Raw genomic sequence first — 57,671 nt, forward strand, 5'->3', positions numbered from 1 at the left:
TCTTCGGCGACCTCAAGGGTCTCTGCCCTCTCGGCGCCGGCGGCGACCGCCGCATCGCGCAACCAGTTGTTGCCGGCAACCACACAATGCACGAGGCGAAAGAGGTCGCGTGTCTTGTCTGGTGACCTGAGCGCCGTCGCGAGCCTGTTGTAGCGCGAGGCCTTCTTGATGAAGAGCGCGTCATCGTAGTCGAAGAACAGCACGGCGCCCTGCTTCTTGAGTGCAGCCTCTATAACGGGCGGCCCAAAGGGCAGTAATTCGCGCTGCAGATATAACGCATCGTATTGCCGCCAGTGGCGCAGCGCCCACAGACGTCGAACGGTTGCGCGCATCGTCGCCCATATCTTGGCACCTGTTCGTCCAGGCGCGAGCGAAAGACGATACATGGGCGTATCCATGAAGCTTTGCACCTCTGCTGACACGCCAAGGGCCTCAAGATGCTTGAGGTATTGAAACACGCGGTAGCGGCTGGAGGCGCCTTCTACCGGGTAGCGCGTCAGAAACAGAACACGGGTCACGCCGGACGCCCGGAGAGCTTTTTGTAGATATCCGAATAGGCCGCAACGCCGGTTGCAAGAGAGAACCGTTCCTCGGCCGCAGAGCGGCAGCGCGCTTTCATACCCGGATCCGCGGCCATCGCGAACAGGGTATCCAAAGCCTTGTCGAGATCGGTCAGGTCGACGTTTTCGGTTCCCAGTGGCGGAAGCGCGATCCCGGTTCCGGTTTCGTCAAGATCGTCGGCGACATCCCCGACACCGCCATTCGCGAGACACGGCTTGCCGCATGCCAGAAACTCGCCCATGCGGGTCGGACAGGACGCCCGCTTTGACCAGGCGGGCCGAATAAAGAAGACGCCCGCATCCATGCGGGCGATTTGATGGGCAACTTCCGAAAAATCCGCGCTGCGCACCTCGACCCGATCCAGATCGGCCCCGGCCCGGTCCAGAGCCTTTCGGACAAGATCGTGACTTCCTTGAGTGATCACAAGAAACTTGGCATCCGGACGCAGCGCAAAGGCGCGCGCAACGGCCTGTGCGACCTCATCAAAGAGGTACCAGCTTCCGACAGAGCCGACATAGCCCAGAGTGAAGCCCTCGCGGGGGGTGTCCTGCGGCCGAAACACGTCGAGGTTGGTGCAGGTCGGGATCACGGTCGATTTTGGCGGCACTCCCTGCATGTAATCAAAGGCTTCGTATTCACGAATGCCGGCCTTTGTCAGGGAGACGATGTGATCGGCGTTCAGAAACAAGCTGCGCTCCACACGTTTGAACACGCGGTACGTCAGGCTGGATTTCGACCAGATCCCCCCATCGACCCGTTCATCGGGCCAGAACCCACGCATGTCGAAGATGAACCTCGCGCCCGTGGCCCGTTTGACGGCCAGCCCCATCAGGCTCGCGATATAGCTTCGGCAATGCACGACCTCGGCGTCAACCTCGCGGGCGATACGGATGGCCTGCCTGCGCCCGGCGACCAGATCGTAAAGCGTCGCCAATATGCCGATCGGTTTGTTGTGCCACACCCGCGGTCGCCAATCGACACCGGCTGCCTGGCAAAGCGCCTGCATCTTCGCCACCTGCGTGCGGTCATTCAGAGCATCAGGTTTTTCGAAGCTCAGCACCGTCATGCGATGCCCTTTTCGCCCCAAGGCAAGAACGTATTGCAATACTTGGCTTTGACCCAATGGGTCCATCAATCCAGTGTAGGAGATGTACAGAACGCTTTGGGTCATGAGGCCTCAGACGGTGTCGGGAAGCATGCAACCGGCTCTCACCCGGTGATCGCCGCCTCGTATATCTTGATCAGTTGTGCGGCGATAGCCGGAAGAGCGAATTCCGCCTCGGCTCTGGCACGGGCGGTTTTTCCCATCGTCTCGCGCAGTCCGGGATCGTCCGCCAACTCCAGAATGGCCTGCGCGAGTCCATCGACATCGCCAACCGGAACCAGGCGGCCCGTATTTCCCATGACTTCGGGCAGACCGCCGGCGGTGGATGCGATGACCGGCTTTGACAGGCTCATGGCCTCGAGCGCCGTCAACCCGAACCCTTCGTAAAGCGACGGTATGACGATGATGTCCGCGGTCGCCATCACGTTCAGGAAGGCCGCGTGCTCCAGGTTTCCGGTAATCGTCACCGGGAAAGGCAGGTCGCCAGCCGCCTCCTGCAGATCCGATTGCAGCCTGCCGTGTCCGGCGAACGTGATTTTGAAAGACCGCTCCGCAAGTCGCGGGTCGCGCAACGCGGCAACGAGATCGCGATGCCCTTTCTCGGTGACAAGCCGCCCCGGCAGAACGATGTGCAGCGGCGCATCCGGATCACGCGGCATTTCCTGAACTGCGCCGACTACCTTGAGATCAATCGGATTGTAGACGACCTCGACGCGATCCAAGGACAAGGCTTCCCGGTAATGATCGGCAACCGCCTGCGACACGGCAAGCTTGGCGATCATCCCGCGCCGATAGACGTAGCGCGCCAGCGCCTTGCGAAACCGCAGTTTCAACCCGTCCCGATTGGCGCCTGCATAGGCAAGGTTGTGGAAGGTCACGAAGGTCCGTGCCCGGCTCACGCCCATCAAGCGCGCCAACGCCGTATTCACGGCGGGGAAATAGAGATGCGCGTGCAGGATCTCAGCCTCGGGCATCACGCGGGCGATGTCACGCGCGCCGGCAAGCAAATTCCATTTGTGCCGATTGGGAAGACGAATGACCGGCACACCCGCTGCTTCGAGCTCCGGCTGCAGATCATAGGGCGCAGAGCGCACCGCTACGGTGACCACGTGCCCCTGCCGCACCAGTTCCGGCAGCAGCATGACCAACAACCGCTCGGCACCGCCGCGCGCTAGCGTGTCGATGACATGGAGGATTTTCACTTTACCTGTCCATTCGAATTGCCAATAGCCCTACAGCTGCACCCTCAACCAAGCCTCTGCGGACTCCGACTCACGCCCAGCCATCGCTTGAGATCACGGTGCCGCCAGGCTCAGTCACCGATGCCAATCACCCAAGGCGTGCTGACCTGCGGTCTCATCACAGTGCGGACGGTTTTCTTGCTGATAAGCAAAAGAAGTGGTGAAGCCAGACCTTGGATCTTGACGCCTACCAATAACACGGCCGAAATGACAAAGACGGTCTTGCAGGTGCCCATTTCGCCGCAGGTATTGTTTGGAAATTACTGGCGAGAAACGCTCAGAAAATATATGCATTCGACACCAAAAGCGCCGTGTAGACAGACCAAAAAAGATCCAAGCACTCCTTGCACTATTGCAGCCGCTCAGTCATTTCACGAAGCTTTAGACGGTCTTTGGCGAATGCGGACCTAATTTCATCTCGCAAAACATTATTGGGTCGCGACGCATATCCTGCCTCAGCGTTCAAATATCGCAAAACCTTCGCCAGCCCCAGGCGCTTACGACCCAGCAAACGCTTAATAACGGCAGAAGCCAGCAATAGGGATTTCGGGGGACGCTGTGTCAGGTTTGCAAATACCGCACTCTTATGACGCTTGGCGCTATGGATCTGCTCAAAACAGTCCCGTCCGTCATCTTCAAGACCGAGAAATTGGATAATGGAGACGTAGGTGGGCCGGGGGTTTTCTATCCAGTCGGAAAAATGTACGATCTTAATATTCGTGGACGGGAACAGCGCGATGTAACGCTCGAGTTGCTCCGCAAATCGTCCGACCGCCGCATAGTCGAGAAATGCCGGCTCCCGGCATGTTTTTGGGATGTGACGATTTTTTCCGTCACGTGCAGAGGACCAGATGGTTCTAAAATCCGTGATGGTTTCATCACGGTTGTAGAGCAACTGGTTGTGATAGGAGAGCAAAAAATCCCCGTGATCGCGGAGGAAAACGAGGATCTTCGCCTGAGGATTGTATTCGTTGATATTTTGCGCTGCAACTTTTGAGTAAAGATAGTTGACCGACGCCTCTCCAACAACTTTCTCGCAGTCCGCTTGCGCAAAAAGAGCTTCGTATTCCGGGAGCGTTTTTGCCCATCTATAGTTTGGAAAGTCAGTACAAAAAAAATGCGGCTCCTTCGCGGGAGAAAAATAGATTTCAGGATGATCTGATAAATATCTAACCCAAGCAGTAGTTCCACATTTTGGCGCGCCAACGATGAACAAATTTGGTATTGTCATATCTTTCCCTGCTTAGAGGTCACCGCGGCATTAAGAATTTTCAGGAACTGCTCTGCTTGGAACGCTCTTTGGAAATTAACATTATCGCTTATTTCAGATACATATTTTCCAGCCAAAATGTTCTCGATTGCCGACTTGATTTCCCCGGGCCGATCATGTTCGGCGACTGGCCCGAGTTCATGTTCCTCGACCAAAGCCTTAAGTTCGTAATTGTCATTGTGGAGCAGCAGTATCGGTCGGGCGGCCCCGATATACTCAAATAGCTTTCCCGTGAGCACCCCGGCTTCTCCGTGCTGCAGGAGAATGAGCGCAGTGGCCGATAACATTTTTCTGACCGCCTCGTCATGGGGCACGTATCCATAAACAGCGCAGAACTCCGCGTTGGGATACGCGTTTATGACTTCTTGTAAATTGGAGGCCCTGTTTTCACCGTAGATTTCGAGTCGTACCGGCGGTTGCCGATCGACAAGGCGCGCATCGTTGAGCTTAGAAAGCGCCGCAACCAAGTTACGAAAACTCGGTATATGCGTCACGAATCCCACGTAGCGCAATACAGGCGCGCCTGGATTTATCTCATGTGGCGCGTCATGATGGCGAAAATCATCAGCATCATATCCGTTGTAGATGACCTCTATCCTATCGGAACGGACGTCGTAAAATGAAGAAAGAGATTGAGCGTATGATTTTGAGACAACCGAAAATTTTGAAACGTCTGGAAACAGAGATCGTTCGAGCCTGCCTATCAGAAGTCGCCGGACCATACTGAAGCCCTGGATCTTTTTTCGGTTGATGGCGTCTTTTTGCTTGAAGTCCCGTATGTCCGTAACAACCGGTATGTCCAGCATCTTGCCGATGGCTATCCCGGCCCGCAACGCGGATGGAGAACCGTAGCTGACAAATACAGCGTCGAAATGCCCTGTCTGCGCCAGATGTCTCGCCTTGCGATAAGCCGCGCGGCCCCAGGCACCATGTTCGTCGGGGAGGAACCGGCGTGCGAAACGCCTCTTCACTCTGGAAAGGAGGCTGGTCGACCCCAACATGGAATGTGTCACATGATGCACCTCGAGATCTCTGGGCAGATCGCGCATCAAGGTTTCGTCGAGCAACCCACCATCGAAACGCGCCGTAATTACGACTGGCTCAGCGCCCAAACGTTTTGCGTATTTGCAGAACTTTGCCACACGCTGCACGCTGGATCCGCCCCGCGGCGGAAATGTCGCCGTGATGACAAGGAATCTCATGGGCCTGCCATCAATGCGTGCCCAGTCACAACTGGCGTATTCTGCGTTTGAGCTCAAAATCGTTCCATGGTTTGGGAGGTTTCGTCAGTTCTGCCCAGCAATAGCCTGATATGTTGGGCTGTCGGCCAAGAGCTTGTCATGCGTACCGCTATCCATAACCTTTCCTTTGTCAAGAACGACGATAATGTCGCAAGCTTGAACCGTGCTTATGCGATGGGCGACCATGATGATGGTCTTTGTCCGACTGAGGGAATTGACGGCGGCCATGACATCCTTTTCGGTCAGGTTGTCTAAGGCGCTGGTTGCCTCATCGAACACGATGAGATCGGGGTCGTGGTAAAGGGCACGGGCGATACCGAGACGCTGACGCTGGCCACCCGAGAGGCGGACACCGCGCTCGCCGATCTTGGTGTCGTATTCTTGGGGCAGTTCTCCAGTGATGAAGTCGTGGATTTGGGCCATGCGGGCGCACTCGATCACCCGTTCCCGGTCGATATTCTCTGACGGCACACCGAGTGCGATATTTTCGGCCGTGGACGCATCGACGAGAAAGATATCCTGCGGCACATATCCGATCGTCTGCTGCCACGCGCGGACATTCTCCTGCGTAATCGCCTCACCGTCCACCCGCATCTCGCCTTCTGTAGGCTCCAGAAGACCGAGCAGCACATCCATTAGGGTTGTCTTGCCCGCCCCTGTGCTGCCGACGACGCCCACTCGGTGGCCCGCCGGGATCTCGAGTGTCAGGTTGCGGAGACCGCCGCTGTCCGATCCCGGATACCGGAACGAAATATTCCGAAGCTCGATGCCCTCGTGCAACCCCAGCGGACTCGGGCGTCTGTGGGAAAGGGGCGGCAGGCTCTCGCGCAGGACGAGATCTTCATAGACAGACTCGACGGCAGCACTGCCAAACCGCATGGCTGCGATGGACTGGTAGGCTGATTGGAACGTCGGTAGAAGTCTGTACCCGGCAAAGGCATAAAGACCGAGAATGGGCAGGATCTTCGCAAGTGCATCGCTTCCCGCACCGCCATGGCGGGCCATAAGCACGAGGCACAGCAGAATGATACCACCGAAGGCGATCGCCTCAATCGCGAATTTCGGAAGCTGGCCCAGGGTCATGCTGGCGGCCTGATTCCGGGCCACTTTGATGGCCGCCTCGCGGAACCGTTTCAGGTAGGTCTGCTCCCGCCCGAGCACCTTGATGACCTTGATCCCATTCAACGCATCGCTGACGGAGGCAAAGCGTTCCCTGTTGGCGGCGACGCGCTCCCGCCCGATCCGGGAGAGAAACCCCCGCGTGACCGCGAAGATCGCGCCATACGTGCCTCCGAGGATCCCACCGGCAACGAGCGCAGTGACCGGATCTACGATGATCAGCAGCGAGGTGATCGCCGTCATGGTTACGGCGCTTGCCACCAGCGTCAGGAAAGGTCTGATGACCGCGACAACCGCTTGGTTCGATTCACCAAGAATACGCGCGGTGAATTCACCGCTGTGCCTATTCAAGAAAAATGAATAGCCTTGCCTAAAATATCCTTCCAGCAATCTCTCGCTGATACTGCGCGCACGCATTTGCGTATAGCGATTAATCGCGTAATAGGTAATCATTCGCACCACTGCGGTCGTTATCAGAAGAGCAAATGAAACAAGACCCAGCAGAAAGAGAAAATCATCCGCGCCAGGGGAGCCAACTAAAGAATACACCCTTGAAAGATAAGGGCTGGTTTCGATGATCAAGGGGTTACTCATGACCGTAAGAAACGGAAGGATAGATGCAATGCCGATCGCTTCGAATGCAGCCATTAGCACTGTAAGACCGCAAACAATTAACCCTCTGCGCTGCTCCTTCGGTGTTAGAATTTGAAGAGCCCGGGGAACCTTCACGATTCTATTCATAGCGATGCCAAAACGGAAATTCAATAGCCCAAAAGCCTATAATCACGGGAGTAAATCATTCTCAGCACATCCTTGCTTTCCGCCGATACAGGCTCATAACCTTCCTTCCTTCGGACATTTAGAGTCATCTGTTTCTCAGATCGACACTTCAATCGAGAATATACCTCTTCATATGTAGCATTCATGTCTTCAAACCTACCGATATAATCAACGCGCAAATTATCATCTTGGTCGAAGATGAAAAAGGTCTGCGGAAGAAATAACCAGCTGCTACCGAATCCGCCATTCAACAAGCCTTCACGCAAAAATTCGTCGAACCCTCGGTATGCGCGAACTCTAGTTGCGGCTGGAATATCTGACTTCTTGTTCCCTCCACCTTCCAGATACTTGTATGCAGAGTAAGCGCGGTCGACCGGATCTCTTACAATGGCAAATTTCCAATAGTCTTTGAATCTTCTAGGATTGGCTGCAGCATATGTATGCCACGGCTCATGCTGTCGCCAGTAGGGCGTTGCACCCAAAGACGCCCAAATCGACGTACCACCGGTTCTCGGAATATGGATGAAGACCGACTTGTGACGCCGCATGACCGGAGCATAAGGAAACTGCATCTCCCTTCTCAGCCGAAAAGCCTTCCGACGAAATGCTAGAAATTTAGTAGTAAGGCGCATATCTGAATATCACCCGCGAAGACCAAAAACAGCGTCGGACAACTGGGGTACGAGCACCTGGGGAGAGAAACGATACCTTGCATCGAGACGGGCGGCTCTCCGTTTCTCGTGCCATACATCTTCATTACTATGTAAATGAATCAGCTCTGCGGCTTGATGCGGCGTTTCCCATAGCAAAGCATCTGGATAGAGTTGAGCCGCTCCATTCCAGCGCTCACCAAGCGGCCACCTTCTAACGACTGGGACGCACCCGGACATCGCCCCTTCCACGACGGCCATGTGCTGACTTTCTCGCTCGCTAGCGGAAAGAACAAAACCTGCGTCCTGAAAATGCTGGCCGACTTTATCCGTATACTTATGGAGCGATATTGCGGATCGCAATGTCTCAGACTTCAAATAATCAAAGAACTGATCACGATATCTCTCCTCTTCGCTATCCAAACCAGAACTCTGCCATTCATGGCCAACAAAATCCAGTTTCCATTCCTTGTCAGGTGATATACGAATTAGCTCTTCGAGTATCCTTATCGCCAGAATTGGTGCCTTGTTGGAGTTCGCATACCCCACCATGATCAATCGGTGGCGGGCCTCTTCATTTTTTTCATCTGCCCAGAGCTTTGGGTCGCTCCAATTGGGAACGACATATTGCTCCAGATGGGGATACGTCTTGGTAAGCTGCAACTGATCGTCCATAAAGGCACGAAGATGTTCACTGACGCAAATAAGAGCATCGACCCGGCCCCAGGGGATGAAATGAACCCAAGGGCTGAAAGCTTCATAACTATGCAACCGGACCACCAAGCGCTTCTCTGGTGGAGCCATTCTGCTCATCCATATGGCTGGCTCATTAGCCCAATCGACAAATAACACATCTGCTTTGTCAATCCTTGAGGCATCAACCGGCAGCTTCGACATCAAGGCCGTCCAGTTAGCATTGGCATCAGCTATCGGGCGATCTGACGGTAAAAATAGGTTAGATGCCGTCATAGAGAACGGTGGGGGAATTAATCTACCGCTAAGCGTTCCTACCTCCCAATCTGCATCCCGAAATTCATCAACCACCCGGTCCGTGAAGCTCCAGTTCCTATGAGAACATATCAACACGCTTCGTGAAGCCACGCTCCGCGATATTCGTTCTCTGACCCAGATTTCGCTTTCCGACGCGAGTGCACGACCCGGTGGCGAGGCACGCCACTGACGAAAGGCCGCTTTTGGATCTGACTGTACTATCTCTGCCAGTTTAGTCTTTAGATAGTTGCCATCCTCCGACCCGATACTTTGCTTGAGGCAGCTGATGAAAAGTGCGCGGGTCAGGTCAGCAAAAACTCTCCTGAAATGCCGATTGTCTTTGGCATAAGGCTTTGCGGCGCCGAACAGGCGGTATGCAAAAATTTTTGCGCCAGACGCCCAAAATACGGCACCAAGCACAGAATACAAGAATACTCTACCAAACCCTAGCTGACCCCTTAGGGCCACAGATAGTCCGGGAAGTTTAGCAGACATCGCCTGAGCGCGATGAGCGTAAATACTCACTTTAAAAGTCCCAAAATTTTCTCCACCCCCCGTTGTCCAGATCATAATATAAGATCATACCGACGTACTGGATCAAGTCGCAAGTAGATCGTCAATTAGATCTATGAGCTTATTCGCTTCGTTTTCAGCGTTAAGGACCCTTGCCACAGCATCACTTTTCGCCTTCAGCTCTTGCAATTCCTCAATGCCAATTTGAGACAATGTGCTAGCCAAACTCTCAATAGAAAATTCAGGCGAAACGACACCACACCCATACTCGTCAACGACTTCCTTCATACTTGTTGAAGGCCCAATGGCAACCGGCAGCCGGGCTTGTATATACTCAAAAAATTTATTAGGCATAGTTGTCATAAGGTTAAATGTCGTAGGCTCAAAATAACAAAGTCCGATGTCGTATTGAGACATCGTGGGCACTATTTCCTGGAAGGGTATAGGGTTATGCAATGTAACTCTCGGGTTTCCATCACAAAGCTCGGCAAAGTAAGTGCGGCGCTGTTCATTACTGAAAACCAAGTAGAGGTCCAGAGTGAAGTTTTGCGGCAGTAGATCTATCAACCTCACTAATTTTTCCAGCTTTCTGTTTTTGCTGCTTACTCCATGGTGCACCAGGCGTATAGTCTGGTCATTTTTCTCCCTAATGGGGATCTCTCTATAACTGGATGCGCTTTGAATTACTTTGAAGTTGACTCCGAAAACGCGAGAGTATTCGTCAGCATGACCATTAGACGTCGCGATGAGGCCATCAGCCTGCGGCAGCCAGCGCGATAAAAGTCTGATTCTTTCTGGGCTTTCATAGCGTCGGAAATAGTAACTATCTTCCACTTGAGCAGGATAGTATTCCCGAGCGTCTAAAATGACCTTTGCCGCACCTGACTTCTTAACCGCCACTGGAAGAAGCTCGTAATCGTGGACAATGATTGCATCAAATTCCGATTTTTCTAAAGCAGCTTCGAACAGGTCGAGGCCGTGACGCCACTCACTTAACTTATCTCTGAAGCTCCCGATGTCTGGAAGATATGAGGAAAAATAGCTGTACCTTTCCAATTGCCGCCTCAGAGGGCGATTAGATATATTCCTTGGCAGAATAGATATGTTGTATTTATCACTTGGTGAATATGTAGCGGTATAAACCGTATAGCCGCTTTCCCCTAATGCGCCAGCAAAACGCAGAAGACGGGGCGTCATATCCTTAGGCGCCGTTGCTGCTAATAATACTTTCTTAGACATCTCGGGTGTATCAGCTATTGTTCGAATTTGCGTTAATATCAGCACAATTTTCTATTGGGCCAACACCTTGATTAATTTTGAAAATCTTATGGCGTGTCGATACATACTATCTATTCTGATCTCGTTCGAAAAAATCAGTCAAGACGCGCGTGACCATAAGTTGCCGAGTATGCTGTGTGCACCGCATCGGCGATCGTCGCGATATCTGACGGTTCAAGATCGGCATGCATCGGGAAGCTGAGCACTCGGTTCGCGAGGCGATCGCTGTTGGGGCAGGCCGCTTCAACGACGAGCGCGGGCTGACGGTGTAATGGCAGTGGATAATGCACAGTCGTCGGAATCCCGGATTGCTTCAGATGTTCTGCCAGACCATTCCGATCGTCACATTGCACGGTGTATTGCGCCCAGACACTCGTATTGCCGGGCCGGACCACCGGACGCTGGAGATCCAGTTCCGCAAGATACTCATCGTACAGCCGGGCAGCCCGGTCGCGCCGCATGATCTCGTCATCAAAGACGTCGAGTTTGGCCAACAAGATCGCCGCCTGGATCGTATCCAGTCTGCTGTTAATGCCGATGCGGACATGGTGATAGCGGCGCTCTTGTCCGTGCCGCGCGATCTGGCGCAAGATCGGGGCGAGCTCATCGTCGTTGGTAAATATGGCACCACCATCGCCGTAGCAGCCGAGCGGCTTTGACGGGAAGAAACTCGTGCAGGCGATCCGAGACAGGGCACAGGATTTCTGCCCGTTCTGCGTGGCGCCAAAGCTCTGGGCCGCATCTTCGATCACCGTCAACCCATGTTGATCAGCGACGGCGTTGATCGCGGACATATCAGCGCATTGCCCGTAGAGAGAGACGGGAATGATCGCCCGGGTCCTGTTGGTGATGCGGGCCTCGATATCGTCGACATTGACCAAGCAAGTTTCTGGATCGACATCGGCGAACACAGGTCTCGCGCCCAACACAGCAACGGTTTCGGCCGTCGCGATATAGCTGAACGAGGGCGTGATCACCTCGTCGCCCGGTCCAACGCCGATGGCCATCAGGGCGATCTGCAACGCGTCGGTTCCGTTGGCGCAGGTCAGGCAATGCCGGACGCCGACATAGGTGGCAAGCCGCTCTTCCAGCTCGGCGACTTCGGGGCCGAGAATGTAGTGGCCATGGGACAGCACATCGGCGATGCGACGATCTAAATCCGCGCGAATGCGATTCTGCTGGGCCGCAAGGTCGACGAACGGAATCATGATCGTGCCTCTCTGATCACGCGATTACCCGTCAATACGTACTGATCCCCACTATGCGGGCAATCGGCACGGTCCTCGCCGGTCAAGGGCAGGTCAAGCTGCTCGCCGAAGGCGCTTATCCAGCCTATCTGCCGGGCCGGGACGCCGGCCACCAAGGCAAAATCGCCGATATCCTCTCGCACCACCGCGCCAGCAGCGACGAAAGCGAAAGCCCCGATCTTGACTCCGCAAACGATGGTGCAGTTTGCCCCGAGCGTTGCACCTTCGCATACAAGCGTATCGCGATATTCGCTCTTTCTCTCGATCCGCGCGCGCGGGTTGTAAACATTCGTGAAAACCATGGAGGGGCCGCAGAAAACCCCGTCTTCCAGCACGACATTGTCGTAGACGGACACGTTATTCTGGATCTTGACGTCGTTGCCGATGACGACCCGGTTGCCCACAAAGACGTTTTGGCCCAGTGAACATCGGGCGCCGATGCGGGCGCCAGAACAGACATGAACCCAGTGCCAAATCCGCGTATCGGAACCTATGGTCGCACCGTCATCGACAATGGCACTCTCGTGACAGAAGTAGTCCATGTTAGGCTTCCCCAATAAATCGGGCGATTTCAGGACCCGCACCCACGCCCCCATAGAGCGAGCCGTCATTCTCCACAACCACCTCAAGCCGCGCAATGCCTTCTCTCTCGATAGACGCCGCATCGGCTTGGACAAAAACGCTCAATTTTTGCTCGAGACGTTTGATCCATTCCGTCGAACCGCGTGATGTTACGCAGTGCCGACCGCGGAGAAACGCGTCCTGTTGTACACTGCCGGAGTCGGTTGCCACGAGCCCACAATGCTGAGAGAGAACATCAGGCATCGACGTCTCAAAATGCTGTCCCGAATGCAGCAACACCTCTTACATGCGCTCCTGCTGTTGCAAAGCATGGCTGAACACGCTCGAATTCACGAATTGCGGTCGGGCGTCCGCCACCGCAAGAAATTTTTGCAGGATCTGATCAGACCTCATATCACTTTCACGAAGGGATGAGTATCGCTACTTCTGGAGTGCAGCGGCAGAGATCGAATATCGGATACGGTCTGTATTGCAACTCGACTATCTTCCAGCCGGAAGCCTCGACCATTCAAGATTTCCTCATATGATTTTGTATGAAGATCTGTAAATCCTCCAGAAAACTCTATTTCGTCTCCATCGACTGTGATCGACCTATGAGTACGCTGATTTTTTTCGCGGGATTTTTCAGGAAGGTCGCTTGGGTCGATCGAAAGAAACCATCGCACACGCGCCTTTTCGTACTCCAAAAATCCGGATGCTTTCGTACTATCCCTCAGGAATACCCTATTCTCCTTCAGGTTGCCAAAAATAAAATGTAGCATATCATAGAAATGCACTCCAATATTAGTTGCAATGCCCCCGGACTTTTCTTCCTGCGCCTTCCAAGATTGGAGATACCATCGACCGCGTGAGGTAACATAGGTCAACTCAACATCGTATTTCTTGCCACTATCAGATTCATCTATTCTACGCTTTAGGTCGATGATTGATGGATGCAAGCGCAGCTGAAGAATTGTGTGAACTGATTGGCCAGTATCGTGCTCCATACTGGCCAATCCATCAATGTTCCAAGGGTTCAGGACTAACGGCTTTTCACATATAGCATCAGCGCCGGAGCGCAAGGCAAACCGTATGTGACTGTCATGCAAGTAATTTGGAGAGCATATCGATATATAATCAATGGGAGGCGAGCTCTTCTCTCGACGTACCCTATCAATATATCGATCAAATCTCTCAAACTCAGTAAAAAAATACGCATTCGGGAAATATGAATCGATTATGCCGACAGAGTCGCTTGGATCAAAAGCAGCAACTAGATCACTTTTAGTATCCGCTATAGCCTTCATGTGGCGAGGCGCTATATAACCAGCGGCACCGATTAATGCGAATGATTTATTCAATACGTATTCCCTTCATCTCACATAGTGCTTCAATCAAACGCTCTTTGACCACCTGAAACCGGAACAACCCGTGTCAAAAGGCACCATACCCACGTTAGTACGGAATGCCAGAGGAACGGATATTAAATGATTGCTTCCTGTTTCAGCCTCATCGGCTGTTTGATCGGCAGGTTCAGTTTCAACTTGCAGTAGACACGCTTGTGGTTCCAGCAATGCTCCTGGATGTTACTCAGGTAAAAAAGCACGGAACGAGGCCTCGGTTCTTCCTCGCTGCCGTCAACCCAATCAGCTGGCACACGATCTGCTCCTTCTCATCGTCCAGTTTCGGGCTGTGCCGATAGCATGTCTAGCTGACCTCATAACCACCGCTTTGATGGCCAGCTCCGGGCGTTGCGTTGGCCGTGTCATTTGTCCGAGCACCTCTTTCAGAAGGACGTTCTGCACACTGATCTACGCTTCAGACGTGGGTTCTACTCGACCAAGGCCTTTGCCCTCCGTCTCGCGCAGGACGCTCATAATCCAGGCCCGGATAAACCGTGTATCTCTATCGGAGTTTCGTCGTTGATCCAGTCGAAAAGACTCGACTAGAGGATCAGTCAGTTACTGACGTCACAGCCTCAAATCGCTTTCATTGACGCCGAAGAGGCTTTTAAGATCGCAAAGCACATGAGTATCGCGGGCCAAGCTGCGCAGTTGAGGCAGGCCGCGCTCCCTGAAAAAGTCATGTGCCACCGCGAGGATCACCCCATCGTAGGCCCCAGCTTCAGGGCTTTCGGTCAGGGCAATGCCATATTCATGCATGGCCTCATCCGCATCGACCCATGGGTCGTGCACATCCACCCGGATACCGTAGTCACACAGTTCCGACACCACATCCACGACGCGAGTGTTGCGCAGATCGGGGCAGTTTTCCTTGAAGGTCAGCCCCAGAACCAGGACGCGGGCGCCTTTGATGGCGATCCCCTTCTGGATCATCGCCTTGACCATTTCGCTGGACACGTAGGCGCCCATGCCGTCGTTGATCCGTCGGCCGGCAAGGATCACCTGAGGATGATATCCGATCGATTCCGCCTTGTGCGTCAGATAATACGGGTCGACGCCGATGCAGTGCCCGCCCACCAGGCCCGGCCGGAAAGGCAGGAAATTCCACTTAGTGCCGGCGGCTTTCAGGACGGCCTCGGTGTCGATGCCCATCTTCTTGAAGATCATCGCCAGTTCGTTCACCAGAGCGATGTTGAGGTCGCGTTGCGTGTTCTCGATCACTTTCGCCGCCTCGGCCACGCGGATGCTCTCGGCCTTGTGGGTGCCCGCGGTGACGATGCTGGCATAGAGCGCGTCGACGGTGTCGGCCGTTTCCGGTGTCGAACCTGCGGTCACCTTCGTGATCGTGGTCAGGCGGTGCAGCTTGTCGCCCGGGTTGATGCGCTCGGGCGAGTAGCCGCAGAAGAAATCCTCGTTGAAGGTCAGACCCGAGACGCGCTCCAGCACCGGGACGCAGTCTTCTTCGGTGGCTCCCGGGTAAACGGTGCTCTCGTAGATGACAATGTCGCCTTTTTTCAGAACCTTGCCGACGGTTTCAGAGGCTTTGAGCAAGGGTGTCAGATCGGGGCGCTTGTGGGCATCGATCGGCGTGGGCACGGTCACGATATAGACCTGCGCCTCGGAGATTGCCTCCAGATCTGCGGTGTATGTGAGCTGGACCGCTTCCGCGAGTTCCTCCGCGTCCACTTCCCGCGTCCGGTCTTTTCCGGCTTGCAGTTCGGAAATGCGTTCCGCGTTGATATCGAAACCGACGGTCGGGCGATGCTTGCCGAACTCGACGGCAAGCGGCAGGCCAACGTAGCCAAGGCCGATGATGGCGAGGGTGCTGTCTGAAGGTGTCATCTATTTCCCGTAATATTCTCGAAACTAAATAGTGGGCTTGGCAAACCGAATTCTTGGCGACCGCATGTCGGTCATAACTTGCGCGATAGTCAAGGTCGGCGCGCGCTCGAAGTCTTGTCCCTCAATGCCTCATCTTGCCTCAGGGCATTCGTTTGTCGGCATTGTGCGATTTCTCACAAAGGACCCGTCGCTTTCAGAACATCGACGCGATCTTTGGGGCATAACAGGACATTGCGCTCTGCGTGTTCTCGTCCCATGTCCAGATCGACGGTCTGACCCGTTGCAGGATCGAGGCTGACATACCCGCACGACAAAAGAAGATCACGCGCCGCTTCATGCGCATCAGAGTTGCGCGTCCATTCGCAGACAATGACGGCTTGGCCTTTGGCAAGCGTATCGCGCGCGCCCAAGAGCAGCCGACCTTCCAGACCTTCAACGTCGATCTTGATCAAGTCGGGTGTCAGGTCGTGCGTCGCGCAGTGAGCGTCGATCGTGGTGACCGGAACCATGTAACTCTCTTTATCGCCAGCGAGAAAGTTCGGATCCAAAGACGCGCTGTATGCATTTGCTCCACCCGGATCGTGGATGGGAAGTTCCCCCGTCTGATCGGCAACCGCCGCCTGAAAAATCTCGACGGACAGGCCCGAAACCCGTTGATTTTCCCGCAGTCTATCCGCGATCCGTGCGAGAGGTTCAAAGGCATGAACCGTGGCCTGGGGCGTCAACGCTTTGGCAATAAAGGCAAAAGACCCAGTATTTGCGCCGACATCCAGAACAGTGCGCGCGTCGAGCGAAAGGCGCCCCCACCAACGCATGACGTCCGGCTCATGCCCCACCCAGCCACGCCAAAAAAGCTCGTTTTCGACCCGGTTACCCCACGACATGAGTTGCAGCGTTCCTCGGCCGTCGGGAAGTGCAATCGCAAAAGGGCCGACCTTGTGGAGATGACGAAAGACTTTCTCCGGCGGTGTCACACCCAAGGCGCGCAGAGCGAGCGCCGGAGGTCGCGCCAATGAACGGATAATCTCTTTCACCATCACTTCCCGTAATAGTCCCGGAACCACGCCACGAAGCGTGCAATTCCATCCTTGAAATCAGTCTGCGGCCGGTAGCCGGTCAGGTTTTGCAGCGCTTCGGCATTGGCCCAGGTTGCGGGCACATCGCCTTTCTGCATCTCCATGTAATTGCGGGTCGCCTTCTTTCCCAAGGCGTCCTCGATCGCGTCGATGAAGTCCAGAAGCCGCACCTTGTCGGAATTGCCGATGTTCACGATCCGGAACGGCGCGACGGGGGACAGGCTGTCCCAGTCGGGAATGTCTTCGCGGCTGGCGGGACGTTCCGGCACGGCGTCGATCAACAACCGGATACCGCGCACGAGATCATCCACGTAGGTGAAGTCGCGGTACATGTCGCCGTGATTGTAGATGTCGATCGGCCGGTCATCGAGGATCGCATCGACGAACTTGTAAAGCGCCAGGTCCGGCCGCCCCCAGGTGCCGTAGACGGTGAAGAAGCGGAACATCGTTGTCGGCAGGTTCCACAGATGGGCATAGGAATGACCCATGCTTTCATTGGCCTTCTTCGTGGCCGCATAGATGGTAAGCTGGGTGTCGGCCTTTTCGGTCTCCACGAAAGGCATGTCTTCGTTGGCGCCATAGACCGAGCTGGTAGAGGCCATCAGCAGGTGGCCAACCTTTAGCCGCCGCGCTGCTTCCATGATGTTGAACGTGCCGATGACATTGCTGTCGATATAGGCGCGGGGGTTTTCGAGGCTGTAGCGCACCCCGGCCTGCGCGGCGAGATGCACGATCACATCAGGCTGAAAGGCATCGGTGACGCGGTCTATCAGCGCGGCATCCTCGAGCATCCCCTCGGTTGCCGCAAAATTCGGGTTCTGCAACAGCATCTGATGCCGCCGCTGCTTCAGGGTGACATCGTAGTAATCCGTCATCCCGTCGTAGCCATGCACGACGAACCCCTCGTCGAGCAAAAGCCTGGCCAGATGAAACCCGATGAATCCGGCCGTGCCAGTGACAAGAACGCGCTTCATCGGCCAGGCCCCTTTGACCCACCCGATATGCCGAAACAGGCCAGGTTCGATTGCATATCTACCTCAGTCTTCTTTCGCAGAAGGTTTCAGAGCCGCCCATTCAGATTTGGACAGGTCACTGCGGACCTCTTCGATCTCTGCCCTGAGCATCTCGTATTCCGCCATCTTGCGGACCAGAAACCGCCGCGTCAGCGTGGCCCGTTCGGCAATACCCTTTGGCGTGAGCACATAGGCGTAGCGGCGCTTGTCCGCGCTTGTCGAGAAGTTTCCAAGCTTCACCAGGCCCTTTTCGACAAGCGCCTTGAGAACGTAATGCGTGCTTCCGGTGCTGATGCCCACGGCCTCTGCCAGATCGCGCTGCGACATTTCCGGATTCTGTTCAAGCAGACGCAGCACCCGAAACCTGACATCATCCTGCTGCTTGTCACGCGTTCCCGCCACGGTCAGACCGATCAACGGCTACCGCACAAGGACTGCCTGTGGCGCCCCGGGACAGAGAGGAAAACAGAACCGCCAATGCCGCTCATGTTTGAGCGGCTAGCATTTCCGGAGATTCGCTGAAACCCCAAAAATATCGAATGTTCAACAATATGCAGGAAAGAGGTCGTCAGCCCCCCTGCCCCGTCAGCTCGCGGATTGCCTCCAGATAGGCTTGCACCACAAGCGCCTGATCGTATTCGCGCTCCATCTTGGCGCGTCCGGCCAGACCCATTTCGCTGCGCTGTTCCGGGTCGAGATCGAGGAACCGCAGCATGGCCTCTGCCAGACTGTCTGCATCCCGGACCCTGCACAGAAAGCCGGTCACGTCATGATCCACAACAGCCCGGCAGCCAGGCACATCACTTGCGATCAAGGGGCGCGCCATGGCGGCGGCCTCGATCAGGGTCCGCGGCGCCCCCTCGCGGTAGGACGGCAGCACGACACACTCCGCCGTTGCGATGATCGGGCGAACATCGTCCGTCGTGCCCAGATATTCGACAAGGCCTTCTTTGACCCAGCCGCGCACGGTGTCCTCGGAAATCGCCGTGCGGTTTTCAGACCCCGCGGCCCCCAGCAGCTGAAAGCGAACCTCGGGGCGGGATGCCTTGATCTGCCGCGCCGCACCGACGAATTCCACGACGCCCTTGTCCCGCAACAGACGCGCGATCAGCAGGAACACGGGCGCTGCGCCTTGCGGCAGCTCTATCGCTTCGAAATGGTCGAGATCGATCCCCGACCCGGGAAGGCGCCTTGCCTGCCCGGGCGCCACAAGTCCGCGTGTCACGAAGAGGTCCTGGTCATCCTCGTTCTGAAAGAAGACGATCGGAAGACGACGAAAGGCGCGCCGGTAGAGTTGTTCGACGACAAACTGAAGCGTGCCCCCGGACAGAAACCCGGTCCCGAGCCCCGATACGTTCGGCACGAAGGGAATGCCAAGCGATTTCGCCGCCAGAGCCCCGAAGGTATTGTTCTTGATTGTATAACTCAGAACGATATCGGGCTTCTGTTCTTGGAAAACCTGCCGGAAGCGCCGCAAGAGCTTCAGTTCGTCAATGGGGTTGAGCCCCTTGGCATTCATCCGAAGCGGCACGAACCGGCACCCCAGAGCCGTCAGTTTCCCAACAAAGTCATCCGGCGGCGCCAGAACCGTGACCTGATGTCCGTCAGCCAGAAGAGCCTGCACGACGGGTCTGCGGAAATTCCAGATATTCCAGGCGGCATTCACCGTAATTAAAACATGCATGGTCGCAACTTGAAATCCGGCACAATGCTCGGTCACTTCTTAGCAGGGTCTGGTCAAAAGGGAACCTCGCCCGGGATCAGTGCGGCTGGCAATAGGTCAATTCGTTTTCCGACCAAAGCTCTCGCGGCAGGAGTGTGATGGCCCAGGTTGCAGCAAGCTCGCTGGCCTCATCGGGGTCGCGCGAACGGCCTGCATCGGCGTCCGCGGGGTCCGATGCCACGGGAACCACACGCACGGGGGCGATGGCGCGTTCCAATGCGAGGGATGCGCGCGCCATGTGGCGCTGCGACGTGATAAGCGTGACAGCTTGAACCTCGGGCTGATCTTCAAGCCAGCACGCCGTCTCGAGCGCATTTTCGAGCGTCGAGCGGGCATCAGGCGACAGAATGATCCGCCCCTCCGCAAGCCACTCCCTTTGCCGGGGCGTCAGGTCAAACTGAGCGGCAAAGCGGTCGATATAAAGCCCTGCCTTGGGATTGACGCCGGAAATGAAGAGCCGCTCCACCCGGCCATCGGTCATGAGCTCCAGCCCCCGTTCGATGCGATCATACTGACCGGTGAACACGATCGCCGTCGGCGGCAGAACGTCGACTTCGGCGGTGGTTCCGGCTTGAGCGGAGACGTCGGCAGGCGCCCTGCCCGGCAGGCAGAGCGGCAGGGCCAGGACAAGCGGCACAAACCAGATCATGCGCATGAGCTCTTCCCCGCTTGGCTGCCTCGACGGTCAGCGCCTTGCCCGGTCCGGGCGTTGGCTTGCCGACTTTGCAGCCTCTAAGTCGTTTGGGGCCTTTTGTCATGTGAAACGGTCGTGTGGCGGGTCGTCGAGGCGGTTGCCAAAGCCCGCCTTCCGGCTCAGATCCCAGATCATACTGGGGGTGAGCTTGGTTGCCGCCTCGACGCTGACATCCCCGAAAGTTTCAATATTTCAAACAGCTTGTTTCCCGTTTTTCAGCACTTGTCATGGAACCGCCACTTGCTTTCGCTCAAGTTTGAGCAAAAAATGGTCGCCGACAGGCAAAGGATGTTGTGATGAGTTTTCATGATCGTGGGGCAACCTGGTTTCTGGCCCAGCTGAAGCCCAACAGCGCACGGATTGCCGACCGCAATCTCAGACGGCAGGGTTTTCGAACCTTCCTGCCCGTCGAAGACGTCACCAGACGCACCAGAACGACATTCGTGACCACCGAAAGTCCGGTCTTTCCGGGATACATCTTTGTCATGTTCGACGCCGCGAAAGGCGGCTGGCGGGCGATCAATTCCACCAGCGGCATCACGCGCCTGGTCGGGGTTGGCGGCGCACCCGCGGCGGTGCCGGCCGACATCATCTCGGGGCTCATGATGCGCTGCGACGCGCAAGGAAAGCTCATGCCGCCCGAGCAGCTCACACCGGGCACCAAAGTGGCTTTGACCGGGGGTCCCTTTGCCGACTTCATCGCAGAAGTCGACAAGATCGAATCCGACCGCCGTGTCTGGGTTCTGCTGGACATCATGGGCGGCAAGACCCGGGTTGCCGTCAACGCGGAACAGGTCCGGGCACTCTGAACGGCGGGACCCACCGGACCGAATGCGCGGCTCCTCCGATGCCTCACCGGCCGCTCAATCGATACGCAAGACGACCGACATGTTCGCGGACGGCAATTCCCAGGATCTGCATATTCCCGCTGAGGTTCCAGCCAATGCCATCGACGAACCGGGAGGTTCGATAGTCCACCGGCCAGGCCACCAGATCCGGCCAGCCGGCCGACCGAAAGCTCTGCATGGCCCGGGGCATGTGAAACGCACTGGTCACCAGCACCCAGGTTTCATCCTCCGCAGGTGCGGCCAGTTCCAGACCGAGGCGCGCATTCTCGGCCGTGTTGCGGGATCTGTCCTCGAGCAACAGGCGATCCGCCGCGATGCCTTGCGCGCGAAAAAGCTGTTCGGCGACAGAGGCTTCGGACACGCGCATACCCGCAACATCGCGCAAGGCCCCGCTGCCGCCGGCAAAGAGCAGACGCGCCTCCGGAAACCGCCTGGCAAGTGCAAGTCCCGCGACATAGCGGTCGCCACCTTCGTTCAACTGCGGCTGGTCCCAATAGAGGCTGGCACCGATGTCCTCTCCCCCGCCCAGGACGATGATGCCGTCGACCTGAGAAAGCGGCGGATTGGCAGGATAGGTTCTTTCGACGGGCTGCAGCAGAAGACTGCCAAGTGGAAAAATCCCCACGATCAGCAGGACCGCCACCGTCACGCCGGACGTCACCAGCGCCAGGCGGTGACGCTTCTTCAAAAGCAGCAGCACGGTTCCGGCGACAGCAATGACGATCCATGTATCGGGCCGCAGAAGGGCACCGGCCAGTTTCGCGACCACAAAGAAAACCGTGTCCATTGCCTGTCCTGTCTCATCTTTCTGAAATCCACGGGACATCGGATCGTAGAACACGTGCCCTTGCAGCGCCTCGGGATGCTTCCTGGCTGAACAGATATCGTTCACTGCGCTGCAATCGGCAGAATCGTTCCTTTTTCTCGGCCCGTATCTTTCTCTGGCAGAGGTTTGCGGATCCGATGCGCGCGGCACCTGCGACCCCCCCTGCCCGTCCCAGGTGTTAGAGTTGTGTTAGACTCAGTGTTACACCTCGATTCCTTCCCTTTTTCGCAAGCAACTTCAATGATCTGGCGACACCCCCCGTGTGCAGAGTGGTGATTCTGCGTGTGTAGAGTGGTGATTCCCCGTGTGCAGAGTGGTGATTCCCCCGAACGTGTCCGTGGCGCTTGCGCCAAGCTGCTGAAACCAGAGTCTTTTTCCGGGAGAAACCGCTGCGGCAGCGTGTGTGAAGTGTCTAAAGGCCGTGTGCGAAATGTCGTTTTTGTCTTGGCGTGTGTGAAGTGTCGATATACGCTGCTTTGTGTGTGAAGTGTCGAAGGAAAGGATTGCTCATGCCTGACTATCCCCTGCTGCCGGATCGTCACCCTCAAGGCGACTTCTTCGTTTGTGACATCCTCGACGCGGCGCCCAAGGGCGACATGGGCTCCATGGAGCACCCGATCTTTTCGCTGTCGACAAAACCCGACACCCGCCCACGCCGCTATGAACACAACGGCATCCTGGTGGAGATAAAGCCGTCGGTCGACGGGCTGGCCACGGTGCATGACCGGGATGTGCTGATCTACTGCATCTCGTCGCTCATCAAGGGCATGAACGACGGCAAGGAACCGCAGCAGGTGATCCGCTTTCAGGCATCCGATCTTCTCAAGGCCACCAACCGCATGACCACCGGACGCGGCTACCAGCTTCTCAAGGCGGCGATGGAGCGGTTGGCGGGCACGCGAATTTCCACCAACATCACCACCGGCGGAAAGGAAATCTTCGAAACCTTCGGCCTGATCGAACGTGCCAAGATCGTGCGCGAGACCCGCGACGGCCGGATGCAGGAGGTCGAGGTCAAGCTGTCCGACTGGGTTTTCAACGCGATCCGCGCGCAGGAGGTTCTGACACTCTCGCGCGAGTATTTCCGTCTGCGCAAGCCGCTCGAGCGGCGGATCTACGAACTGGCCCGCAAGCATTGCGGCCGACAGAAGGAATGGCGCGTCTCGATGGCGGTCCTGCAGAAGAAATGCGGCTCGGGCTCCACCCTGCGCGAGTTTCGGCGTCTGGTGGCCGCCATCGCCAAGGAGGATGGAGAATACGGGCACATGCCGGATTACCGGATCCGCATCGACGAGACCCGCGATCATCTGGTCGCGCTCAACCGCGGGACGGTACGGACCGATGTGTCCGAGATGGCGCAGATCCCGCCTCTCGATCCGGACGTCTACGAAATGGCGCGCCAGGCGGCGCCAGGATGGGATGTGCGGGCAATCGAGCAGGAGTGGCGGCAATGGGCCACCGAGGTGCCGCACAACCCGGAAATGGCGTTCCTGGGTTTCTGTCGCAAATGGTTCGACCGCCGCGGGCGGCCCTGACCCCCTGCCCCGCACCCGTCCCGGATGCGCTCGACCAAGGGGCGTCGCAGGATGCCGGGTGCCGAGCCTTGCAGCTAGCCTACCCTAGGATAGGCTAGGCTAGCGCAGAATACCCGAGGCTACCTTAGCCTAGCCAAGCCTTGGGTACCCTAGGATAGCCAAGGCTACTCTAGGCAAACCTATCCTAGAATACGCTTGCAGAACCTATAGCAGGATAGCGCTTGGTAGGCTTGGCTAACCTATGGTACGATAAGGTAGAGCCTCGCCAAAGGGGCCAATAACGAGCAGATAAAAACAGATACAGGATCCCACCATGCCGGTGATTGCATTCGCCAATTCGAAAGGCGGCTCGGGCAAGACCACGAGCGCGCTCCTCCTTGCCCAGGCGCTGGCCGCGCACAAGACCACCACGCTGATCGATGCCGACCCGCGCCGTCCGGTGACCACCTGGGCCGAACGGCCGGGCTGCCCCGAGGCGCTGACGGTCGTGACCAATCAGAGCGAAAAAACCATCCTCGACGAAATCGAAACGGCCGCCGCGCGCGACCCCTTCGTCATCATCGATCTGGAAGGTACCGCCTCACGGCTCATGTCCTATGCCATTTCCCAGGCCGATCTGGTGATCATTCCGATGAAGGAACAGCAGCAGGACGCGCTGGCCGCGCTCAGCGTGATCGAGGAAATCCACCGCGACATGAAGGCGACGCGCCGCCGTATCCCCTATGCCGTTCTGTTCACCCAGAGCCGCGCGGCGGTGAAATCCCGCACCGCGCGCCACATCGGCTCTCAGTTTCGCGATAACCCCCATATCGATTGCTTCACCACCGAAATCCACGAGCGCGACGCCTTTGCCGCGATGTTCTCGATCGGAGGGACCGTTGCGGACATGGATCCGAGACTGGTCAACGGTCTGGACAAGGCGCTTGGCAACATCGAAGCCTTCCGCGCCGAAGTCACCACTAGGCTGCGCGCCATCCGCGCCGCGCAAGAGGGGAGGGCGGCGTGATGTCCAACCGCGAAGCGCTTGCGATCCCGAGCTTCGAGGATGACCTCGACGATTTTGCTCCGCGTTCGGCGCCGACGCCGGGGCAGGGCAGGGGGGCCGATGCCCGCCGCACGGTGGATGCGGTGTCGCAGTTTCCCTCCCGCGAGGCCTCACAGGATGCGCAGCTGAACCTCAAGGGTCCCAAACACGTGCTCGACCGGTTTCGCGCCATGTGCAAGGCCGACCGGCGCACCTATTACGACATGCTGGAAATCCTCATGGACGAATTCGACCGCGTGAAATGACCCCGGTGCATCTTTCGGGGCCGCGTCCGACAGGCGTGGCTCCGTCGCCGGGGCGGGAATTCTCGCTCAGTCGTTCGGAAGCGGCCTGGGGTCGATCACCAGCGCGAGAACCCAGCCGACGAGAAATCCGCCCAGATGAGCCTGCCACGCGAGCTGTCCATCCATGGCCCACCATAGTACTAGATTGAGTCCGGCGAGCAGCGCAACGGCCTGTCCGATGGGCCAGAGGCGATCACGGTAGGTGTACCGATCCACATAAGCCCAGGCGAGGATGCCGCCCGCAAGCCCGAAGAGGGCCCCCGACGCGCCGACCATCGGGCGCAGGTCCGGCGCCAGCAGCGCAAATCCCGCCCCGCCGCCCAGAAGCGCCCCGGTATAGAGCAGGGCAAAGCCCCTTTGCCCGACCCGGTCCAGCACCGGGCGGCCCAGCGACCAAAGCGTGATCATGTTCGTGATCAGATGCACCGGCCCGCTGTGCAGAAAGCCGTAGCTAAGAAACATCGCATAGGGCTGCGCGGCATAATTCGGGCGCCAGTTCCCGAGCAGCCCGGGCCAGAACCCGCCATATTCGATCGCCAGCTGGCGCAGGCGCAACGGTCCGAACATGTCGAGCTGACCCAGAGCCAGCACTGCCTCGATCACGCAGCATATCGCCATCACTAAATAAAGAGTTGAATGGTTCCGAATCGGTAACGCCCCCAAGGTCAGCTGCGATGACCTGCACCGAAAACCCTTTCGTGCGAAAACGTCAAATCCCTTTATCGCTGATATTCCCGAGGCCGCGACAACCCTGGGTGGTTGTGGCTTTGCGCGTTCACTTAAAATTCACGAAAAACCCGGCCTGAAAGGCGGTTAGGGCCCTACCTGGCAAGGATGTCAGGTTGACTCACCGCGAGTGAAAAAGTTAATGTGTCCTAAATGCGGCAGAACCAAGGCGTTCTGCTGAGTGGCAATTAAAGGTGGTTAAAATGACAAAAATTCAAAAAATTTCTGCACTGGTGTGTGCATCATTCCTGACCGCTCCGGTCGCGATGGCCGCTCCGATCCTGATCGATAGTTTTGATGCCTTCCAGGAAGTGATCGACGTCCCGACGGGCACGGATGTGAACTTCAGCACGGTGACCGATGCTTCTATCCTTGGCGGCTCTCGTTTTATGTCGGTGACGACCGATCCGACTGGGAACGAAGGGTCGACCCTTCGCAGCACCGGAACAAGCGGATTTAATCCGGAAGGCGCGCTGACCTTCGCCAACGATCCCGGTCAGCGGGGCGTGGCGACCGTATCCTACGGTGTAGCGGCGGGCGGTATTGCTCTGGGCGATCTGACCGATGGCAACACAAACGACAAGTTGTTCTTCGAGGTGCTGAGCGCAGACCTGAACGGAACGACCCTTGAGACAACCGTGACTGACGGTGACAGCAGCGCTTCTATCACCGAAACGTTCGATGCCACCTTCAACCCGTTCACGTCGTTCTCCTTGTTCGCGGGCATTGATTTCGGGAATGTCCAATCGATTTCGTTCGTGTTCGATACTCAAGATGTTCGGAGCTTCGACGGGTCTGTCGGGTCGATCTCTGCTGTTCCGCTTCCCGCCTCGGCACTTCTGCTGCTGGGTGGACTGGGTGGACTGGCTGCCTTCGGAAAGCGCCGTCGTCGCAAGGCCTGATCCGAGGCAACTTGGCCGTATCGGCCAGAATCTGACCATATCTTTAAAATACGCTAATGACGGCTCACTTCCCATTAGCGTATTTTTTTGTTCAGTCGCCGGAGTTGGTTCGAGTATCTCAAGTCATAGACGTAGCCGCCATCAATTCAGCCGAATTTCCATATTGGATACAATAGTCTAAATAATACGTTTTTAATTCCGCTGCTCTGCCTAATAAATCTGGAGATAATCTGAAAAAGCTTCCAATCGACGGAAATGGCCAATTCTGAAGGGCTTCTGGTGTTTGCAGCGAAAAGTCCTTTGGGTTGTGCTACTTACATAATTCCGCGTATTGGTTGATATCCGGAATATCATGGACAACTGAAACCAACTTTCGTAACGTCAAATTGTGCGAGTTTTGTGCCTGGGAGAACTTTAATGAATTATCAAGCAGTTAAGGAGCCTTTGCCCGATTCCCGCACGATGCCTTTAAGAATTGAAGGTCGGTTCAATAAACGTCGCAAGACAAAGCCCACTATCGGGGAAAGAACTTTGGCGCTTTACGTGCTTATTGCGACGTCACCGGTTTTGATTCTCCTGGCGCTGTTTATCGCTTTTGGGGGACAGAACCCGATCTTCTGCCAGGATCGTGTCGGCTTCATGGGGCGGCTGTTCAGCATCTACAAGTTTCGGACCATTCCTGACGAAGGCTGGAAAGCTGCTGAACGCCGGGCGTGTGAAAGCCGCGTTGCGGCGATCCGGCTGTTCATCTTCAAGCGTGTGTCCGCGGTGCTCCGCTCGACCGGTCTGGATGAACTTCCGCAATTTGCCAATATCGTGAAGGGCGACATGCAGATCATCGGTCCGCGCCCGCTGATCGTCGACGACTTCATTGCACTTCCCGAGCGCCGACTGGAGCGTTGCGCCGTGCCTCCGGGCATCACGGGGCTGGCGCAGATCAACGGTGGTCAGCACCTTGACCCGACATCGAAACTGGCCCTGGACCTTTATGTGATCGACCACCAGTCGTTTGGCATTGTCTGCAAGATCGTGACGCGGACGGTGCTTCGTATCGTGCGCGGGACCTCGGCCACAGCCGAAGCCAGTGCGCATGATCTGAAACTGGCCAGGCATCATATGACGTTCAAGATTCGTAGCGAAGACATCGAAATCCGCGTGGCGCCGGGCAGGGCAGGGGGCGTTTGTGGCTTCCGGGATCAAGCTGCCAGCTGAGGCCGTTTCCGTTCGTGCCGGTCTGGGACCTTCGTCGCAGATGCGTCGACCGAGACCGAAAGATGTCCAATCGCGGACAGGTCTCAGGCACATTGGCCAAAGCCGACCCGCGCTTATCCCCTGAAGCGGAAGTGATTTGTGCTCGGCCTTGTTGCCTGAGATAATGCGGCACTTTTCTCTAGATGCAGTAATCGAAAGATCGTTCGTACGATGTCAGCAACGGATCAGATTCAGGCTAAGTCATATCCGGGTTGGATGACCTGGGGCCTCTTTTGGCTGCTCGTGGCAATCGTTGCGGCTCTGGTGTTCTTCAAAGACGGCTTCGAGGTTCTCTTCGAAGCCTGGAGCAAGCCCGAGTATAGCCATGGCCCCCTGATCCCGGTGCTGTCCGGTCTGATGTTCCTGCGGGATCTCAAGCTATACCCGGCGCAACCAGGCCCCAAAAGGGACCGGTGGCCGGGACTGGCAGTCGTCTTTCTGTCGATTGTCATTGCGACGTTCGGTTCGATTTTCAACGCGGATTCCCTGACGGCCTATGCGATCATCATCTGGGTTGCCGGGATCCTGTTGATCAGCTTTGGCTGGCATACGGGCAAACACTTCTGGCCACCCGTGCTGCACCTCACGTTCATGCTGCCGCTGCCGGGCCTGGTCTATTACCAGGTGTCCACCGTCCTGCAGCTTGTGTCCTCGGAACTCGGGGTCTGGTTCCTGCAACTCGCGGGCGTTCCTGTCTATCTCGAAGGGAACATCATCGATCTGGGCGTGTTGAAGATGCACGTGGCAGAGGCCTGCTCGGGTCTGCGCTATCTTTTCCCGATCCTCAGCTTCTCCTACATTTTCGCGTTCCTGTATCAAGGTCCGGTGTGGCACAAGGTTGTCCTGCTTCTTGCGGCGGCGCCGATCGCGATCTTCATGAACTCTCTGCGCATCGCCCTGGCGGGCATCCTGGTGCAACATTTCGGAATCGAATGGCTGGAAGGCTTTACCCATTTCTTCGAAGGCTGGGTGATCTTCATGTCCAGCGTCCTGATCCTGATCGGCCTCGCCTGGGTGATGCTCCAGCTCAATCCCCGCAAGATGAGCCTCTCGGAGGCGCTTGACCTCGATACCGATCAGATTCTGCCCCAGATCGCGCGGCTCCAGTTCGTTCGTCCCTCCGCGGCATTGATCGGGGCGGCCGTTCTCATGATCGCGTCCGTGGTTGTCTTACCGATGATGCCCCAACGGGTCCCTGTCATGCCGGACCGCGCGTCTTTCGCGTCTTTTCCGGCCCAGCTTGGAGAGTGGCGCCAGTACGGGCAGGAACAGCGCTTCACACCACGGGTCGAGGAAATCCTGGCCGCGGACGACTATCACGCGGTGCAGTTCAGCCGATCGCCCAACGAGCCCAGCCTGGATTTCTTCACCGCCTGGTATGCAGACCTTGCGGAAGAGGGCGTGCAGCATACGCCCGAGATCTGCCTGCCCGCAGCGGGCTGGGAAATCGCCAAGGTGGAACGGGTCGATATTTCGCAGGAACTGGGGCTGGAAGACTCCTACAGGGTCAACCGCGTCATCCTCCAGAAAGGCGAGAGCCGGATGCTGGTCTACTACTGGTTTACTCATATGGGGCAGGCGATCCCGTCCAACGCCGCTGCCAAGTTGAGCGTCTTGACCAAAGGCATTTTTTCGGAACGTCTGGACGGGGCAATTATTCGGATCACCAGCCCGATCAGCGAGGAGTTGCCCGAGGAAGAGGCGGAAGCGTTGATGATTGACCTTCTGAAATCAGCGCTGCCTCACATCCCGCGGTTCATCCCCGACGCATGATGCCAGAAATTCGGAGTGGCGCGATATAATGCGCTGTTGCCGGACCTGTGCAAGGCATCATTGTCACGTCAGGAAAGCGCGCATTTGGAGGGGCGACATCATTTGCATTCTCATGTAAGCCGATGCCGATGGTGGCTGAGCCCGTTTCCGTGATGCGCGAAATTCTTGTTGTTGATCTGGACGGCACACTCCTCAAGAGTGATATGCTGCTAGAAAGCTTCTGGTCGGCATTCGGCCAGGATTGGCTCAGCCCGTTCGGCTCGGTGGCTGCCCTGTCTCGGGGCAAAGCGCCCCTGAAGCGTTATCTTGCGCGGTCTGCACAGATCAACGTGAAGACGCTTCCCTACGACAGTCAGGTCATTTCCTATGTAGAAGCTTGGCGACAGGCCGGCGGGCGCACAGCACTGGTCACCGCGTCCGACGAAAAATTTGCACAGGATATCGGTGACTACCTTCAGATATTCGACGAGGTTCATGGCTCTGACGGCAGTGAGAACCTCAAGGGGCAACACAAGGCACGCTTTCTGGTTGAGAGATATGGCCAGGGAAATTTCTCTTACATGGGGGATTCCAAAGCCGATCTGGCGGTCTGGAAACACGCAAAACGCGCGATCACCGTCAACCTGTCTGCGGACATGAGAAAACGTGCGACCCAGGTGTCGGCCAGGATCGAGCATCTGGTGACCCATACACCGACGGCAGATGCGTATCTCAAGGCCGTCCGGCCCAATCAATGGATCAAGAATGCACTGGTCTTTCTTCCCATGCTCGCAGCGCACCAGATCGACGGGGCCAGTTTTTTTGCATCTCTGCTGGCGTTCATATCCTTCAGCCTGATCGCATCCAGCGTCTACGTGCTGAACGATCTGCTCGATCTCGAAGCGGATCGGGCCCATCCGCGCAAGCGACAGAGACCCTTTGCGGCGGGCAGGATCCCAATTGCCTCCGGCACATGGATGGCATCGGGCCTTTTAGGCGCGGGCGCGGTTGTTGCAGCTTTCCTGGGCCCGCTCTTCCTGGGCGTTATGCTGGGATATTACGCCCTGACAATGGGATATTCGCTATATCTCAAGCGGCGCATGATCGTCGATATCTGTGTTCTCGCGGGGCTTTATACGATGCGCCTGGTGGCAGGCGGGGCTGCGACCGGTATTCCCCTATCCGTGTGGTTGCTTGCGTTTTCGATGTTCTTTTTCCTGTCTCTCGCGGCCGTCAAACGCCAGGCGGAATTGGTCGACAGCGCGAAGCACGGCAAACTCAAGGCGTCCGGGCGCGGATATCACGTGAGCGATCTTCCCATCATCTCGATGATAGCGATCAGTGCCGGATACGTTGCGGTCCTGGTGATGGCGCTTTATGTGAATTCGCCCGAGGTGGCAGAACTCTACAAGCATACCGAAACCTTGTGGGGCGTCTGCGCCATCCTTGTCTATTGGATCACCCGCACAGTCATGCTCGCGCATCGCGGAGAGATGCATGACGACCCTGTTGTTTATGCTGCCAAGGATAAAATCAGCCTTGTGTGTTTCCTGACCATATTCGTTCTCGCCATTGCGGGAGCGATATTCTGACCTTGCGCGGGCTTGTCTTCAGGTATTCGGCCTTTGCCATCGTCGCGACCATCGCAAATCTTGCTGCGCAGCGTTTGGTGTTGATGCGTGGCGATGATGGGATGACTTTTACGCTGGCGGTCGCGGCAGGGACCCTCGTCGGGCTGATTGTCAAATACACGCTCGACAAGCGATGGATTTTTTACGACCTCGGAACAGGGCTGAAAGGCCATGCCCGGAAGTTCTCGCTTTACACGGCCATGGGGCTGATCACGACGGCGATTTTTTGGGGGACCGAGTCAGCGTTCTGGACGATCTGGCAAACCGACGCCATGCGGGAACTGGGGGCCGTGATCGGCCTCAGTATTGGCTATGTTGTGAAATATACCCTTGATCGGCGATTCGTATTCACTGACAGCCGTCTGGAGATCACATCATGAAGCTGTCAGGCTGGGGGCGCTTTCCTGAAGTCGAGACCACGGTTCATGCCCCGCGCAGTCTGGCCGCACTTCGGGATATGGTGCGGTCAGAGCCGACCCTGATCGCGCGTGGAAACGGGCGCGCCTACGGCGACAGCGCGGTTAACGCCGCCGTAACGCTGGAAACACGGCATCTTGACCGTATGCTGGCCTTTGACGCCGAGGTCGGCCAGTTGATCGCCGAACCGGGTGTGTTGCTGGGCGACATCATCACGGCCTTTCTCCCACGGGGCTGGTTTCCGCTGGTCACGCCCGGCACCAAATTCGTGACGCTTGGCGGTGCGATCGCGGCGGACGTGCATGGCAAGAACCACCATAAGGACGGCAGCTTTCGCGCCTGTGTCGACTGGATCGATGTCATGGATGCCAGCGGTGACATCTCGCGATGCAGCCGTACGGAAAACTCTGTTCTCTTCGAACATACTCTTGGGGGCATGGGCCTGACCGGGATCGTCACCCGGGCCGCAATTCGTTTGCGACCGGTGGAAACGGCCTGGATCCGCCAGACCAGACTCCCGGTGCCGAACCTGAAGGCGGCGATGGATGTGTTCGAAGCGAACCCGGACGCCACCTATTCCGTGGCCTGGATCGATTGTCTTGCGGATGGGGCAGATCTGGGCCGATCCGTGATTTTCCTCGGCGAACACGCCGGGCTGAGCGATCTGTCCGCAGATCGCCGCCAGGCGCCTTTCGATGTGCCGGAAAGACCAAAGCGCACGTTGCCCTTCGACGTCCCGGGGTTTGCGCTCAACAGGTTTGCGGTTCGCGCCTTCAATGCGCTTTATTACCGGGCCGGATCGCGGCAGACGGGACCGCATCTTGTCGATTGGGACCGGTATTTCTATCCGCTTGACTCACTGCTTGAATGGAACCGTATCTATGGCCGCAAAGGCTTTGCTCAGTTCCAATGCGTGTTGCCTCTGGAGGCGGCCGAAGAGGGCCTGTCCGCACTCCTCAAGGCCACCTCCACGGCAGGCGCGGGCTCGTTCCTTGCCGTGCTGAAACGGTTTGGCGCGCAGGACAGTGCGTTTTCCTTCCCCATGAAGGGCTATACCCTGGCGCTGGACTTTCCGGTCAATGCCCAAACGCTGCGCCTGCTTGCCGAACTTGACCGCCTCACGCTCGACCATGGTGGACGTTTCTATCTGGCCAAGGACAGCCGCATGTCTGCGGAAACCTTTGCCGCTTCGGACAACCGGATCGAGGCATTTCGCGCGCAGCGACGGAAAAACGCCTGGCACAAGACCTTTGCTTCGGCCCAATCGGAAAGACTTGCCCTGTGACGAAGCCCCCGGTTCTTATTCTTGGCGCGCGCTCCGACATCGGTAAGGCCACAGCCCATGCCTTTGCTGCTCTGGGCCACCCGATCCAGCTCGCGGCGCGGCGCGTCGATACCCTTGAGGCCGACCGATCCGACATCGCGCTTCGGTACAATGTCGAGGTGGTCTTGCATGAATTCGATGCTCTCGACTGCGCGTCTCATGCAGCCTTTGTAGAGAGCCTGTCCGTTCTCCCGGACATCGCCGTATGCGCGGTTGGGCTGATGGGAGAACAGTCGCATAACGAGCGTGATCCCGAAGCTGCAGTTCGCGTGATGCGCAGCAACTATGAAGGCCCCGCCAGCATTCTGGCGGTGCTTGCCAACCGGTTTGCGGACCGTGGCCACGGGACATTGGTTGGCATCAGCTCTGTTGCCGGCGAACGCGGACGCGCCACGAACTATGTCTATGGCTCTGCCAAAGCGGGATTCACCGCCTTTCTCTCCGGCCTTCGCAATCGCCTCTCCAAGCGTGGCGTGCATGTGGTCACCGTTCTGCCCGGCTTTGTCGCCACCCGGATGACCGAAGGCATGGACCTGCCCGCGAAATTGACCGCTCAGCCTTCCGAGGTTGCCACGGCGATCACACGCGCCGTTGCGAAGAAACAAAGCATCCTCTACGTGCGCCCCGTCTGGCGGCTCATCATGCTGATCATCCGGAATATTCCGGAAAGACTGTTCAAAGAGCGCACAATATGAACCTTCAAGAAACCAGAAACCGGCAGGTTTTGGGTCTGTTTTTGCTGTCCGTCTTGGTTTCTTTCGTCGTCCTGAACAGATGGCTGGTGGTGGATGCTGGTCTTCGGTCGTACGGAAGGGTTTGGCAACTATATATAAGCTATGAAGATTTTGGCTTCATCAGACGTGGACTGTTCGGAACGATATTCTCTGTAAGCAAGATCAACTCGATTTTTGAAAACGAGTATCACTTTTCTATCTTTGCCCATCATGTCGCCATACTGGTTCTTGCAGTGGCTATCCTGGTGTACATCAAGAGAAGCAGGATTGATGATGTTCCTTTGATTGCAACAGTCTTTTTGTCACCAGCGCTCATCATCCAGTCCGGCTATACGACCGGATCACTTGATGTCTTCATATTGGTTCTTATCACCCTGAATATCCTGTATGTCAGAACTACCGCGACGTTTGCTCTTGTCTTGGTAATGGGCATACTCGCTCATGAGCTTTTTGTTTTTACGATACCGGCTCAACTTGTCTCTCACTACATGTCTCTCAAGGCGGGAGGGGAGCAGAAGCCCAGAGAGAAACTGATGATCCCGATCATCGCGACGATCGCGGCCATTACTGTTGTATCCATCTTTGGGAGCGTGAATTTTCCCCGGAGCTATGTCGAAAGCATCATGGCAGAAAAATTGCCGTATGCGGCAGGACAGCACAGTTTATGGAGCGGATACTTTGAGACTTCCGCGACCGCCGCTGAAAATACGTCCTGGTCTGTCTATGCTTTTTTCAAGGAACTTCGGCATGCCGCAGTATTTCTTTTAATACCGCTTCTCTACCTTGTTCTTGTAACCGCACGGTTGATATCTTACTCGAAGAACAAATTGGAGAGATTGGTATTTGTTCTTTCGGCACTTTGTCCGCTGCTTGTCAGTTTCCTTGCAGCCGATTTGTATAGATGGATCGGGATGAGTGCCAATGTCGGGCTTCTGTTGACCCTCTCCATTCTGGAGCGGGAGACAGGGTCGAGATCCAAGATAACCTTCGTCCTGTTGCCGTTCAGCCTTTTGGCACCTTTTGGTGCCGCGCAGATCGACAGGCCTTTCCCGGCCCAGCAGTTGATCTGGGAGAGTCTTTTCGGCTGAAGGCGCCGAACCGCTGACGGCGCTGGAGGTTCCAGCCCGTCAGCGGCGATCCTGTCGCCCTGTAAATCGGGGATTTTTCCCGGCGAACCCTGCGCTTTTTCAGTCCAAGGGGCCGAACGACATTCAGTTCGTAGCGGTCGTGGCAATACTGTCCAGTGTCTGGACCGTACTTGCCGTGCCGGTGATCGCGTTGAGCGTCTTGGTCCATTGCGTGAACGGGGCCTCGGTCACGTAGACCGTGTCGCCGTCGTGTATGTCGAAGTTCCGGGCCAGGAAAAGACCGCTGGGTTCGGTCAGGTTAAGCAGGTAGATCAACCTCTGTTCCGTCGTGAAGGCGGTTCGGCCAAGCACTCTGTTGGCGGTTGCCGGAGTTTCGTCGCGGATCACGAAGATGCCCGTTGGATCTGCAGTGGCATTGCTCAGACCGCCGACCAGCGCAATGGCCTCGAGCGCCGAGAGGGTCTTGGTGCCGAATGGCACGACACCCTGTCTTCCGGTCGCGCCCAAGGCGATGAAACTGCGGGCATCCTGCTCCACGATGATCCGGTCCCCCGGCCGCAGCGCGATGTCGTATTTTGGATTGTCGTAGATGTCCTCGTACCACATCTCGGCCCTGTGGCGTCCGCGGATCACGATCACACGGATGACTTCGGGCTCGCCCACGACGCCACCGGCGTCGGCGATCAGTCCCATCAACCTAAGGCTCGACCGCTGGAGCGGATAGCTGCCTTGCCCCCCGATGCCACTGCCAACGACAGAGACCGTTCCTCCGTCACCTGCGCTGCGCTGCACCACAACCTGCGGCTCCGGCGTTTTTTCGGCCAGCCGATCGGTGATGATCTGGCGCAGACGTTCAGGCGTGTTGCCCATGGCGCGGATACGCCCGGCGTAGGGAATGAAGATGAAGCCGGAATCGTCGACCTGCAGTTCACGGATCGAGGCGGCCCCAGCGCCTTGCGCGAAAAGGCCATCGTCAACGTTCTCGTAAACGGTGAAAGAGAGGGTATCGCCAGGGCGGATCACGCCGGGCGTCAGGGCTCCGGCATTCACGAATTCAGCGGGAAACACGGTGACCGGTTCGGGGGGGATCGCCTGCGTGACGCGCTCGTTCACGGCCACGACGAATGTCGGGACGTTTGCTTCGGACGCCGCATCGAAGATTTCGTTCTTGTTCGGGCCCGACCGCGGTAGACCGCAGGCAGCCAGCGTTGTCAGCAGAAGGACGAGAAAGGCAGCTTTCGTGGCGCGGCGATGCGAAAATGTCATAAGCGGGCTTCCAGTGCAGCTGGACAGTGTTTCAGCTTGTAATCCGCCGGAGGGCGCCCTTCGGACGGCCCGGCAGTAGGTCCTCCTCTTTAATTCAGATCACGGCGTCCTGGGCAATCGCACATCGGACAAATTTCTCACGATTGTTGCACAGAATGATCATTTTCCAGGGCCCGCGCCCGGTCGGTTGATCTTGTCTTCGATATACGTGCGCTCCGGTGTGCCGTGGGGATGCAAGCATCCCCGGGAAACGGCCTCATGTTGCCAGGCAATGCAGTGGGATCTCAGTCGGCACCCGACGGGACGGCTGAGATCATTCCGCTGCCCACATGACCGGGTTCGCCTTGGATGCGATCCTGGACATCGGTGTTCCGGTCCGGGCCGCCGCGATGCGCTTGAAATCGGCGTCTTGCAGGAACGCGCCGTGCCATTGCGGTTCGGCAGGTTCAAAGCCGTGCCGCCGGGCCATCGCCGCCACGCGATCCGCATCCTCGAGGCTGAGGTCACGACCGAGACTGTAATCCTTTGTCTCGCCCTCGAGCGCCAGGAGCATCGTTTCCCCCATGCAGCCCCAGCAGAGATCCTCGGGCAGGGTCTGGAACGGGCCAAGATTGACGGGGAAGGGGGGCCTGATCAGACCGCCGTCGAAGACGAGCACATCCTTGTCAGACAGATCGGCCTGCGCCACGTTCGGCGGGCGCGCCACGTCGCAAACCACGGTGCCCGGGCGCAGCTGCTCCGGATCGACAAGGGCCACGTCGGCGCTGGTGGCCACGAGCACAAGATCGGCCTCGGCCAGGGCTGCGTCCAGATCGGTTGTGATCGCAAGCGGAGCGGCGCGGCCGTTACGGGCGCACGCGCGGGTCAGATCGTCAAACCCGGCCTCGGCCGTTGCCGCGCGCTTTGGCAGCAGCTCGCGGATCGACGCGTTCAATGCACCCACCCGCGAGGTCGGGCGGTCGCCGGACAGTGTCTGGACCACCTCGTCCGCCACTCTGCCCAGCAGGCGCGGCGCATGGGTATTGCCGGCATTCCCGACGAGAGTCAGCTTGCCAGCCCAGCGGGCCATCATCAGGCTGGCCAACCGGCCAATCGCACCGGTGGCGCCGACGACAACCACATGCGCGTCGGTCGGATCCATCCCCGCCCGACGGGCTGCGCGTTCAAGCGCGGTCACCGCCGATACGGTGGTCAGTGTGTTTCCGCTGGTGACCGGCACTCCGCGGCCCGCTACCGCGGCCCCGCCATTGGTGACGATCGACGTGAAGGCGCCAAGACCCAAACGGCTGGCTCCGAATTCGGTCGCCATGTCAGCGGCAGCCCGGATCGTGGCGCGTGCCGCGCCACGGCCCTTGCCGACCATGTCCTTTGGCAACAACGGCACCGACATGATCATGCCTTCGGCCGTCGCACCATCGCGCGAGGTTCCGCCCGCGACGGGCCAGGCGAAGCCCGGACCCACGCCCTTGACCCACTGCATCCAGGTCTTGAGCTCTTCGTCGCTGAAATCGGCAAACGACGGATCAGAGCGCAGGACATCCTCTTCCTCGGTATAGTGGATCAGGAAGCAGAAGCGACCGGGCACCGCCTCGGGAAGATCCCGCGCCGGACCCTGCTGCGGCAGGCTCGGCTCTGTTTCGGCCAGTTTCGCGCGCCGCTTCGATGTCACGAGATGCGCCATGAGTGCGCGGACGTCGCCCTGATGCAGAACGTCGCAGGTATTTTCAAGCGCGCTGACGCACTGGTCGATTTCGGCCCGGCTGGCGACAAGCGGCGGCTGCAGACGCATCACCTGGGCATTGTTGAAGACGGGGGCCGTCAGCACGCCCTGGACATTGAACAGATATGAGCTCAGCAGCCCGATGAAGCCGCCATTGAGCCCACAGAACGCCATGGAGGCGGAATCTCCGCGCTCATGGAGGGCATGGAACTTCAGCCCCTGCATGTAGCCGCGGCCACTCACACCGCTGACCACATCGGGATAGCGCTTCGCGAGCGCCTTCAGCCGTTTCTGGAAATACTGACCGTTGTGCGCCACTTTCTGGATCAGGGCGCTTTCGTCGCGCATCAGCAGATCGAGCGAGGCACTGGCTGCGGCGCAGGCAAGGTTGTTGTTGGCAAAGGTCGAGCTGTGCAGGAACCCGAAACGGTCGTCCCAGACCTCGGGGCGGACGACCATGGCCGAGATCGGCATCAGGCCGCCGCCCAAAGCCTTGCCAAGAAGCAGCATGTCCGGCGCCTCGTCGCAACCGCCACAGGCGAAAAGCTGGCCCGTGCGGCCAAGACCGGTCTGGATTTCGTCAACAATGCTCAACACGCCGTACCGGCGGCAAAGCGCGATGACCGTGTCGAGATAGGTTTCGTCGGTTGGGCAGACCACGCCGCCTTCGCCTTGGATCGGCTCGACGATGAAGGCGGCGATCCGGTCGCCGTCGGCGGCCAGCGTGGCTTCCAGAGCGTCCAGATCGTTGAAGGCGATATATTCGAACCCATTGGCGGGGCCGCCGAAATCCTTCTGATACATGGGCTTTCCAGTCGCCGACAGGGCGCCCATCGTCTTGCCGTGGAATCCGTTTCTGGTCGAGAGAATGACATCGCGACCGGTCCGGGCCTTTGCAAGTTTGATCGCGGCCTCTACCGCCTCGGCCCCTGAATTGGCCAGCATCACCACGCCAAGGTCGTGCGGCGTGATATCGGCCAGCGTTTCCGCCAGTGCTTCGGCTTCGAGAGCGCGCAGCGGCTGCACCATGGCAGGACGCAGGAGGCTTTGCTGCCGGTCGATCGCATTCCAGATGTGAGAGGGATTATGTCCAAAGGGCAGGGCCCCGTATTGCGACAGAAAATCCAGGTACTCGCGCCCGGCAAAGTCATAAAGACTGCAGCCCACGCCGTGAGAAAGTTCAACATCCAGCCCGAACGTTTCGAGCAAACGCGTGCGCGTGGGGTTCAGTCCATGCATGTCTAGTCTCCCATCTTGTTCATCTCGCCTGCAAACGAGGCGAGCTATTGGAAACAATTGTTTGCAAAAGGGGCGACAATTTGGCCGAAACGGACCGTTTACTTGTCTTAAGCGCTTAACTTTACGCAAGCGCGGACGGCAGCGTGATGGATGGCGCGGACGCCACGCACACCGCCTGAAGCGTGTGTCCGGTCTGCGCATCACTGCATAGAAACTGCCAACACGACAGATGAACTCTGTAACCAGAAAGATGAATGACTGGCTACCTAGCGGGCGATTCGGGAGGATGCAAAGCCGTTGGACGCCGCAGGATGGCAAGTGAGTCGAAATTGCCACTACGCTGCGCAAACTTTCGCCAACCAGCAGACAGACGATCCACAAGACGGGCAACGTTGCCGAGAGATGCCTTGTCCTCTGTTCGCAAAGCAGGTGGACGATGGCCGTGCAACGTGCTCTGCGGTGGTCTTGGGGCCGCGGCCCCGCGCCGTTTCGGCGGGGCGCAATCCCTGATTGCCGAAATTCCAGAGCACTCTCCCGGATTCGAAATACCTTAATATCCCTGATGAAAAATGCTATAGTGAGTCGTTATTCTGGGGGTTATGTGATGATTAAGAAAATTCTTATGGCCACAATGGCAGCAGCGTTCTTGGCGCCCGCTGCACAGGCGAGTTCATTTTCGCCGTACCAATCGCTGACGTTCAATGCATTGCCTGAGATTAAGAATCCCGGGAAAAAGAACGAGACCGTTGAGATCAAAAGTTGGACCTTGACGTGCACCCATTGCAGCATGACGGCGTTTTTCGACACCGACGGCCTTGCATATGACAACACTGGAGCGCTCGATATTGTCGGATCGCTCGGAGAGGTCGGCTCGGCTTTCGGCGATCTCTCAAGCTCCGGGGATTCCGCTGAAACGGCCTTTCTGAACGCTGCGGCGACGGCAGCCGGGGATACCCCTGTGTCGGGCAGCTTTCAGAAAACGGGAGATACGAGTGATCCGAATGCCGGGATTGGTGTCCCGACCGACGACGGCGACTATTTTCTTTGGAAAGCCTCCGGCTACGCTGGTCTCGCCAAGATACTCGAGATCGGCGAAAACAACTCTTTTACGTTCACTGGGCGCCACGATCTGAGCCACACGGCCCACATCAGCGTTTTCACAGGCGATCCCAGGGATCCGCCGAGCCCGGTGCCGCTGCCCGCCGGACTGCCGCTCTTGCTTGGCGGTCTGGGGATCTTTGCCCTGATACGCCGCCGTCAGGGATCTCGGGCTTCTGCCTGATACCCTGCGGGTTCCGGAACCTGCCTCCGTCTGATCGTGAGGCAGGGCAGGGATGTCCTGAACATTGAGATGGCGGCCGACCGGATATCCCGGACTGCCGCCTTTCCCTTTACCGGGACCCTTCGACGCCGAAATGCCGCCAGGCATTTGTCTGCGAGATTTTCTTCTTCCAGACTTCCCAAGGCCAGCGTGCCGTCGCCCCGCCCATTTCAATGACACGGGCACAGCCAGCGGCTCCCGTGAAATCTGCGAATTTCGCTGTCCTGCGCATGACATTCACCCTATGAACAGTGACCAGGGGCATGTCCGGCCTCGTGAAATTTCGAGGGTTGGATGGACCTGAATTGGAAGAATTTCTGGTATGAAAGCAAGGGCTGGCTCGCTGACGAGTTTGGCGTCGTGAGAGACCAGTTGCATGTGCATTTTGGTCTCTTCGTGTTTCTGTTTATAGCTATGCTTTTGCGAAACCGCCGCTACGGGGCGCTCATGGCGTGGATCGTGGTTGCAAGCCTTCAGGCCATCAACGAGGCGCTCGATGCGCGGGACTGGATGAACTGGACCGGATCCGTGAACTGGGGTGAAATTGCATCGGACACGATCGCGACCCTGTTCTGGCCCACCGTCCTTCTGGTGCTCTGGCAATCGCTTGGCCCGCGTCGGTCGCACCCGGAGGTGGAAACGACCCGCAGCAAATCTTCTCATCAAGGCTTGTAATCTTTCGGAGTTTTGGCTGGACGCGGTGCTCGGAGTTGATCAAGTTCGCTGCATGCGAGCCCTCATTTCATTCTGCCACGCGGCGCTTCTGTCGGTTTTGCCGAGCGTACCGCTTTGGGCGAATACGGTCTCTTTGGGCGGAAGCGACCTGGTTCAGGTTCTTCCAAACGTCTGGACGGCGCCGGAACTGGCCCTGCCCGAGAGTGATCCCGAGTTGCCCATCCTCGGCCCCGCCGCGCGCCAGGACGGCGCGCGGCTGTTGCGGCATCTGAGCGGCGTCAATGAAATCAATGGCTTCGCAGGCGTTCTTTACGACAATCGGGATCGCGGGCATTCGACCCTAGATCCGGAGGTTTACCCGCAGCTCCCGTTCCTGAAATACAGCCCCGAACTTGTTGAAAAGGAACTCGATTTCGGGTTGGCGGGCCACATCCTCTTGCCTGTTGTCGTGCTCGGTAACTCCTCGACCGCGATGACCGGAGGAGCCATGCAACGCAGCTTGCCGCGGCTTGCGATGACACAGCCGTTCTGGCGCGCGGTCACCCCGCTGCTTTATACCAACAACCACATCTACGTGTATCCCGAGCATCGCGACCACGATGCCGAAGATCGGTTTCCGCTCAACTGGCCCTACATGATCGTGAGCCAGGGCTCGTCGGGTTCCGACAAAGCGTTTCTAGGTGCTGTGGCCATGACGCTGGCGGCTTTTCCCTCCGACACCTTTGCCACGCTTGACGCGCAGCGGCTTGTGGCTCCGACCGTGCAAATGATCCTGCGCCATAACCTGAAATCGGTTGAATCCCGTGCGGACTACCTGTCGGGCAGGGCGCATCCGCCGGTCTTCGACGGGCGCGATATCCGCCCGGGCCGGATGGTGGCGCAAGCCGCCGAGATGCGTCCCGAAGACATTCCACCGCTGGTGCGGCTGCGGGTCACGGACGAGTCGTTTGCCGAGGCTGCCGGACTGGCCGGCCTGAGTGAGCGTTTGATCGACAGCCCCTCCGCGATCGGGCGGTTGTGGCGCGGCTTTGCCTGGGAACAGGAAATGACGGTGACTGCCGAAGACACCGTGGCGCCGAACGACCGGCCCTTCACCTTCGAGTGGCGATTGCTGCGCGGCGACCCCGATCTTGTCCAGATCGTACCGCAGTCCCCCGACGGGCGCACCGCACGGATCCGCATTGCCTGGCACGATCCGTGGACCGAAACCGAAACCCGGGGAAACAAGGTCTCAGAGCGCCGCCTATCGCGTGTGGATATCGGCGTCTTTGCGCATAACGGTGTAAATGACAGCGCGCCGGCCCTGATCTCGATCGATTTTCCCGAGCATCAGGCCCGTGCGTATACCAACACTGCCAAGGGCAGGCGGCTGGCCTCGGTGGATTACAATGCGACTGGTCGCGGCGCCTATTTCGACCCCATTCTCTACTGGACAGCTCCCTGGACCGATACCGCGCGTTACGACGAAGCCGGTGCGCTTGAAGGCTGGGAGCGGCGCGGCCCCGGCGAAGAGACGGCCTTTGTGCCGTCAGGCGCGGATATGCTGCCCGCGCAGCGTCACGCGGTCGATACCAGCGATCCGGGAAAGCCCGTTCTGCGACCCATCTCAGAGTGAAGATCTTCGCCACCGGACAACAAAGCCTGACTGACCTACCGGCCGGGCACGCCGGGGTCGCTCCCGCGGCGGCGCACGTCAGTTTTCGGCGGTGCCTGCGTTCTGAAGGCTCTGGATCAGGCTGCGGGCCTCTTCGATCTGCGGACGGTTGTCGGCCGGGCCGGCGATCTCGATGGCCGTACGGAACTGCTCAAGTGCGTCCTGCGGACGGTCGAGGGCGTTGTAGATCTGGCCAAGGTGGTATTGCACCAGCGGATCATTCGGCAAACCTTCCGCCGCATCCTCGAGATAGGGCAGCGCCTGTTCCGTGTTGCCGCGACGATGCAGGATCCAGCCATAGGTGTCCTGCATCTGCGGCACTTCTGCGTCGCGCAGACGCCGGGCGATGATCCAGGCGCGCTCCAGGCTTTCGGCGTCATCACGATGGGTGGTCAGCATGCTCGCCAGATTGTTGGCGATCACCGGGGAGTTGGAATCCTCGGCATAGAGCCGCTCGTAGATCGCGATGGCCCCGTCAATGTCTCCGTCCTGATCGCGGAAAGAAGCTTCGGCCCAAAGCAGGTTGGCCGCGTCGGGCGTATGGCTCAAGCCTTCCTCAATCGTGGCCTTGGCGATTTCGCGATCGCCCTGGATACGATGCAGCCGCGACAAGTCCATCCAGATGTCGGGCCGTGCCGGGTTGGTTTCGAGAAGATCGCGGTAGATCGAGATCGCCTGATCCAGATTGCCATGCAATGAATTGGCGACCGCCAAGACGATCCCGACGGCCTCGTTTTCAGGGTTTTCCTGCCGAAGCTGTTCGGCCAGAACAATCGCGCCTGCAGTGTCCCCGACGGACATCTGCGCACGCACAAGAGCAATTCGGGTGGCAAGCGTGGCATCTTCCTCGGTCGCGAGACCTTCGAGAAAGGTAAGCGCCGCGTCAACGCCACGTTCCTGGTTCAGCCGCTCGGCCTCGATCCCGTTGGCGGCCCGTATCGCGACTTCATTGTCGAGGCGTCGCAGCGCATCGGCGACGCCCTGCGCCCGGCCATAGTCCTCCATGCGCAGATAGAGATCGCCCAGAAAGGCCAGCAGGTCGATATTGGTCCGCGCCAGCCGAAGCGCCGACAACAGGATATCCTCGGCCGGGAGATAGCTTTCCTCGTTGACCAGCAAACGCGCATAGCGAAGTGTCTCTTCCGGTGCGTGGCCCGAGGCCTCGACAGCTTGCGCCAGGAAATCCTTGGCAAGGGTCGCCTGACCCGCCCGCGCGTAAGCATCGGCCATCAGCGTCATCGCCTCGGCATCTTCCGGCGACTGGTCGAGCGCCAGCCGGAGGCCGCTGAGCGCGGCATCGGTGTCATCTGCTTCGATCTGCCAGGCGGCCTGCATCTTGAGCGCCTGGGGATGCGTGCTCTGTTCTGCAAGAACCTCCTCGACCCGGGCCCGGGCACCGACCTCGTTGCCGGTGGCCAACAGCATCTTGGCCAGGGTGATCTTGATGTCGCGGTTCTCTTCGGACGGCTCGGCATCCTCCAGAAGACCCTGGAGTGTTTCGATGGCTTCGTCGCGTCGGCCCTGGGTGAAATCGAGGCTTGCCGCCAGCGTCTGAAACCGCGCCGGGTTGGGGCGTTCGGCGATGGCTTTCTCGATCTCCACCCGGGCGGCATCGAGACCGCGCAACTCGGCAAGGAAGCGGATCAGGTCTAGTGTCGGGGCCGGATCTTCCGGATCGGATTTCTCGGCGAGGTCGCGCAGGACAGCCTCGGCCGAGTCCAGGTCGTTCCGCGACAGATAGAACCGGATCAGCGTGGCCTGGTGTGTTGGATCGTTGGGAAAGAGCCGGATCATGTCGCGCAATTGCTCTTCGACCGCCTCCATGTCACCGGACTGAGCCAGGATGCGCATCCGTTCCTGGTAATTGCGGCTGTTCGTGGGATCGTAGTCGATCACCCAGTCGATTTCGGCAAGAGCGCGGGTGTAGTCCTGTTCCAGAACCGCATAGTCGACAAGAATGTTGCGCAGCAACACATTTTCGGGCTGATCGGCCACCATCGCCTCGGCCTGGCGGCCCAGCTCGCGGCGCGCTGCCATGCCGTCTTCGCGGCTGGCCTTCCGGTAATCGCGCACCAGAGTCATTGCCTGAACCCGAGGATCCTCTGGCGCCAGCTCGGCGGCGCGGGCACCATGACGGTCGACTTCTTCCCAGTTGCCGCCAAGAAACGCCAGTTCTGTCAGAATGATCCGGGATTCGAGATCGTCGGGGTCCTGTTCCGCCAGAAAGAGATACTGGCGGTAGGCACCCGGACGGTCGCCACGCTCCAGCAGCAGCTCGGCCATTGTGCGGCGCGCCGCAGTATGACTTTCGTTCAGCTCGAAGACGTTGCGCAATTCCACGATCGCACGGTCGATATCCCCTTCGGCCACGAGCGACAGGGCGCTTTGGTAATGTCCTTCGGCCCGTTCTTCCACAGATTTACAGGCAGACAGTGTCAGGGTCGCGCTGACGATCAGGATGGCGGTGAAAAGGCGCCGCAAAAAATGCACAACAAGCTCCTTGGCTTAAACGATTAAACACAAACGCGCTCTACAGCGGTCAAATGCGCGTTCAACAGTGTTTCCAACTATATGCTTTTCCACAAGACCGCAAAAGCTTCTCGACGCCCCGCCTCGCGCGAGTTTGAAGATTGCGGCCTGTATTTCATGTCTGTGCGTCACATGTGTGTCTGGGCCACAGCCACAGGGCCGGTCCTTTGATGCCCCCTCGGCGACAATACGCGGAATGCAGCCCGTTTTGTGAAGGCGGGGCGCCGCTCTGCCCGCGGTCCCGTCAAAGGCCCGGCCACCTTTGCGAATCAGGTAACACACGCACCCCCGGGCGCCGATCATGGTCGAACGCCGCCTCTGCCCGGACCGGGATGCCCGGAGCACCCAGGCGGATCTTGTGCTTGCCCGGCGGTTGCCAAGCCTATCCGGTCACCTGAGGCTGACCAATGGACCAAACGGCCATTACAGGGGCCCGCCCCAAATATCTTTACATAACCTTCATTATTGGCCCATACGCCCTGTTGCCACCAAGCAGAAATGCCTCTCGCGCGCATACACCAATGGTTCTGCGACATGCGAAGAAAGCCCCCCTATTTCCTGCCAGGTTCACTTTGCTGACCTGGACTTGGAGAGATGAATGACTGGAACTGCTGATCTGGGCGCTGAGTGGAGCAAAACCTGACAGGGCTGCGATATCCGAGGCCTCCGCCCTGCCCTCACATGAATCTCTTGCTATAACAAAATGTTTTTTAAAAGAAACTTCACTTGAGTACGGGCTTTTCATACGCAACGATCACGTCAAGCATGTCACATATTCAAGTCAGATTCCCGGTGCCGAACATGTCGGAAATCGACCGCCTCTTTTCAGCACTCGAACGGACGGACATCTTCAGGCAGCCTGACATTTCCATCCAAGAGCCGCTTGTGCTGCAGCGGCGCGCCCTTGCGCCCGAAGGGCTGGCAAAGCGACGATTCCCGGCGGATCAGACAATCCAGGCTCTCCGTTCGGCGACCATCGGCAACGGTTGCGCCCCCTCGCACAGAATTGTTAACGAAACCGGGATCAATCTCCGCCACGTCCAGCCTGTACTTGGGCACCGTGTCAAGATAGCTGTAGTATGCGTGTCCAGAGTTCTGCTAAATTCCCTCGTCACCGGTTTTCGAAGGGCTGCGCCGGGGGGCTAAACGTTGTACAAGGTTCATAAGTTGCCATGTTTCCCATATCCTGCACATCCGTCTACATTTGCAAGTTGCGGACACCCTACCGACCCTGGACCCGGTGAAACGAGCAAAGCATGACAGCCGCCCTTTACAACGACCACTTCGGATTTCACGAGCGCCCGTTTTCGCTGTCGCCCGATCCGGAATTCCTGTTCTGGTCAAAAGCGCATACCCGCGCCCTGTCCGTACTGGAGTATGGTTTGATGACCCGCGCACCGCTCACGGTCGTCTCGGGCGAGGTAGGCACGGGCAAGACCACGCTGATTCAGGCGCTGCTGCGCCGTGTCGAAGACAGTGTGACTGTCGGGCTGATTTCAAACGCCCGTGGCGACCGGGGTGCCTTGCTGCGCTGGGTTCTGGGCGCCTTCGATTTGCAAGCGCCCGAAGGCGCGGACTACGTGAGCCTGTTCCAACAGTTCCAGGATTTCGTTCTGGCCGAATACGCAGCCGCGCGGCATGTGGTGCTGATTGTGGACGAGGCCCAGAATCTGGGAACCGACGCGCTGGAGGAGTTGCGTCTGCTGACCAACATCAACTCCGGCAAGGACGAATTGCTGCAAATCATCATGGTGGGTCAGCCCGAGCTGCGCGACATGATCTGTCAGCCCGAATTGCGCCAGTTCGCGCAGCGTGTGACGGCCACCTACCATCTGGAGCCGATGGATCAGGACACGACAGTGAAATACATCTCTCACCGTCTGGAACAGGCTGGCGGCACCGGCCAAGAATTCACCCCTGAAGCGATCAGCGCCATCTTCAACGAATCCGATGGTATTCCACGCATGGTCAACAAGCTGTGCGACCTCGCTCTGGTCTATGCGTCCAGCGAGGGAGAACCGCGGGTAGAACGCGCAACAATCGAAGAACTGGTCCGGGACGGGCTGATCCTGAAACCCTTTCGCTCACCGCTCGTACTGACCGGCCAGATCTATGGGCTTGGAAAGGCGGCAGAATGAACCTCGATCTTGGTTTCTACTGGGCCCTGCTTTTGCGGCGCCTGCCGGTCATGATCCTGTTCGTCCTGCTGTTTTCGGGGATGGGTCTCGTTGCCGCGCTGAAACTGCCCGATGTTTATTCGACCTCTGCGCGGCTCTTGTTCGAAGAGCCGCTTATTCCCGACAGCATGGTCTCGTCGACCGTCCGGGCCAGCGCGGCAGAACAGCTTGAAATCATCGAGCAGCGGCTTCTGACACGTGCCAACCTGATCGACATCGCCAACAGGTTCAACGCGTTCGAAGACATGGACGAGATGGCGCCGGACACCGTGGTCGCGGCGATGCGCGACGCAACAAGTGTTCGCCGCACCCGCGGCGGCCGCGGCGATCAGGCGACGCTGATGACCATCAGCTTCAAGTCACGCTCACCGCAGATCGCCGCGAACATCGTCAATGAATTTGTCACCTTGGTGCTTGATGAGAACGCAAGGTTCCGGGCCGCGCGGGCAGAGAACACGCTGGAATTCTTCGAGCAGGAGGTCGAGCGGCTGAACGGCGATCTCGATCGCCAAAGCGCGGAGATTTCCGTCTTCAAATCCGAAAACGCCAACGCCCTCCCCCAGGACCAGGCGTATCGGCTGGGGCGACAGACCCTGCTTCAGGAACGTCTTGCCTCGCTTGAAAGGGACCTGAAAGGCCTTGATCAACGACGCGAGAGCCTGCAGCGGACGTTCGAAGCCACTGGCTCTCTCAACCAGAGGCCGAGGACCGCGCCACGCAGCGCGCAGAGCGAGGAGTTGCTTGTCAGCAAAGCCGAACTTGAAAACCTGAGAAAAGACTATTCCGAGGACAATCCGCGGATCATGCGCCTGAAGAACCGGATTGATCGTCTCGAAGCGATCGTCAGCGTCCAGAACGCCCGAGTTGACGGCGTCGAAGAGGAAGATCCCGTGTCTTCGCAACAGGCCCTTCTGGATGCGACGTTCGCGGAAATCGACAGCGAGGCCGAGACCTTGCAAGCAACGATCGACAGAACCACGGCAGAGCTGGAGGAATTGCAGAAAAACATCGCCAGCAGCGCCTCCAATGCCATCCAGCTTGCGGAACTGGAACGCGACTACGAGATCATCCAGACCCGTTACAGTTCCGCCGTGACCAACCTGAATGCGTCACGCATGAGCGAACGGCTGGAGAGCACGGCCCAGGGCCAGCGGATCACCGTGATCGAGAATGCGAACGTTCCGCGCGTGCCCAGCGGGCCTGACCGGCTCCTGATCGCGGCCGGGGCCATCATTGCCGGTATCGGACTGGCCGTCGGGTATTTTGCCCTGCTGGAGGTCCTGAACAGAGTCATACGGCGGCCCGCTGAACTTTCGGAACGCTTCAGCATCGAGCCGATTGCCACCATTCCCTATATGGAAAGCCGTGGGGAACGCGTGCTGCGCCGCACCGGCATGATCACGACGACGCTCGCTGTTCTGATCGCCGTTCCAGTGGGTTTGTGGTACGTCGATACCCATTATCTCCCCCTCGAACTGATCGTTCAAAAGGGCCTTGATAAACTTGGACTTGGCTAGCGCTAGCCTAGGAACGGACATTCACATGGAAAAGCTGCAAGCTGCCCTCGATAAGGCACGCAAGTCCCGCACCGAGCACAGCGCACTACCTGGCAGGCGGCATGACACGCGCGAGGTCAAGGCGGATGTACCCGATACCGTGCTGGCTCGCTGGCAGGCGCTGACCCCGTTCGAGGTTCAGGAGAAACACCTCGTTCAGCACCGGATTGTCACCCGTCTGGCCGGAAAAGCGGCAACCCCCTTCGACATCCTGCGCACCAAGACGCTTTTGCAGATGCGCCAGAATGGCTGGAAACGGCTCGCCATAACCTCACCGATGCCGAACTCCGGCAAGACCACAACCGCCTGCAATCTGGCGCTTGGCCTGGGCCGACAGCGCGATCTTCGCTCCATCCTCCTCGATCTGGACCTGCGCGATCCCTCTGCACAAAGTTTTTTCGAGACAACGCCGCCACATGGTATCGGCGAGGTGCTGACAGGCGCCGTGCCCTTCGAAAAACAGGCACTGCGATACGGGGACAACGTCGCGGTATCCATGGCACAAAAAGCCGAGACCGACCCGACACGGATCCTGCTGTCCGAGGACGCCACTGCAGCCATCGACGAGATCGAGGCCACCTACGAGCCCGATGTGATGATTTTCGACCTGCCCTCGGTCCTGGTCAACGACGACACCCGCGCCTTTCTCAAGAACGCCGACTGCGCGCTTATCGTGGCGCGCGCCGATACCACCCAATACGAACAATTCCAGACCTGCCGCCGCGAGATCGAACAGCAAACCAATCTCCTGGGCGTCGTGCTGAACGCCTATCGGCACGACAAAAGATCATCTAGGTCAAGCTGACATCCACCGGCGCAGGCTGCTTGCCTGCGGACGCGATGACGATTCAGCCCGAAAGCGTCAGTCGAACACCGGGAAAGCTCCGGCCCGGCCGTAAGAACCGTTTTCTAACGCTCCAAAGCAATCTGCTCAAAAGAACCATGTATTGTCATATGGTATATAACAGTATGTTGCGTGCCGCGAGCTCAAGAACCACAAAAATGAATAACTGCCGTATGCCAGAACAGCGAGCCAATGACCTTGCGACGGCTTTTTAAAGAGAACAGCACCAACGTATACGCAAAGCAGAATGGAAAGCGGCATCACATAGTAATTCAGACGATGCAGGGCAATCGAAGACAGAACCACCAAGGGTGCCAGAGCCAAGATGATCAGAGCACCCAGTTTGAGCAAAGGATAGACATCAGGAAATCTCTCTTGAACTTTCACACGATTAAAAATCAGGAATGGCACTGGAAGAAGGATGAGTGTGTATCGAATGATCGCGCCACCGGAGGTTACGGAGCCGTCGATATACCGATTTTCGTAGGTATCGAAACGATCCGCCAGGAGAAGACCCACGATCGGCCCCAGAACAACCAGGCTCGCGGCCAGTCGCCATGTATTGACCTCACGTCCGGCCAGTAGGGCGATCGGCAGGAACATGATAACGCTGGCGTGGAACTGCATCCCAACCAGTATCCAGGCCGCTGTCCAAAGCTTTTTGCGCCTTGCAAATGCATTGAACGCCAGCATCAGAAAACCACCGGCCATAGCCTGCCGTATGCCCGACATGCCAAGCTGAATGATGATGACCGGGAATAATAAAGCCAAGATCAGCGGGGCAAATGGATGAGCCTTCGCAAATCGAATATAACAGAAGACCAGTATGATTGAGGCCGCAACATTGAGCCATGTGTACTCAAAACCGTAAGCCTTGATCGACCCCATGAGAAACGAGAAGCCGGCCTCCTCTCCCTGGAAAAGCTGCATCAGTTCATCAGGCGGATAAAAATTTTCCCATCTGTGAAGATAGCCGTAGTAGTCACATCCGGTTGCATACCGAAATCCCATGAACCAGACAAGAAAAAGCCCGGAGAACAGGAAGAATACCGTATGCTTACGGTCGTAATTCCCAATAGCTGAAAGGGCGAGCCCGGTATAAATACCAATATAGACAAACATGGTTAAAGAGGCTCTTGTATAAGGATTATGAACACGCGACGTCACGCATGTTTTTGCTGACCATCCCGAACCGGTCTCGGCACCTTTTGAAACACGCCAGCACCCTGTCGAGCTGGGCAAGGTTCTCCGCCATGTTGCGGCCAAAGTTATGCGGGTGCCACCACAAATGGTAACATCCACCACGCTGGGCAGCCGCTTCCATTTCGGCTTCGATCCTGCGGACATGCATGGCCTGGTAAGCTTTCAACTTTCCTGACCACGGTCGCAGGAACCGTGATGCCGGCACATTGCACGCCGGCCCGTGACGGCTTGGCGTCACGACCTGTTTGGGTCCAATCGGAAGGGCTCCGTCAAGGAAACGCGCCACCCGGAACAATCCGGTTGTCTCCTGTCCCGAACGGGGGCGGTACAACCAGCCCGTGGCACTGCCTCGATGAATATTCACACCGAGTTCCACGCTTTGATCGATGAATGCGTCGGTCGCCTGGTTTCTCGGGAAAACGAGGCTCTGAACCTCGTGGCCCGCGTGATTTGCAATCGCGATTGCGGCGGAAAGATCCGCCTCAAATGCGGATGTATCCGCCCCCGGCTCCAGACAGTAAAAGTGGCTGTAGGTGTGCGTGGCAATTTCCTGACCGGGCGTCTTCGCAATTTTGTCGATCAAAGAGGCCCCGAAATGAAGCGGATCCGCCTCTTCATTTTCGCCGATGCGACCGTTTTCGATCTCCGCGTAGGGCGACAGATTGGCATTTTCGTACATCGGCCGCGCCGTCGGGGCAAATTCCAGCATTTCCTTTCGGTTTTTCGCGAACAACAGCCCGACAGTCGCCCAGGTCGCTCTGATACCGGCGTCCTGGAACCGGGCCAGCATGATCGGGATGGCCTCTCGGCCCCCGAGCACGGCATCACCGTAATCCTGAACCGTTCGGTGGTCGCGCACGCCCCACATCAGCTCAAAATCCAGAGAAATGACAAAGGATCCGGTCATGAGCGGTTCTTGACCCTGGACGTGATGCGTTGGGCCAGCTTGGCGGCGAACGTTCCCAACTCTCCCAAGGCGGGCGCGGGATCGTCCCATGCGCCCGTTACATCCGCGCAGCCCGTGACGGGTGTCTTCTGCGACAGGTCCGGCGCGGGCAAGACAAAATCCCTGTTCCAGACATAGAACAGGCGAGAGGCGAGATCCTTGGAGGAATATCGCCACAGCACACCGTCCTTTTGCGAGGCCGAAGGCGGCAGGGGCGCGCCCCGGGCTTCTGCCACGGCGGTTTCGACCAGCGGCACACCTGATGCGGTGGCAACGGAAAACCAAAGGGACGGGCGCGGGTTCGACTCGATGATTTTCAACTCACCGGTTTCGGGATGGCGCTTGAACTCGGCGGCAGCGATCCCCCTGTACCCAAGCGCGGACAGTAGTCTTTCGGCGGTTTCAGCGGTTTCCCGACAGGTTTCGCTTTGCACCAGGGACGCGGACCCGAAGCCCGCGGGATATTGGCGAAGCTTTCGCGCCGTGAAGCGCTGACGCACCTGCCCGGCCTCGTCGAGATAGCCGCACCACAGGGTGATGTTGCTTTCCGATCCCGGCACGATTTCCTGCATCAAGAGCATCCCGGCTTCCTTCGGGATCGTCGGCAAGACAGCATCGAAGTCAGATCGGTTTCTGGCAATCCAGCCTTTCTGCCCGGCCATCAAATGCTTCACGTCCTGGATCCGGGCCGGTTTGATCATGGAGGGAAAGGCAATTTGATCGCGGTATTTGTCGGCGTCCTCGACATCGGCCGACCACACGGTGGGATAGACAACGCCATGCGTCTCGCACAGCCGGTAAAAGATTTCCTTGTCCATGATCTGGCCTGCCAGACCGTCCCGATACGATCCTTGCAGATGCACATGGTTTTCAAGGATATCAGCCCGGGCCAGAACCGCTTCGAGATCCTGGTCCGACGTGACGATAAGGACGGGTTTTCTGGCGCTGTTCGGGTCCACGCGATCCAGAATGGCCGCCACGCGGGCTTCGGCCGTGTCTGCCGCGATGCGTTCCGCCAGAAGCCGGGACCACAACCCGGGTGCTCCCGGGGCCCCTACCCCCAAGACGGAATATCCCGCCCGCCCGGCTTCTCGCACCGCGTAGAGACCTGTCGGAGACAGGCCAAGAACAATGACATCAGGGTCTTTGGGCATCGTCCACCACGTCTTTGAGAAGACGCGCCATAGTGGCCGCGATTGCGGAAGGATCAAACCTCTGTTCGACCTCGGCCCTGGCGGCGATGGCGATGCGCTGACGCAGCTCTGCGTCCTCGATGGCGCGGGCGAGGTGGCTTTCCCAATCTTCGGGCGTTTCGCAAAGAAATCCGGTTTCAGCGTGGCGGATAAGCTCGAGGTTATACCCCATTGCAGAGACGACCGGCACGACACCTGCCGCCATGTAGGTCCGCGCCTTGCCGCCTGATTTCCCTTTCGCCCAGTCTTCGGGCGGCAAGGGCATGAGCCCGATGTCGAACCGGGCAAGCGCAGCCAGCTCGCCCTTCAGCGTCCAGTCACTGAGCTGCCAGTCGACACCCTCCATCTGGAAATCATTGCCGCCCATGATCTCCCACCGGACGTCCGGATACCTGCGCGCGAGGGATTGCAACACCGGCTCGATGAACCTGAGGTACTTGACCGTGGAAGGAGAGCCGAGCCAGCCGATCGTAATGGCCGTATCATTGGAATGCACGGCATGCATGGGTATACGCGTGGTGTCTTCGGCGACCTCAAGGGTCTCTGCCCTCTCGGCGCCGGCGGCGACCGCCGCATCGCGCAACCAGTTGTTGCCGGCAACCACACAATGCACGAGGCGAAAGAGGTCGCGTGTCTTGTCTGGTGACCTGAGCGCCGTCGCGAGCCTGTTGTAGCGCGAGGCCTTCTTGATGAAGAGCGCGTCATCGTAGTCGAAGAACAGCACGGCGCCCTGCTTCTTGAGTGCAGCCTCTATAACGGGCGGCCCAAAGGGCAGTAATTCGCGCTGCAGATATAACGCATCGTATTGCCGCCAGTGGCGCAGCGCCCACAGACGTCGAACGGTTGCGCGCATCGTCGCCCATATCTTGGCACCTGTTCGTCCAGGCGCGAGCGAAAGACGATACATGGGCGTATCCATGAAGCTTTGCACCTCTGCTGACACGCCAAGGGCCTCAAGATGCTTGAGGTATTGAAACACGCGGTAGCGGCTGGAGGCGCCTTCTACCGGGTAGCGCGTCAGAAACAGAACACGGGTCACGCCGGACGCCCGGAGAGCTTTTTGTAGATATCCGAATAGGCCGCAACGCCGGTTGCAAGAGAGAACCGTTCCTCGGCCGCAGAGCGGCAGCGCGCTTTCATACCCGGATCCGCGGCCATCGCGAACAGGGTATCCAAAGCCTTGTCGAGATCGGTCAGGTCGACGTTTTCGGTTCCCAGTGGCGGAAGCGCGATCCCGGTTCCGGTTTCGTCAAGATCGTCGGCGACATCCCCGACACCGCCATTCGCGAGACACGGCTTGCCGCATGCCAGAAACTCGCCCATGCGGGTCGGACAGGACGCCCGCTTTGACCAGGCGGGCCGAATAAAGAAGACGCCCGCATCCATGCGGGCGATTTGATGGGCAACTTCCGAAAAATCCGCGCTGCGCACCTCGACCCGATCCAGATCGGCCCCGGCCCGGTCCAGAGCCTTTCGGACAAGATCGTGACTTCCTTGAGTGATCACAAGAAACTTGGCATCCGGACGCAGCGCAAAGGCGCGCGCAACGGCCTGTGCGACCTCATCAAAGAGGTACCAGCTTCCGACAGAGCCGACATAGCCCAGAGTGAAGCCCTCGCGGGGGGTGTCCTGCGGCCGAAACACGTCGAGGTTGGTGCAGGTCGGGATCACGGTCGATTTTGGCGGCACTCCCTGCATGTAATCAAAGGCTTCGTATTCACGAATGCCGGCCTTTGTCAGGGAGACGATGTGATCGGCGTTCAGAAACAAGCTGCGCTCCACACGTTTGAACACGCGGTACGTCAGGCTGGATTTCGACCAGATCCCCCCATCGACCCGTTCATCGGGCCAGAACCCACGCATGTCGAAGATGAACCTCGCGCCCGTGGCCCGTTTGACGGCCAGCCCCATCAGGCTCGCGATATAGCTTCGGCAATGCACGACCTCGGCGTCAACCTCGCGGGCGATACGGATGGCCTGCCTGCGCCCGGCGACCAGATCGTAAAGCGTCGCCAATATGCCGATCGGTTTGTTGTGCCACACCCGCGGTCGCCAATCGACACCGGCTGCCTGGCAAAGCGCCTGCATCTTCGCCACCTGCGTGCGGTCATTCAGAGCATCAGGTTTTTCGAAGCTCAGCACCGTCATGCGATGCCCTTTTCGCCCCAAGGCAAGAACGTATTGCAATACTTGGCTTTGACCCAATGGGTCCATCAATCCAGTGTAGGAGATGTACAGAACGCTTTGGGTCATGAGGCCTCAGACGGTGTCGGGAAGCATGCAACCGGCTCTCACCCGGTGATCGCCGCCTCGTATATCTTGATCAGTTGTGCGGCGATAGCCGGAAGAGCGAATTCCGCCTCGGCTCTGGCACGGGCGGTTTTTCCCATCGTCTCGCGCAGTCCGGGATCGTCCGCCAACTCCAGAATGGCCTGCGCGAGTCCATCGACATCGCCAACCGGAACCAGGCGGCCCGTATTTCCCATGACTTCGGGCAGACCGCCGGCGGTGGATGCGATGACCGGCTTTGACAGGCTCATGGCCTCGAGCGCCGTCAACCCGAACCCTTCGTAAAGCGACGGTATGACGATGATGTCCGCGGTCGCCATCACGTTCAGGAAGGCCGCGTGCTCCAGGTTTCCGGTAATCGTCACCGGGAAAGGCAGGTCGCCAGCCGCCTCCTGCAGATCCGATTGCAGCCTGCCGTGTCCGGCGAACGTGATTTTGAAAGACCGCTCCGCAAGTCGCGGGTCGCGCAACGCGGCAACGAGATCGCGATGCCCTTTCTCGGTGACAAGCCGCCCCGGCAGAACGATGTGCAGCGGCGCATCCGGATCACGCGGCATTTCCTGAACTGCGCCGACTACCTTGAGATCAATCGGATTGTAGACGACCTCGACGCGATCCAAGGACAAGGCTTCCCGGTAATGATCGGCAACCGCCTGCGACACGGCAAGCTTGGCGATCATCCCGCGCCGATAGACGTAGCGCGCCAGCGCCTTGCGAAACCGCAGTTTCAACCCGTCCCGATTGGCGCCTGCATAGGCAAGGTTGTGGAAGGTCACGAAGGTCCGTGCCCGGCTCACGCCCATCAAGCGCGCCAACGCCGTATTCACGGCGGGGAAATAGAGATGCGCGTGCAGGATCTCAGCCTCGGGCATCACGCGGGCGATGTCACGCGCGCCGGCAAGCAAATTCCATTTGTGCCGATTGGGAAGACGAATGACCGGCACACCCGCTGCTTCGAGCTCCGGCTGCAGATCATAGGGCGCAGAGCGCACCGCTACGGTGACCACGTGCCCCTGCCGCACCAGTTCCGGCAGCAGCATGACCAACAACCGCTCGGCACCGCCGCGCGCTAGCGTGTCGATGACATGGAGGATTTTCACTTTACCTGTCCATTCGAATTGCCAATAGCCCTACAGCTGCACCCTCAACCAAGCCTCTGCGGACTCCGACTCACGCCCAGCCATCGCTTGAGATCACGGTGCCGCCAGGCTCAGTCACCGATGCCAATCACCCAAGGCGTGCTGACCTGCGGTCTCATCACAGTGCGGACGGTTTTCTTGCTGATAAGCAAAAGAAGTGGTGAAGCCAGACCTTGGATCTTGACGCCTACCAATAACACGGCCGAAATGACAAAGACGGTCTTGCAGGTGCCCATTTCGCCGCAGGTATTGTTTGGAAATTACTGGCGAGAAACGCTCAGAAAATATATGCATTCGACACCAAAAGCGCCGTGTAGACAGACCAAAAAAGATCCAAGCACTCCTTGCACTATTGCAGCCGCTCAGTCATTTCACGAAGCTTTAGACGGTCTTTGGCGAATGCGGACCTAATTTCATCTCGCAAAACATTATTGGGTCGCGACGCATATCCTGCCTCAGCGTTCAAATATCGCAAAACCTTCGCCAGCCCCAGGCGCTTACGACCCAGCAAACGCTTAATAACGGCAGAAGCCAGCAATAGGGATTTCGGGGGACGCTGTGTCAGGTTTGCAAATACCGCACTCTTATGACGCTTGGCGCTATGGATCTGCTCAAAACAGTCCCGTCCGTCATCTTCAAGACCGAGAAATTGGATAATGGAGACGTAGGTGGGCCGGGGGTTTTCTATCCAGTCGGAAAAATGTACGATCTTAATATTCGTGGACGGGAACAGCGCGATGTAACGCTCGAGTTGCTCCGCAAATCGTCCGACCGCCGCATAGTCGAGAAATGCCGGCTCCCGGCATGTTTTTGGGATGTGACGATTTTTTCCGTCACGTGCAGAGGACCAGATGGTTCTAAAATCCGTGATGGTTTCATCACGGTTGTAGAGCAACTGGTTGTGATAGGAGAGCAAAAAATCCCCGTGATCGCGGAGGAAAACGAGGATCTTCGCCTGAGGATTGTATTCGTTGATATTTTGCGCTGCAACTTTTGAGTAAAGATAGTTGACCGACGCCTCTCCAACAACTTTCTCGCAGTCCGCTTGCGCAAAAAGAGCTTCGTATTCCGGGAGCGTTTTTGCCCATCTATAGTTTGGAAAGTCAGTACAAAAAAAATGCGGCTCCTTCGCGGGAGAAAAATAGATTTCAGGATGATCTGATAAATATCTAACCCAAGCAGTAGTTCCACATTTTGGCGCGCCAACGATGAACAAATTTGGTATTGTCATATCTTTCCCTGCTTAGAGG

General features: G+C 57.9%; 50 protein-coding genes (1 of these 50 running past the window's edge). 18 read left to right on the forward strand and 32 right to left on the reverse strand.

Features of this window, described 5'->3' with window-relative positions:
* The 19 genes from ACOXXX_RS19790 to ACOXXX_RS19880 form a co-directional block, all read right to left on the reverse strand.
* The coding region (locus tag ACOXXX_RS19790; protein ID WP_422828353.1) for a hypothetical protein at positions 1 to 518 on the reverse strand (518 nt) is incomplete at its 3' end.
* The gene (locus ACOXXX_RS19795) at positions 515 to 1,732 is read right to left on the reverse strand and encodes a glycosyltransferase (RefSeq protein WP_422828354.1); all 1,218 of its coding nucleotides are present in this window, start codon (positions 1,730 to 1,732) and stop codon (positions 515 to 517) included. The genes ACOXXX_RS19790 and ACOXXX_RS19795, both read right to left, overlap by 4 nt.
* 38 nt (positions 1,733 to 1,770) lie before the next feature.
* Positions 1,771 to 2,868 carry a glycosyltransferase family 4 protein gene (locus tag ACOXXX_RS19800; RefSeq protein WP_422828355.1) on the reverse strand — a complete coding sequence of 366 codons (1,098 nt, stop codon included), beginning with the start codon at positions 2,866 to 2,868 and terminating at the stop codon, positions 1,771 to 1,773.
* 388 nt (positions 2,869 to 3,256) lie between these two features.
* Positions 3,257 to 4,138 (reverse strand): sulfotransferase domain-containing protein, encoded by an 882-nt coding sequence (locus ACOXXX_RS19805; protein ID WP_422828356.1) that lies wholly within the window; start codon positions 4,136 to 4,138, stop codon positions 3,257 to 3,259.
* Positions 4,135 to 5,379 (reverse strand): glycosyltransferase, encoded by a 1,245-nt coding sequence (locus ACOXXX_RS19810; RefSeq protein ID WP_422828357.1) that lies wholly within the window; start codon positions 5,377 to 5,379, stop codon positions 4,135 to 4,137. The genes ACOXXX_RS19805 and ACOXXX_RS19810 overlap by 4 nt, the downstream gene beginning before the upstream one ends.
* Before the next feature lie 84 nt (positions 5,380 to 5,463).
* Entirely contained in the window at positions 5,464 to 7,185 is a 1,722-nt protein-coding gene (locus tag ACOXXX_RS19815; protein WP_422828358.1) for an ABC transporter ATP-binding protein, read from the reverse strand.
* A gap of 113 nt (positions 7,186 to 7,298) precedes the next feature.
* A complete protein-coding gene (locus ACOXXX_RS19820; protein WP_422828359.1) occupies positions 7,299 to 7,889 on the reverse strand; it encodes a sulfotransferase family 2 domain-containing protein in 591 nt (196 codons plus the stop codon).
* A gap of 69 nt (positions 7,890 to 7,958) precedes the next feature.
* Entirely contained in the window at positions 7,959 to 9,527 is a 1,569-nt protein-coding gene (locus tag ACOXXX_RS19825) for a hypothetical protein (RefSeq protein ID WP_422828360.1), read from the reverse strand.
* 27 nt (positions 9,528 to 9,554) lie between these two features.
* Entirely contained in the window at positions 9,555 to 10,709 is a 1,155-nt protein-coding gene (locus ACOXXX_RS19830) for a hypothetical protein (protein ID WP_422828361.1), read from the reverse strand.
* A 134-nt stretch (positions 10,710 to 10,843) separates the two neighbouring features.
* The gene (locus ACOXXX_RS19835) at positions 10,844 to 11,956 is read right to left on the reverse strand and encodes a DegT/DnrJ/EryC1/StrS family aminotransferase (protein ID WP_422828362.1); all 1,113 of its coding nucleotides are present in this window, start codon (positions 11,954 to 11,956) and stop codon (positions 10,844 to 10,846) included.
* Entirely contained in the window at positions 11,953 to 12,537 is a 585-nt protein-coding gene (locus ACOXXX_RS19840; protein ID WP_422828363.1) for a DapH/DapD/GlmU-related protein, read from the reverse strand. Before ACOXXX_RS19840 ends, ACOXXX_RS19835 begins: the two co-directional genes overlap by 4 nt.
* A 1-nt stretch (position 12,538) precedes the next feature.
* Positions 12,539 to 12,820 (reverse strand): UDP-N-acetylglucosamine 2-epimerase, encoded by a 282-nt coding sequence (locus ACOXXX_RS19845; RefSeq protein ID WP_422828364.1) that lies wholly within the window; start codon positions 12,818 to 12,820, stop codon positions 12,539 to 12,541.
* Between the two features lie 146 nt (positions 12,821 to 12,966).
* Complete coding sequence (locus ACOXXX_RS19850; protein WP_422828366.1) at positions 12,967 to 13,917, reverse strand: Gfo/Idh/MocA family oxidoreductase; 951 nt, start codon at positions 13,915 to 13,917, stop codon at positions 12,967 to 12,969.
* A gap of 609 nt (positions 13,918 to 14,526) precedes the next feature.
* Positions 14,527 to 15,801 (reverse strand): Vi polysaccharide biosynthesis UDP-N-acetylglucosamine C-6 dehydrogenase TviB, encoded by a 1,275-nt coding sequence (gene tviB / locus ACOXXX_RS19855; RefSeq protein ID WP_422828368.1) that lies wholly within the window; start codon positions 15,799 to 15,801, stop codon positions 14,527 to 14,529.
* Positions 15,802 to 15,974: 173 nt separating this feature from the next.
* Positions 15,975 to 16,838: an FkbM family methyltransferase gene (locus ACOXXX_RS19860; RefSeq protein WP_422828369.1), complete on the reverse strand. Its 864-nt coding sequence runs from the start codon at positions 16,836 to 16,838 to the stop codon at positions 15,975 to 15,977.
* Positions 16,838 to 17,851, reverse strand: coding sequence for an NAD-dependent epimerase/dehydratase family protein (locus ACOXXX_RS19865; protein WP_422828370.1), 1,014 nt, complete (start codon positions 17,849 to 17,851; stop codon positions 16,838 to 16,840). Before ACOXXX_RS19865 ends, ACOXXX_RS19860 begins: the two co-directional genes overlap by 1 nt.
* 63 nt (positions 17,852 to 17,914) lie before the next feature.
* On the reverse strand, positions 17,915 to 18,292 hold the full coding sequence (locus tag ACOXXX_RS19870) for a MarR family EPS-associated transcriptional regulator (protein WP_422828403.1): 378 nt from the start codon (positions 18,290 to 18,292) through the stop codon (positions 17,915 to 17,917).
* Between the two features lie 166 nt (positions 18,293 to 18,458).
* Positions 18,459 to 19,574 carry a glycosyltransferase family 4 protein gene (locus tag ACOXXX_RS19875; protein ID WP_422828371.1) on the reverse strand — a complete coding sequence of 372 codons (1,116 nt, stop codon included), beginning with the start codon at positions 19,572 to 19,574 and terminating at the stop codon, positions 18,459 to 18,461.
* 76 nt (positions 19,575 to 19,650) lie between these two features.
* Positions 19,651 to 20,268: a YdcF family protein gene (locus ACOXXX_RS19880; protein WP_422828372.1), complete on the reverse strand. Its 618-nt coding sequence runs from the start codon at positions 20,266 to 20,268 to the stop codon at positions 19,651 to 19,653.
* 335 nt (positions 20,269 to 20,603) lie between these two features.
* Between ACOXXX_RS19880 and nusG the strand changes: the two genes are divergently transcribed.
* Entirely contained in the window at positions 20,604 to 21,116 is a 513-nt protein-coding gene (nusG, locus tag ACOXXX_RS19885) for a transcription termination/antitermination protein NusG (RefSeq protein ID WP_422828373.1), read from the forward strand.
* Between the two features lie 43 nt (positions 21,117 to 21,159).
* Here nusG and ACOXXX_RS19890 read toward each other — a convergent pair whose 3' ends face one another.
* On the reverse strand, positions 21,160 to 22,047 hold the full coding sequence (locus ACOXXX_RS19890; RefSeq protein WP_422828374.1) for a YdcF family protein: 888 nt from the start codon (positions 22,045 to 22,047) through the stop codon (positions 21,160 to 21,162).
* A 443-nt stretch (positions 22,048 to 22,490) separates the two neighbouring features.
* Between ACOXXX_RS19890 and ACOXXX_RS19895 the strand changes: the two genes are divergently transcribed.
* From ACOXXX_RS19895 to ACOXXX_RS19905, 3 genes are all read left to right on the forward strand, one after another.
* Entirely contained in the window at positions 22,491 to 23,516 is a 1,026-nt protein-coding gene (locus ACOXXX_RS19895; RefSeq protein WP_422828375.1) for a replication initiator protein A, read from the forward strand.
* 313 nt (positions 23,517 to 23,829) lie between these two features.
* The gene (locus ACOXXX_RS19900; protein ID WP_422828376.1) at positions 23,830 to 24,522 is read left to right on the forward strand and encodes an AAA family ATPase; all 693 of its coding nucleotides are present in this window, start codon (positions 23,830 to 23,832) and stop codon (positions 24,520 to 24,522) included.
* Positions 24,522 to 24,806 (forward strand): hypothetical protein, encoded by a 285-nt coding sequence (locus ACOXXX_RS19905; RefSeq protein ID WP_422828377.1) that lies wholly within the window; start codon positions 24,522 to 24,524, stop codon positions 24,804 to 24,806. The genes ACOXXX_RS19900 and ACOXXX_RS19905 overlap by 1 nt, the downstream gene beginning before the upstream one ends.
* A gap of 66 nt (positions 24,807 to 24,872) precedes the next feature.
* On the opposite strand, the gene ACOXXX_RS19910 is transcribed toward ACOXXX_RS19905, so the two are convergent.
* Positions 24,873 to 25,448: a rhomboid family intramembrane serine protease gene (locus tag ACOXXX_RS19910; RefSeq protein ID WP_422828379.1), complete on the reverse strand. Its 576-nt coding sequence runs from the start codon at positions 25,446 to 25,448 to the stop codon at positions 24,873 to 24,875.
* A gap of 326 nt (positions 25,449 to 25,774) precedes the next feature.
* Between ACOXXX_RS19910 and ACOXXX_RS19915 the strand changes: the two genes are divergently transcribed.
* From ACOXXX_RS19915 to ACOXXX_RS19950, 8 genes are all read left to right on the forward strand, one after another.
* Positions 25,775 to 26,473, forward strand: a complete 699-nt coding sequence (locus ACOXXX_RS19915) for a VPLPA-CTERM sorting domain-containing protein (RefSeq protein ID WP_422828380.1) — start codon at positions 25,775 to 25,777, stop codon at positions 26,471 to 26,473.
* Between the two features lie 417 nt (positions 26,474 to 26,890).
* Entirely contained in the window at positions 26,891 to 27,685 is a 795-nt protein-coding gene (locus ACOXXX_RS19920; protein WP_422828382.1) for a sugar transferase, read from the forward strand.
* A gap of 255 nt (positions 27,686 to 27,940) precedes the next feature.
* Positions 27,941 to 29,497 (forward strand): VPLPA-CTERM-specific exosortase XrtD, encoded by a 1,557-nt coding sequence (xrtD, locus tag ACOXXX_RS19925; RefSeq protein ID WP_422828383.1) that lies wholly within the window; start codon positions 27,941 to 27,943, stop codon positions 29,495 to 29,497.
* A gap of 122 nt (positions 29,498 to 29,619) precedes the next feature.
* Complete coding sequence (locus tag ACOXXX_RS19930) at positions 29,620 to 31,068, forward strand: UbiA family prenyltransferase (RefSeq protein WP_422828384.1); 1,449 nt, start codon at positions 29,620 to 29,622, stop codon at positions 31,066 to 31,068.
* A gap of 2 nt (positions 31,069 to 31,070) precedes the next feature.
* On the forward strand, positions 31,071 to 31,487 hold the full coding sequence (locus tag ACOXXX_RS19935; RefSeq protein WP_422828385.1) for a GtrA family protein: 417 nt from the start codon (positions 31,071 to 31,073) through the stop codon (positions 31,485 to 31,487).
* Complete coding sequence (locus ACOXXX_RS19940; RefSeq protein WP_422828386.1) at positions 31,484 to 32,809, forward strand: FAD-binding oxidoreductase; 1,326 nt, start codon at positions 31,484 to 31,486, stop codon at positions 32,807 to 32,809. Before ACOXXX_RS19935 ends, ACOXXX_RS19940 begins: the two co-directional genes overlap by 4 nt.
* Positions 32,806 to 33,543, forward strand: a complete 738-nt coding sequence (locus ACOXXX_RS19945) for an SDR family oxidoreductase (protein WP_422828387.1) — start codon at positions 32,806 to 32,808, stop codon at positions 33,541 to 33,543. Before ACOXXX_RS19940 ends, ACOXXX_RS19945 begins: the two co-directional genes overlap by 4 nt.
* Positions 33,540 to 34,670, forward strand: coding sequence for a hypothetical protein (locus ACOXXX_RS19950; RefSeq protein ID WP_422828388.1), 1,131 nt, complete (start codon positions 33,540 to 33,542; stop codon positions 34,668 to 34,670). Before ACOXXX_RS19945 ends, ACOXXX_RS19950 begins: the two co-directional genes overlap by 4 nt.
* Positions 34,671 to 34,793: 123 nt before the next feature.
* Here the strand turns inward: ACOXXX_RS19950 and ACOXXX_RS19955 are convergent, their stop codons facing one another.
* Positions 34,794 to 35,936, reverse strand: coding sequence for a polysaccharide biosynthesis/export family protein (locus tag ACOXXX_RS19955; RefSeq protein WP_422828389.1), 1,143 nt, complete (start codon positions 35,934 to 35,936; stop codon positions 34,794 to 34,796).
* 313 nt (positions 35,937 to 36,249) lie between these two features.
* Positions 36,250 to 38,895 carry an aminotransferase class III-fold pyridoxal phosphate-dependent enzyme gene (locus ACOXXX_RS19960; RefSeq protein WP_422828390.1) on the reverse strand — a complete coding sequence of 882 codons (2,646 nt, stop codon included), beginning with the start codon at positions 38,893 to 38,895 and terminating at the stop codon, positions 36,250 to 36,252.
* A 604-nt stretch (positions 38,896 to 39,499) separates the two neighbouring features.
* Between ACOXXX_RS19960 and ACOXXX_RS19965 the strand changes: the two genes are divergently transcribed.
* The 3 genes from ACOXXX_RS19965 to ACOXXX_RS19975 all read left to right on the forward strand — a co-directional run bounded on the left by ACOXXX_RS19965 (position 39,500) and on the right by ACOXXX_RS19975 (position 42,506).
* Entirely contained in the window at positions 39,500 to 40,177 is a 678-nt protein-coding gene (locus tag ACOXXX_RS19965; RefSeq protein ID WP_422828391.1) for a VPLPA-CTERM sorting domain-containing protein, read from the forward strand.
* Between the two features lie 333 nt (positions 40,178 to 40,510).
* Positions 40,511 to 40,891: a hypothetical protein gene (locus ACOXXX_RS19970; RefSeq protein ID WP_422828392.1), complete on the forward strand. Its 381-nt coding sequence runs from the start codon at positions 40,511 to 40,513 to the stop codon at positions 40,889 to 40,891.
* Between the two features lie 25 nt (positions 40,892 to 40,916).
* Positions 40,917 to 42,506, forward strand: a complete 1,590-nt coding sequence (locus ACOXXX_RS19975; protein WP_422828393.1) for a hypothetical protein — start codon at positions 40,917 to 40,919, stop codon at positions 42,504 to 42,506.
* A 78-nt stretch (positions 42,507 to 42,584) separates the two neighbouring features.
* Here ACOXXX_RS19975 and ACOXXX_RS19980 read toward each other — a convergent pair whose 3' ends face one another.
* Positions 42,585 to 45,035, reverse strand: a complete 2,451-nt coding sequence (locus ACOXXX_RS19980) for a tetratricopeptide repeat protein (protein ID WP_422828394.1) — start codon at positions 45,033 to 45,035, stop codon at positions 42,585 to 42,587.
* Positions 45,036 to 46,330: 1,295 nt separating this feature from the next.
* Between ACOXXX_RS19980 and ACOXXX_RS19985 the strand changes: the two genes are divergently transcribed.
* From ACOXXX_RS19985 to ACOXXX_RS19995, 3 genes are read left to right on the forward strand one after another with little or no spacing between them, the layout of a single operon-like run.
* Positions 46,331 to 47,212: an ExeA family protein gene (locus ACOXXX_RS19985; protein ID WP_422828395.1), complete on the forward strand. Its 882-nt coding sequence runs from the start codon at positions 46,331 to 46,333 to the stop codon at positions 47,210 to 47,212.
* Positions 47,209 to 48,768 carry a GumC family protein gene (locus ACOXXX_RS19990; protein WP_422828396.1) on the forward strand — a complete coding sequence of 520 codons (1,560 nt, stop codon included), beginning with the start codon at positions 47,209 to 47,211 and terminating at the stop codon, positions 48,766 to 48,768. The genes ACOXXX_RS19985 and ACOXXX_RS19990 overlap by 4 nt, the downstream gene beginning before the upstream one ends.
* 25 nt (positions 48,769 to 48,793) lie before the next feature.
* Positions 48,794 to 49,612, forward strand: coding sequence for a CpsD/CapB family tyrosine-protein kinase (locus tag ACOXXX_RS19995; protein ID WP_422828397.1), 819 nt, complete (start codon positions 48,794 to 48,796; stop codon positions 49,610 to 49,612).
* A gap of 126 nt (positions 49,613 to 49,738) precedes the next feature.
* Here ACOXXX_RS19995 and ACOXXX_RS20000 read toward each other — a convergent pair whose 3' ends face one another.
* From ACOXXX_RS20000 to ACOXXX_RS20035, 8 genes are all read right to left on the reverse strand, one after another.
* Positions 49,739 to 50,773 carry an EpsG family protein gene (locus tag ACOXXX_RS20000; RefSeq protein WP_422828398.1) on the reverse strand — a complete coding sequence of 345 codons (1,035 nt, stop codon included), beginning with the start codon at positions 50,771 to 50,773 and terminating at the stop codon, positions 49,739 to 49,741.
* A 25-nt stretch (positions 50,774 to 50,798) separates the two neighbouring features.
* Positions 50,799 to 51,761 (reverse strand): polysaccharide deacetylase family protein, encoded by a 963-nt coding sequence (locus ACOXXX_RS20005; protein ID WP_422828399.1) that lies wholly within the window; start codon positions 51,759 to 51,761, stop codon positions 50,799 to 50,801.
* Positions 51,758 to 52,954, reverse strand: coding sequence for a hypothetical protein (locus tag ACOXXX_RS20010; RefSeq protein WP_422828400.1), 1,197 nt, complete (start codon positions 52,952 to 52,954; stop codon positions 51,758 to 51,760). Before ACOXXX_RS20010 ends, ACOXXX_RS20005 begins: the two co-directional genes overlap by 4 nt.
* The gene (locus ACOXXX_RS20015) at positions 52,938 to 54,032 is read right to left on the reverse strand and encodes a glycosyltransferase family 4 protein (RefSeq protein WP_422828401.1); all 1,095 of its coding nucleotides are present in this window, start codon (positions 54,030 to 54,032) and stop codon (positions 52,938 to 52,940) included. Before ACOXXX_RS20015 ends, ACOXXX_RS20010 begins: the two co-directional genes overlap by 17 nt.
* Positions 54,029 to 55,246 carry a glycosyltransferase gene (locus tag ACOXXX_RS20020; protein ID WP_422828354.1) on the reverse strand — a complete coding sequence of 406 codons (1,218 nt, stop codon included), beginning with the start codon at positions 55,244 to 55,246 and terminating at the stop codon, positions 54,029 to 54,031. Before ACOXXX_RS20020 ends, ACOXXX_RS20015 begins: the two co-directional genes overlap by 4 nt.
* Positions 55,247 to 55,284: 38 nt before the next feature.
* Complete coding sequence (locus ACOXXX_RS20025) at positions 55,285 to 56,382, reverse strand: glycosyltransferase family 4 protein (RefSeq protein WP_422828355.1); 1,098 nt, start codon at positions 56,380 to 56,382, stop codon at positions 55,285 to 55,287.
* 388 nt (positions 56,383 to 56,770) lie between these two features.
* Positions 56,771 to 57,652, reverse strand: coding sequence for a sulfotransferase domain-containing protein (locus ACOXXX_RS20030; RefSeq protein ID WP_422828356.1), 882 nt, complete (start codon positions 57,650 to 57,652; stop codon positions 56,771 to 56,773).
* Positions 57,649 to 57,671, reverse strand: part of the annotated coding region (locus tag ACOXXX_RS20035) for a glycosyltransferase (RefSeq protein ID WP_422828402.1) (this coding region is incomplete at its 5' end). The annotated region continues 1,220 nt past the right edge of the window; 23 of its 1,243 annotated nt are in view. The genes ACOXXX_RS20030 and ACOXXX_RS20035, both read right to left, overlap by 4 nt.

It is taken from the genome of Thalassococcus sp. BH17M4-6 (assembly GCF_049323015.1).
GTDB lineage: Bacteria > Pseudomonadota > Alphaproteobacteria > Rhodobacterales > Rhodobacteraceae > Puniceibacterium.

Bases quoted from the DNA above. Each gene is read 5' to 3' on its own strand.
- ACOXXX_RS19795 (WP_422828354.1), bottom strand. From the start codon at position 1,732: ATGACCCAAAGCGTTCTGTACATCTCCTACACTGGATTGATGGACCCA.
- ACOXXX_RS19805 (WP_422828356.1), bottom strand. From the start codon at position 4,138: ATGACAATACCAAATTTGTTCATCGTTGGCGCGCCAAAATGTGGAACT.
- ACOXXX_RS19810 (WP_422828357.1), bottom strand. From the start codon at position 5,379: ATGAGATTCCTTGTCATCACGGCGACATTTCCGCCGCGGGGCGGATCC.
- ACOXXX_RS19815 (WP_422828358.1), bottom strand. From the start codon at position 7,185: ATGGCTGCATTCGAAGCGATCGGCATTGCATCTATCCTTCCGTTTCTT.
- ACOXXX_RS19820 (WP_422828359.1), bottom strand. From the start codon at position 7,889: ATGCAGTTTCCTTATGCTCCGGTCATGCGGCGTCACAAGTCGGTCTTC.
- ACOXXX_RS19825 (WP_422828360.1), bottom strand. From the start codon at position 9,527: ATGATCTGGACAACGGGGGGTGGAGAAAATTTTGGGACTTTTAAAGTG.
- ACOXXX_RS19830 (WP_422828361.1), bottom strand. From the start codon at position 10,709: ATGTCTAAGAAAGTATTATTAGCAGCAACGGCGCCTAAGGATATGACG.
- ACOXXX_RS19835 (WP_422828362.1), bottom strand. From the start codon at position 11,956: ATGATTCCGTTCGTCGACCTTGCGGCCCAGCAGAATCGCATTCGCGCG.
- ACOXXX_RS19840 (WP_422828363.1), bottom strand. From the start codon at position 12,537: ATGGACTACTTCTGTCACGAGAGTGCCATTGTCGATGACGGTGCGACC.
- ACOXXX_RS19845 (WP_422828364.1), bottom strand. From the start codon at position 12,820: ATGCCTGATGTTCTCTCTCAGCATTGTGGGCTCGTGGCAACCGACTCC.
- tviB (WP_422828368.1), bottom strand. From the start codon at position 15,801: ATGACACCTTCAGACAGCACCCTCGCCATCATCGGCCTTGGCTACGTT.
- ACOXXX_RS19860 (WP_422828369.1), bottom strand. From the start codon at position 16,838: ATGGTGAAAGAGATTATCCGTTCATTGGCGCGACCTCCGGCGCTCGCT.
- ACOXXX_RS19865 (WP_422828370.1), bottom strand. From the start codon at position 17,851: ATGAAGCGCGTTCTTGTCACTGGCACGGCCGGATTCATCGGGTTTCAT.
- ACOXXX_RS19875 (WP_422828371.1), bottom strand. From the start codon at position 19,574: ATGCATGTTTTAATTACGGTGAATGCCGCCTGGAATATCTGGAATTTC.
- ACOXXX_RS19880 (WP_422828372.1), bottom strand. From the start codon at position 20,268: ATGCGCATGATCTGGTTTGTGCCGCTTGTCCTGGCCCTGCCGCTCTGC.
- nusG (WP_422828373.1), top strand. From the start codon at position 20,604: ATGAGTTTTCATGATCGTGGGGCAACCTGGTTTCTGGCCCAGCTGAAG.
- ACOXXX_RS19895 (WP_422828375.1), top strand. From the start codon at position 22,491: ATGCCTGACTATCCCCTGCTGCCGGATCGTCACCCTCAAGGCGACTTC.
- ACOXXX_RS19900 (WP_422828376.1), top strand. From the start codon at position 23,830: ATGCCGGTGATTGCATTCGCCAATTCGAAAGGCGGCTCGGGCAAGACC.
- ACOXXX_RS19905 (WP_422828377.1), top strand. From the start codon at position 24,522: ATGTCCAACCGCGAAGCGCTTGCGATCCCGAGCTTCGAGGATGACCTC.
- ACOXXX_RS19915 (WP_422828380.1), top strand. From the start codon at position 25,775: ATGACAAAAATTCAAAAAATTTCTGCACTGGTGTGTGCATCATTCCTG.
- ACOXXX_RS19920 (WP_422828382.1), top strand. From the start codon at position 26,891: ATGAATTATCAAGCAGTTAAGGAGCCTTTGCCCGATTCCCGCACGATG.
- xrtD (WP_422828383.1), top strand. From the start codon at position 27,941: ATGACCTGGGGCCTCTTTTGGCTGCTCGTGGCAATCGTTGCGGCTCTG.
- ACOXXX_RS19930 (WP_422828384.1), top strand. From the start codon at position 29,620: ATGCCGATGGTGGCTGAGCCCGTTTCCGTGATGCGCGAAATTCTTGTT.
- ACOXXX_RS19940 (WP_422828386.1), top strand. From the start codon at position 31,484: ATGAAGCTGTCAGGCTGGGGGCGCTTTCCTGAAGTCGAGACCACGGTT.
- ACOXXX_RS19950 (WP_422828388.1), top strand. From the start codon at position 33,540: ATGAACCTTCAAGAAACCAGAAACCGGCAGGTTTTGGGTCTGTTTTTG.
- ACOXXX_RS19955 (WP_422828389.1), bottom strand. From the start codon at position 35,936: ATGACATTTTCGCATCGCCGCGCCACGAAAGCTGCCTTTCTCGTCCTT.
- ACOXXX_RS19960 (WP_422828390.1), bottom strand. From the start codon at position 38,895: ATGCATGGACTGAACCCCACGCGCACGCGTTTGCTCGAAACGTTCGGG.
- ACOXXX_RS19965 (WP_422828391.1), top strand. From the start codon at position 39,500: ATGATTAAGAAAATTCTTATGGCCACAATGGCAGCAGCGTTCTTGGCG.
- ACOXXX_RS19970 (WP_422828392.1), top strand. From the start codon at position 40,511: ATGGACCTGAATTGGAAGAATTTCTGGTATGAAAGCAAGGGCTGGCTC.
- ACOXXX_RS19985 (WP_422828395.1), top strand. From the start codon at position 46,331: ATGACAGCCGCCCTTTACAACGACCACTTCGGATTTCACGAGCGCCCG.
- ACOXXX_RS19990 (WP_422828396.1), top strand. From the start codon at position 47,209: ATGAACCTCGATCTTGGTTTCTACTGGGCCCTGCTTTTGCGGCGCCTG.
- ACOXXX_RS19995 (WP_422828397.1), top strand. From the start codon at position 48,794: ATGGAAAAGCTGCAAGCTGCCCTCGATAAGGCACGCAAGTCCCGCACC.
- ACOXXX_RS20000 (WP_422828398.1), bottom strand. From the start codon at position 50,773: ATGTTTGTCTATATTGGTATTTATACCGGGCTCGCCCTTTCAGCTATT.
- ACOXXX_RS20005 (WP_422828399.1), bottom strand. From the start codon at position 51,761: ATGACCGGATCCTTTGTCATTTCTCTGGATTTTGAGCTGATGTGGGGC.
- ACOXXX_RS20010 (WP_422828400.1), bottom strand. From the start codon at position 52,954: ATGCCCAAAGACCCTGATGTCATTGTTCTTGGCCTGTCTCCGACAGGT.
- ACOXXX_RS20020 (WP_422828354.1), bottom strand. From the start codon at position 55,246: ATGACCCAAAGCGTTCTGTACATCTCCTACACTGGATTGATGGACCCA.
- ACOXXX_RS20030 (WP_422828356.1), bottom strand. From the start codon at position 57,652: ATGACAATACCAAATTTGTTCATCGTTGGCGCGCCAAAATGTGGAACT.